The organism is Saccharopolyspora sp. NPDC049357 (genome assembly GCF_040677225.1).
Taxonomy (GTDB): Bacteria; Actinomycetota; Actinomycetes; order Mycobacteriales; family Pseudonocardiaceae; genus Saccharopolyspora.
Genome location: NZ_JBFAQJ010000003.1, coordinates 227,522 through 283,887, shown reverse-complemented (window position 1 = coordinate 283,887; position 56,366 = coordinate 227,522). Strand labels below are relative to the sequence as shown.

The following is a 56,366-nucleotide window of genomic DNA, read 5'->3' as shown; positions in this document are numbered from 1 at the left end:
GACATACCGCTGCTCGCGGAACTCGAGCCTTCGTGCGGCGAGCTCAGCGAGCACATCGTCGAAATCGACAGCACCACTCACGGAGTTCTCCCAGCTCCGAGGCGCTCCGGCCGTGCGCCTGGAGGTCAACGACAGCGCAGCGTTGATGGGAATCAGCCCTCGATGTCGGTCGTCCCCTGCAGGGTCCGCTGGCCGCGGTCGGTCGGCGGAATCTGGTCGTAGGCGGCCGGGTCGAGCTGGGTCACCTCGCCGGAGGCGATGGACGAAAGGATCCCGTCCAAGCCGATGTAGACCGTCCGCGTGAGCATTTCGCGGTGCTGCTCACCGAGCGTCTGAGTCTGACCGCGCACCTCGAAGAGCACGGCACCGCTGCCGTTGAGCTGGAAGGCTCCCAAGCCCGTACCGGGCAGGTTGATGTCCTGCGGGTACAACGTGATGTTGCCGAAGTCGGGGTTGCGCTCGGCAGCGCTTTGAAGCGCGTTGTACGCCGCCACGTTGAGCTGCTTGGAGTACTCCGGGCGATAGCTGTCGGCGAACTCGGCGAAGGCGGCGCCTTCGGGCGTGTTCGGGTCAGCGACGAACTTGCCGGACAGGCTCATGGTCACGAACCTGTCAGTTCCGGGAACCGTGTAGCAGGCTCCTTGGTGATGAAGGTCGACGTAGGTGTCAACAGCGCCGAACTCCGCTTGCAGTCCCGTGTAGACGTCGCGGACCGTCTGCGTCTCCGGGCTGATGAACCAGCCGGGCCGGTCGCTGCTGCCGGGGAAGTCCTGCGGCTGCGGCTGGTACGCCAGGTTCGGGTGGTAGTCGCGGTTGACGTCGAAGCCCGGGCGTTGCGAGTAGTCGTCGCCCTGCCGCTGATCGGTGATGTAGTTCCACGGCGGCGGTGACGTGGCCAGCTGGGGGAACCGGGACTGAACTTCCTGCCAGGTCATGTCGTTGCCGCGCCGGTCGAGGGAACCGGCATCCGGGTTGATCTTCGGCATCGCGACCACCGTCACCTGGTCGCGGATCTGCTGCGCGGTGGTGGAGTCCGACGTGCCCAAGTAGTCGAGGATGTCGAGCAGGGCGTCGGGGCCCGTTTTCTCGTTGCCGTGGATCTCGGCGGTGATGAGAACGACCTTGGGCCCGGTGCCCACGCGCGCGAGCATCATGTCGCGGCCCTTGTTGGAACCGCCCACGTCTTCAACGGCCACCCGGCCGGCGCTGACGCGTTCGATGCGGTCGAGCTCCACCAGCATCTCGTCGTAGCTGGTGAACTCGGTGATCGGGTTCTCCCGAGGTTCCTCGCTGCACGGGGGCGGTGCGGCCATGGTCCGTGGTGCTCCCGCGGTCGCGGGGACCAATCCGGTGCCCACCACGACACCCGCCAACGCCAGTGCTTGCCATCTCTGCATTGCCGGACTCCTTGCCGTTGCCGAAACGGGGCACCAGACAAGTCGATCGACAGAAAGCGCACAATCGGCCAAGAGGGGACAACTCGGAAGGTTCTCGCCAAGTGTCGAATGGACACGTGAAGGGTCCACCCCCTATCAAGAGCAGGTGCGAACACCCGTCTCGAACGAATCCAGGACCCCGCTGCGACAGCGCTCGTTCCGCTTCTTGCTGATCGCGACGGTCGGAGGGTTCTCCGGGTACGCCCTGCTCCTGCCCGTGGTGCCGTTGTGGGCCGTGGCCGGAGGCGCCGGCGAGATCGCAGCGGGCGCGACGAACGCGGTGTTCATGCTGGTCACGGTGCTCGCTCAGCTGGCGATGCCGTGGTTGCTCAGGAGAATGGACTGCCGCGGGCTGTTTGCCCTGGGGACCGCGGTGATCGGGCTTCCGACTCCGCTGTTCGCCCTCTCCAGCGACATGTGGGTGCTGCTCGGAGTCTCGGCGCTGCGCGGAATCGGGTTCGGGGTGCTGACGGTCACCGGCTCGGCGCTGACCGCAGAACTGGTGCCCGTCGCACAACGAGGCCGGGCGGCCGCCTACTACGGGCTCGCCATCGGCCTGCCCAACGTCGCCCTGCTGCCGGCAGGCGTGTGGTTGAGCGGCCGAATCGGGTTCGGGCCCCTGTTCTGGACCGCCGGTGCGATCCCCGTCCTGGCCGCCCTCACGATCCTGGGCATCGAGCGGGTGCGCACCCGCGACCAGGAGCGAGGAGCGCATGCCCGGCCGGTCGCGCTGCTGCCTTCCTGGACGGTCATGGCGGTCAACACGGCCGCGGCAGGCGGTTTGACGGCGTTCCTGCCGCTGGCCGTCACCCCGTCGGTCGCCCCGGCCGCGCTGCTGATCTTCGCCGCCGCCACCATGCTCGGACGCTGGCTCGCCGGGCACCTGGGGGACCGATTTGGGCAGCAGGGCGTCCTCGCACCCTCGGTGCTGTTCGGCGGCTTCGGTGTGCTGCTGCTGGCCTTGGCCGCGTGGACCGCGGACCCGGTGGCGCTGGCGGGCGCGGCGGTGTTCGGCACCGGCTTCGGAGCCGTTCAGAACACGACCCTCATCCTCATGCTGGAACGCGCCGACTCGGCGACCGCGAGCACCGCGTGGAACATCGCCTACGACGGCGGTCACGGACTCGGCGCGATCGGGTTCGGCGTCCTCATCGCCGCGTCCGGATACCCGGTGACCTTCGCGATCACGGGTGCACTGCTGCTCGCCTGCCGCGCCCTGGCCGGCCGCCGGTGGGCGTGAGCAAGGGAATCTTCCTTTCATTCGCTGCGCGGCCACGACCGAAGAGGGACCTTGCCGACCTGTGCATTTGGCCACAGGAGTCCCTTGGGTTCGGGCAGACGAACGAGATCACGCACAGTGGCTGAGACGAGGGGCAACGGTGCCAGGCCGTTGCCGTCTACCGAGAGCACCTAGAATCGGATGCGTGTTGCGCAGCCTGTTGACCCCGCGTTGGCTGCTTCTGCATGCGCTGTTCGTCGTGGCCACGATCGCCACCGGCTTCCTCGCCGTGTGGCAGTGGGATCGCGCGCACGAGGCCGGGGGGAGCTTCCAGAACCTCGGCTATGCGCTGCAGTGGCCGCTGTTCGGCGCCTTCACGATCTTCCTCTGGATCAAGCTGATCCGCATGGACTTCGCGCAGCAGCGCGGCGAGGCCGAACCTGCGACCAGCGCCGGGGCCGAAGACGGGTCGAGCACCGCTGAAGCGGTGTCCGAAAAACCGGAACGGCGCCGGTCACGGCCCTTGGTGCCGCCTCCGGCGCCGCCTGTTGATTCGGATGAAGACCCGGAGCTGGCCGAGTACAACCGGTATCTGGCCGGGCTCGACCAGTCGGATCAGCGCACTAGTTGAAGGTGATCCCGCCGTTGATCTCGCGGGTCTGCACCAAATTCTTGACCTGACCGTTGTTTATGTTGACGACGTTGTCCGACGCCGTGATCTCGTTGTGCACGGCGGCGCCTTCGCGCCGCAGCAGTTCGGCGAACTCCTCGTCGTCCGAGCACACCGCGTCCAGCCGCTCCGCCAGTGCCGTGACCTGAGCTGGGCCCGCATCGTCGCTCTCGGCGGCCTCCAAAGCCGCCTGGGTTTCAGGGTCCTGCTGCGACCTGCGGCGAAGCAGGTCGCGGACCTTCGCCAACGCCATCGTCCCAGCGGCACCCAGTGCGGTGGCCGCCTGCCCACCCAGGGCGGTGGCGAGCGAATCCAGGAACGGATCGGTCATGTTTCCTCCGCGAGCAAGGGAACCCTTCTGTCACGAAGTGTAGTTACTCGGCCTGTTTCCGTGTCGGTTTCGAGTCGAATTCAGTTGTTCGGCAGCAGGCGGAGCGCGCGGGCTGGTGTGATATCAACGAACTGGTTGACGGCAAAGCGAAACGGATGCCGATCGCTTCCGGGCAGTGGAAGCCGGTGGTTCTTCCCGGCGGCTGGGATCGGTGAGCGAGAGCGTGGGTTCGCGCCACTTGGCGCGGTCGGCGGCCGGATCTTGCGGACACTTTGGGGATAGGGGCTGGCGTGCGCAGCGGCGTGCTGTTGAAGATGTTCGGACTGTGCGTCCTAGCCGGCGTACTCGTGGCGGCTTTACTGCTGCCGGTTGCGACCGGGGCTGGGGCGATGGTCAACCAGACCACCCAAGCCATGTCGAAAATGTCGAGTTCGCTCGCCAAACGCGAAATGCCGCAGGTGTCGACCGTCACCGACCGCAACGGCAAACCCATCGCCTACTTCTTCAAGGACTACCGGGTCGAAACCCACCCCGGGCAGATCGCCGACACCATGAAGGCCGCCATCACCGCGGTCGAGGACAAGCGCTACTGGCATCACGGCGGCGTCGACTGGCACGGCACGATCCGCGCTCTCGCGACGAACATCGGCAGCGGCGAGACAGCGCAGGGCGCGTCCACGATCACCCAGCAGTACGTGAAGAACTACCTGGTGCACGTCTCGGCCACCACCGAGTTGGAGGCGGAGCAGGCCAAGGAGACCACGGTCGCCCGGAAGCTCCGCGAAGCCAAGATCGCCGTCGAGCTCGAACGCACCATGTCCAAGGAAGAGATCCTCACCGGATATCTCAACGTGGTGCCCTTCGGCAACCAGACCTTCGGGGTCGGCGCTGCTTCCCAGACGTACTTCGGCACCACTCCTGACAAGCTGACGATCGCCCAGGCAGCGCTGCTGGCCGCCGTGGTCAACCAGCCCGGTTCGCTGAACCCCAACAGCAACCCGCAGGACGCGCTGGCCCGGCGGAACCTCGTCATCGACCTGATGGCCGACAGCAACAACGACATCCGCATCACCGAGGAAGACGCTGAGATCGCGAAGAAGGAGCCCTTGGGCGTCCTGTCCCCGCTGGGGCGGCCGCCGAACGGCTGCGTCGGCATCGGCGACGGCACCACCGACGGATTCTTCTGCACCTACGTCCGCGACTACCTCGAGCGCTACGGCATCGACACCGACAAGCTGAAGGTCGGCGGCTACACGGTGCGCACGACCCTGGACCGCACTGCTTCTGATGCTGCCAAGCAGGCCGCTCAGAAGCAGGTCCCGACCCAGACCGACGGCATCGCCAACGCGATGTCGGTCGTCGAACCCGGCAAGGACAAGCACAAGGTCCGCGCCCTGGTCGCCAACCGCGACTTCGGCAACGACCCGAGCAAGGGTCAGACGGCCTACGACATCGTCAGCCGCGTGCAGCCCTTCGGCGCGGGGTCGATCTACAAGATCTTCACCGCCGGGGCTGCGATCGAGCGCGGCATGAGCATCTACGACACGATCGACGTCCCCGCCAGCTACACCTCGCGGATCTACAAGAACGGGCAGGCGCCCTACACCGTGCACAACGCCGACGGCGTGAGGCCGGGACCGCGAACGTTGCAGATGGCGTTGGCGACCTCGCCGAACACCGGCTTCGTGGCGCTGCTGGAACGGGCCGGCCTGAACAACGCTGTCGACATGGCCGCCAAGCTCGGCATGCGCAAGAGCATCAACGGCGTCAACTCGCTGGGTTCGACCCTCAAGGACGACGGCTCGAACGGGCCCGCGTTGGGCGACTCGATCAAGCGGCGCAACAACGGTTCCTTCACCCTCGGCTTCACGCCGACCAGCGTGCTGGAACTGTCCAACGTCGCGGCCACGATCATGAGCGATGGCGTCTACTGCCCGCCGACCCCGATCGAAGAGGTCAAGGACCGCTACGGCAACTCGGTGCAGCTCGGTGAGCCTGCCTGCGAGCAGGCGGTGGCACCGGCGGTGGCCACCGCTCTCGCGCAAGGGCTGAGCAAGGACGACACCGAGGGAACCTCCCGCGCGGCGGCGCAGGCCGTCCAGTGGGCGCGTCCGATGATCGGAAAGACCGGTACGACCCAGGAGCACAAGTCCGCGGCCTTCCTGGCTGCCACCCCGCAGATGGCCGGTGCCGTGCTGACCTACTCCGACGGCAAGCGCCCGGAAGGGATCTGTGACGGTGGCGGAGACGCGCCGCCCTACCTGTGCGGCGGTGGCGGCAACATCTACGGCGGCAAGGTGCCCGCGCGAACGTGGTTCGACGCGATGACCAAGATCCACAGCGGACTTCCGGTCGCCGCCCTGCCGGGCACGCCACCGCCCGCCGCGACGCCGCCTGCGCAACCGGCGCCGTAATCGGATGTGAGCATGGGGACCTTTCTGTCATGTCGAGTGGCAGGAAGGTCCCCATTTTCGTGTCATCAGGCCGTACTCAGCGATAACTCAGAAAACATTGGCAAGATGCCTGCGTGGTTTCCGAACGTGATCGAGTGGATGTTCGCGGCACCGTCTGGTTCGTGGTCCTCGCCTATGCACCTGCTTGGTTGCTGAGCACACCCCTGTGGCTGACCGGCGAGGGACTGTCGTGGGAATGGGCGCCGGTCGCTCTCACACTCATGATGCTCGTGCCCGCCGTCGCGGCAGTGGTGGTCACCAAGTGGATCAGCAGCTCCCCGTTGCGCGAGTTGGGACTCACCAACGCCGGCGGGATCAAGAAGTGGTGGAGATACGCCGTCCTGGGGTGCGTCGGGCCTCTGCTGGCGGTGCTGCTCTCCTTGCTGGTCGGCTACCTGCTCGGCGTCTACAAGGCGGACTGGACCGGTTTCTCGGGACTCGTCGAGCAGTTCGGAGCCACCGTCGTCGGCGAGCAGAACCAGACATCACCGACGGCGCTCGCGCTGACCCAGCTCGGCCAGGTCTTCCTGCTCGGATGGGTGCACACGCTGCCTGCGCTCGGCGAAGAACTCGGTTGGCGCGGTTACCTGGCCAAAGCCCTGCTGCCGCTGGGACAGCCCGGTTCCTTCCTCACCACAGGTGTCCTGTGGGGGCTTTGGCACGCGCCGATCCTGCTCCTCGGATACAACTACCCGACGGTTCCCATCGTGGTGTCGTTCCTGATGATGGGCTCCTTCTGCGTGCTCGTGGGAACGCTGCTGAGCTGGCTGAGGCTCGCCTCCGGCAGCGTGTGGCCGGCCGCGATCGCACACGGCTTCCTCAACTCCGCGGGTGCGATGGCAGTGATCTTCAGCCAGGCCGGTCACCCGGTCGACAACGCCAGCGTCGGCCTGCTGGGATGGAGCGGCTGGATCGTGCTGATTCTGCTCATCCTCGTCCTGGTCATGCTCGGACGGCTGCCCGTGCGCTTCCAGGTCGCCAAGGAAGGAATCAGCAAGGGGGTCGAGCGTCGCAGTCGCAAGGCATGAGCGGGGCAAGGGAACCTTTCCGCCACCCTGCTCCATCCGATCGCGAAATGTGCGTGTGCTGGTCCTTTGGCGTGAAAGCATTGGGGCATGGTGACGAGTCTGCTGCCCTCCACCCAGCGCGTGCTGCTGCGGCGCCTGGCCGTGGAGCAGAGTGAAAACCGTGTTCCTTCGCTGATCGCCGGTCTCGTGCGTGATGGAGAGACGGTCTGGTTCGGTTCCCGTGGCCAGGTGAACGATGCTCCCTCCACGACGGACACCCAATACCGGATCGGGTCGATCACGAAGACGTTCGTGGGCGTGCTCGTGATGCGGCTGCGCGACGAAGGCCGACTCGACCTCGCCGACAAGCTGGACGAGTACCTGCCGGGGACCTCGCTCGGCAACCGCAGCATCGGCGAGATCCTCAGCCAGTGCAGCGGGTTGACCGCCGAGCCCGCAGGACAGTGGTGGGAGCGCACCCCGGGTGGAAGCCCGGAGGAGCTGCTCGCCTCCGTCGACGACAGTGCGCTCCGCCCGACACCGCGCCACCAGTTCCACTACTCCAACGTGGGTTTCGGAATCCTGGGTGAACTGGTCGCCCGGCTTCGTGGCGCCCCGTGGCACGAGGTGATGGAGCGCGAGATCCTGCGGCCGCTCGGCATGCGCCGCACGACCCTGAGCCCCGTCGCGCCCCACGCGGAGGGACTTGCCGTCCACCCGTGGGCGGACGTGGTGCTACCGGAGCCGGCGGAAGACGCAGGTGCGATGGCTCCCGCAGGGCAGCTGTGGTCGACCTACGACGACATGGTCCGGTGGGCCCGTTTCGTCCTGGGCGACACCGGCGAAGTGCTCCACCCGGACACGGTGGCCGAAATGCGCGTGCCCGGATCGGTGGACGACGGGCCTGAATGGCGTTCCGGTTATGGGCTCGGTTTTCAGCTGATGCGACACAACGGGCGTCGCCTGGCCGGGCACAGCGGTTCGATGCCGGGCTTCTTGGCCAGCGTGTGGACCGACCCCGCCGAGAACGAGGCGGTGATCTTCATGGCCAACACGACGGCGGGAGTCACCGGGGCGCTGGGCACGGACCTGCTTGACGCCTTGGCCGAGCACGAACCACGAATCCCGAAGCCCTGGATCCCGCGACCGGACGTGGACATGGGGCTGCTGGAACTGACGGGGGAGTGGTACTGGGGCCCGTCGCCGCACGTGCTGCGCGTGCTCAGCAACGGACTCCTCGACCTCAGGCTCGGTCACGGCCGTCGAGGAAGGGCCTCGCGCTTCCGGCCGAACGGCGACGGCACCTGGACTGGTCTGGACGGTTACTACGCGGGCGAGATCTTGCGCATCGGCCGGGACGCCGACGGCACGCCCAACCACCTCAACCTGAACACGTTCATCTTCACTCGCACCCCATATGCCTCAGACGCCCCGGTGCCCGGTGGCGTTGCGGGATGGCGACCCGCAGGCAGCTGATCCGCGCAGCTTGGGTCCCTTCCTGCCAAAGATCCACGACGAAGGGACCCAAGCTGCCCAGGCGGGCGCGACTATGCCGAGCAGAACCCGTGCGGCATGCTTGCGGTATGGCCGACGACCTGCCGATCACGAGTGGCTGGAGCATTCCGCCCGCAGAACTGTCCGAACGTTTCTCCAGGTCGTCGGGGCCAGGCGGGCAAGGAGTCAACACCACCGACTCGCGGGTGGAGCTTTCGTTCGACCTGGCGCGCTCGTCCTCGATTCCCGAGCGACTGCGCGCACGCGCGCTGGAGAAGCTCGGGAACCGATTGGTCGATGGCGTGCTCACGATCACCGCCTCCGAGAACCGAGCTCAGCTGGCCAACCGCCAAGCCGCCCGGGAACGCCTCGCCGCAGTGCTGGCCTCCGCCGTCGCACCACCCGCTGCGAAGCGCCGCCCCACCAAACCGACCAAGGGATCGCAAAGGCGACGACTCGCCGGCAAGAAACGGCGCGCTGAAGTCAAACGTCAGCGCAGACGAGGTGACCCCGGCGACGCCTGAGCTGCGAAGACCGCGTTCCTGGTTACTCTTGCGCACAGGTGAACGCCAGGAGGGAACGAGCTGATGCGCACAGCATGGGTCATGCCCGGCGGCTCCACCTTCGGAGCCATCCAGGCAGGTCTGGCAACGGCACTGTTCGAGGCGGGCATCGTGCCGGATCTCGTCGTGGGAACCTCCGCGGGCTCGCTCAACGCGGCGTGGCTGGCCGGTGATCCGACCACGCGCGGTGCCGAGAAGCTGCGCGACCTGTGGAAGTCGATGCGGCGAGCCGACGTGTTCCCGATTCAGCCCACCAGGATCCTCGCCGGCAAGCTCGGTCTGTCCAACCACGTCATGGGCAACCACGGCCTGGCCCGCTGGCTGCACGAAACCCTGCCGTTCCGCAGGCTGGAGCAGGGCGCGATCCCTCTGACGGTGACCGCGACCGATCTCGACACCGGTGATGCCGTCTACTTCGAAGACGGCCCTGCCCTGCCACCGCTGGTGGCGTCGTGCTCGATTCCTGGGATGTTCCCTCCAGTCGAAGTCGGTGGACGCTGGCTCGTCGACGGTGGACCTGCCGCGTTCATGCCCATCAGCCGCGCGGTTGAGCAGGGAGCACAACGGGTGTTCGTGCTCCCCTGTGGCGGCACTGAGCCTTTCGAGTTCACCCAGGATCGGCGCCGCGGGATCGGTTCGATCGCGACCTGGCCGCCGCCGAAGTCACCGCCGCGCTCGATCAGTGGTGTCAACGGAGCTGCTCTAGGCGCCGCGATGGTCTCCGCAGCACGACTGGACATGCAGGTCAACGCCCCGCGTTGCGAGTTGTACGTGGTGCCGGCTCCTTCCATCGTCGGTCTTTCGCCCTACTCCTTCGCGCACTCCGGGGCTTTGATCGACAGCGCCTGGCGCGTCGCCCGCGACTGGCTCCCCGCAGCCACACCCGTTCCGGCCGGGCACCCCGTCACCATCGCCGGAAGACCCGTCGGAGACGAGCAGTTCGGAATCACGGACTCGGCACCAGCGTTCTGAGGACGGTGCGGCTGAGCAACCGCCCCGCGCTCCACAGGGAACGGCGGCGCGGTCGCACAGCACGCGGTGGCGGCGGCCCGGAGGTGGGTGTCAGCGTCACGCGCAGGAGATCTCGTGGCGGTTCAAGACCGGATTTGTAGGCGCGCAGCGTCGCGCGGGGCACGGCTGTTCCCCGCCGGCTTCCGCTGTCCATCTCGGCCACGAGTTCCTCGAAACGGCAGAGGTTCTCCGCCTTGATCGCCTCGAACAAGACCTGCCGGGTCAGCGCCGCCGACATGAAGGTGCGAGCACCGTCCATCACCGCGCGCACCGGCGGCGCCACAGGAATCCCTTCGATGAAAACGGGTTTCGGCAGTCGGGTGGTGCGCTCGAACCTGGTGCCCGCGTAGCTCTGGATCTTCTGGCGATGCGGGATGAGGACGTGGATGTCGGCCGATTCCGGAGGCGACTTCAAGCCGTGCAGGCGAGCCGCGTGCAATCCGGTGAGCATCGCGTGAGGCCCGGCGCGAAGCAGAGCAGCGTCGATGCGATCCCGCACTGTCGCAGGGCCGGGGGCGACGAGCACGATTCCTGGGGCCAGACGTGTCCACGGGCCGTCGGCACGAGCCCAGCGATAGGCCGTGGACTGGCTGATTCCGAGCTTGGTCAGTTCACTGACCCGGTACACGCGGCGGCGGAAGCTCAGAGCGGCGGCTTTGGCGGCGGTCGTCTTCTGCATGCGTAGAACTATCCGCATAGTAGGCGCCGAATTCGTGTAGCAGGCACGGCCGATGCGTGTGTCGTGACCACCTGACCGGGTGATTAGCTGATTCTAAGTGGGTATGGGGACGTTCCGGTCAGTTCAGCCGGGTGGGAACGTACCCATACCCACCGAGAGAAGACCGCTCAGCGGGTGGCAGAAAGGCTCCCCTGCTCTTCCGGATGCTTCTGCATCCACCACTGCATCGCGTATTCGACCAACCGGATCAGAGATTGCTTGGTGGACTCCCGGTTTCGGGCGTCGCAGGTGACGATCGGAACGTCCGCCGGGATCGCCATCGCCTCGCGAACCTCCTGAACCCGGTGCTGCAGGTTGCCGTCGAAGCAGTTGAGCCCAACGATGTAGGGCAGCTTCCGGTCCTCGAAGAAGTCGATGGCCGAGAAGCAGTCGGCCAGCCGGCGCGTGTCGACCAGGACGACCGCACCGATCGCTCCGCGCACCAAGTCGTCCCACATGAACCAGAACCGGTGCTGACCAGGCGTGCCGAACAGGTAGAGGATCAGGTCCGAGTCCAGTGACAGACGACCGAAGTCCATGGCCACCGTCGTGGTCTGCTTGTTCGGGGTCGCATGCAGGTCGTCGATGCCGTGGCTGGCCTCGGTCATGACCGCTTCGGTGGTCAGCGGCACGATTTCCGAAACCGAACCGACGAATGTGGTTTTGCCGGCGCCGAAACCACCTGCGACGACGATCTTCGCGGAGGTGGTGTTCGGGGACCTGCGGGGGTATTCAGGTCGGGCTTGCCTATCAGGATTCATGTCTGCCCACTTCAGTCATCAAGTCAATGCTGGGTGTCTGCGTTCGGCGCGCTGCCCAGGAGACCCGCGCGCTGGGGGAAGTCAGAGTCGGCGAAGTCCGCTCAGGACCCGTTCCATCAACAAGAAGTGCGACGAGCTGCTGTTGTCGCTGACCGTCTCGTGCACCGTGACCAGACCCAGATCCGCCATGTCGCCGAGCAGGACCTTCGCCACGCCGAGTGGAACTCCCAGCATCGCGCCGACCTCGGCGATCGACCGCGGATGCTGGCAGATCTCAGCGACGGCGTGGTGCTCGGTGCGCTGCAACCTCTCCGGCGTGCAGAAATCGCTCGCCGAAACCAGCGTTTCGAGCTCCAGGTGGTGGTTGGACCTGGTTCGTCCACCGGTCCACGCGTATGGGCGGATGGAGGTGGACATCGCTTCACCGGTCGGCGAAGCGTCCCGTGCGGTCTGAGAACCGGCCGCACTCGACGGAGCGGGGTTGCCGCGACCACCGGCCGGCTGTGGTGCTGTGGATGGGCCGGGGAAGGCCGACCGCGCCTGGGAGGCGTCCTTGACCTCCTCCGACTCGGTCGTGCTCGGGGGCCCGGGATCCTTCTGAGCACGCTTCCGGCGCCACCCGCGTCTACCGCTGTCCAGGGTGAACCCGTTGAAAACCTCCGCCACGCTTTCGCTTTCCGGCGAGCCGGAGGGGCGCCGCCGGTGTTGCCCGGTCGGGTCCGGACCTTCGCTCATCTTCGCCTCACACCGACTGTCCGGTCATCACTCGGCTTGTTCCCTGCAGCTGAGAACGCAGCTCCGGCGTCAGGATCTGGCCGACGCGCTCGACCAACAGGGTCATCTCGTAGGCGATCAAACCCATGTCGCACTGCGGCGCCGCCAAAACCGTCAAGCAGGAGCCGTCGCTGATCGCCATCTGCAGCATCAGACCGCGCTCCATCTCGACGACGGTCTCGGTGACAGCGCCCGCCTCGAAGCACCGAGCCGCACCCTGCGTGAGGCTGAGCAGGCCGGACGCGACGGCGGCGAGCTGGTCTGCGCGGTCGGTGGGGAGTTTCGCCGATGCGGTCAGCAGAAGTCCGTCAGCCGAGACGACGACTGCGTGGGCAACACCGGGAACCCGCTCGGTGAAGTCCGTGACGAGCCAACCGAACTGGCTCGGCTGGGAATTTTGGGCGTTCATGGCGCCTCCTTTCCTCCTAACTGCTTCGGGGATCACCGGGTCTCATCCGTTGACGGCTGTGGGCCGCGAAGGCTGTGCTTGCCCTCGCGGACACCGCGTTGGAAGCTGGCCAACCGTCCGCGCGTCACGTCGGCGTCGCGCGGAGATGTGGCGGTCGAATCGGTGACCGATCCCGATACCAGCTGGGCTCTGGGGGTCCGGCGTGGCAGACCCGACGGCGTGTACTGCGGGGCCTCGTTCCCGGCCTGCGGCTCCGCCGTCTCTGCGCTGCCATCCTCGGGTGGGGCCTGCTGGGTGGTGGCGGACTGTTCCGCGCTCGTTGCCGCGACCTGCGAGGCCTGGTTCAGACGGTGACGGCCACGCTGGACGCCTGCTTGGAAGCTCGCCAACCTGCCTCGCGCCCGGTTGGGGTCACGCGCAGGACGGAGTTCGTCGCTGTCCGTCCGGTCAGCGCTGCCCGCGACCAGGTTCGCCAGCGGAACCCGCTGGGGCAGCCCGGCCGAGGTGAAGTCGGTCGGCTCGGAGGCCGCGACCTCCTCAGCGCGCTGCTGACCCTCATCGCTGGCGAAGGTCCAGTCACGCGAGTCGACCTCGCCGCCCGTGCTGGGGGCCTCATCGGAGGAAGGGGCCCTTTCATCCAGCTTCACGGCCGGCAGGATCACGGTGACCGGGGTGTCGTCGATCTCGTCGGGCCAGCGGAACTTGGGTTCTGCGTCCGGGTCGCCGTCCTCCCGCTCCAGGAACCACACCGACGACAGCTCGTCGAGGATCGCCTCCGGGGTCTCGGGAACCTCCATCTCAGGCGGCGGCTCCGCGGAGGCCTCCTCGGCGCTGAAGAGCTCGTGGGACGAGTCTTCGTCATCGGCACTGCGGAAGAGGTGGAACCCGTTGTGAGTCGGTGGGTTGCTGATCGCGTCCTGTTCGGCTGCCTCCCAGTCGAACTGCCTGATCAGCGTGTCGTCGTCGTGCCCGGGCCGGTAGACGCCGTTGGTGCGCGGGGCGGGGAGCGAGACGTCGTCGATCAGCAGGTCCGGCCGGAGGGTCATGGTCACGCGCAGGCCGGTGTCCTTCTGACCGGGCATCAGCTCCACCCGGATGCCGTGTCTGCGTGCCAGGCGGCCCACCACGAACAGGCCCATGCGTCGCGACGTGGACTGCTTGATCTCCTCGTCGGAGTTCAGGCGCTGGTTGGCTTCCGCGAGCTCGTCCGGGTTCATGCCGATGCCGTCGTCGTCGATGTCGATGCGCAGCGAGCCGTCGCGGTCTCGTTGTCCCGACACCACGACCTGGGTCTGCGGCGCGGAGAAGTTCGCGGCGTTGTCGAGGAGTTCGGCCAGCAGCCGCACCAGGTCGCTGGCCACGTACCCGACGATCTTGGTGTCCGGTAGTTGCAGCACGTTGACCCGCGGGTAGTGCTCGATCTCCGACACGGCGGCGCGCAGCAGGTCGGCCGGCGTGGTGGGGCGGGTGAAGCGACGTGCCAGATCGGCGCCGGAGAGCACCATCAGGTTCTCGTTGTTGCGGCGCATTCGGGTCGCGAGGTGGTCCAGCTGGAACAGCGTTGCCAGTTGGTCAGGGTCCTCTTCGTCGCGTTCGAGCTGCTCGAAGAGTCGAAGCTGACGTTCGAGCAGGCTCTGGCTGCGTCGCGACACGTTGATGAACGAGTCGCTGTAGCTGCGGCGGAGTTCTGCCTGCTCGGTGGCGAGGGTGACCGCCTGGGTGTGCACGTCGTCGAAGGCTCGGGCAACTTCGCCGACTTCGTCGGTGGTGTTGACCGGCACCGGCTGGACGGCCTGTGTCGCGTGTCCGGCGCGGATGTCGGCGACGGCGTTGGGGAGCTGGTGGTTGGCGGTGTCGAGTGCGCTGTGCCGCAGCATTTCGAGCGAGCCGAGCAGATGCCTCGCCACCATGACCACGATCGCGCCGGCGATCAGCAGTGCGGTGAGCAGGATGACCGATTCGAGACCGGCGAGGTTGCCCGCGGTGTCCTGCAGGCTGAACGCGGTTTGGTGCAGCTGCTGGTCGAGCTGGGCCTGCAGCGTGTTGAGCGCCTGGGCTGCGGTGCTGGACTGTTCCTTCCACGTCGCGGTCGACACCAGGTGCGAGGACAGGGTGGATCGGGTGTTGTTCTGCTCGGCCATCGCCAGCTGAACCGAGGTTTCCCGTGCCGGCACCTGAGGATTGGAGTAGAGCTGGTCGTAGCGGACGCGTTGCTGCGGGTCGGCTGCGGCGCGGAACTCCTTGACCGCTGCGGTGCGGCGGGCCTCGCTCGCGGCCAGGCGGGTGAGGTTGTCACTGGTGAACTCGTCGCGGGACAGGCCGGTGAGCACCAGGGCCTGTTGCAGCTGGACCTCTTCGCTGATCTTGGCGAGCTCGTGCACGGTGGTGGCGGTGGCCACCAGCTCCGAGGACGAGATCTGGCTGATCAGCGTCCGGTCCAGCGCGAGCATCACGTCGATGAGCTCGGTGTAGGAGTTGGCGGTGATGCCGGGGTCGACGCGTCCGCCGAGCACGAGCTTGCGGATCGGCTCGAGTTCGGTCGACTGCCGTTCGGTTTCCTGCTTGGCGTACTGAACGGCGTCGCTGTCCGGTGCGGCGTTCAACAGGCGTTGGGTCTCCGCCAGCGCCTTGTCGGACGCGGCGAAGCGGTTCCTGACGTTGGCCTCGGTCACCTGGCTGCGAACCAGGAATTCGGCGGACTGAGTGCGTTCCTCCTGCAACCTGTCGACGGCGGTGCGCACGGCGCGGCCGGCTGAGACGACGCGGTCCATCTGCTCGTAGTTGCTGGCTTCGGTGATCTGGCCGCGAATCTGAAGGACGCCCAGCACGATCGCGAAGATGACCGGTACCAGAACGACAGCGGCGATCTTGACCGGGAGTTTCCAGTTGTGCCACGTGATGATTCGGGACGTGGCGCGCGACCACATGGATGCCCGGGTCGCGTTCGCGGGCGGGTCTTCTACTCCGCTGCTCACGACGCAGTCCTTTCCCGCGCGGTCGAAGCTTTCATCGCCAACTGCGCGTTCGTGTGGTGGGCAGGCCGGCCCGCCTCGGGTGTGCGCGGCAGGTCATCGTGGTTGGCGGCGCTGCCTGCGTTTCGGGGGTTTTCGCGGGTGGCCGTGCGGTCTCGACCGGCTATTTCGAAGTGCCTGCGATGTCGGGGGTGATCGCGGTGGCATCGAATTCGCATACCGGTCTTCGGCGTGCAGAACACTACCTCACCGGAATGATCTACTTTCTGCATTGAATTCAGCGCTCTGACCAGTGCATTCGGGTCGATGGAGATCATCTTCACGGGTGTGTGGGAGCTCGTTGGGCACTTTGGACACTGATCGTGTTCATTGCCGCGAAGGCGGGATGCGCTTTAGTCACCCGATGGAGAGAATCTCTACGGCTGGGTGACAAAGGGGTCGAACGTCGTGGGAATGTGCCCCTGCCTGTCCCGTGTTACCCTCGCCTAACCAGCCGGTTGATCAGCAAAAATGATCCCGCTCGGCCTCATTTTTCGAGGTGGTTTGGTTCGGTTCCATCCTCGAGGAGGTATGGCTTCTCGCCAGGTTCAATCACGGTTAGTGATCGTCGGATTCATCAGTTGGTGTGGTGTGTCGCTGCCATGGTCCAGGTGAAGCGGAATGATCGTTAGACTCCCGCCCTGGTTGGCATCGCAAGTCGTGCGGTCACCGACTCCTGCGGAATTCGGGATCAAGGAAGATCGCGAACAGCTGCGGGAGCTCGGACGAAGTTGGGGGACTTTGCGGCATCGGCGCAGAACACGTCGATGCGATGTCCGATTGCTTGGAAGGATGCATGCGCAACGCCACCCAACCCCCGCCGCCGTCTCGACAAACCGAAGCGACCTTCGGTCAAATCGACAAATCCGCCAGGCGAACCGATCTCGCGGTACCCGGAGACGCAGGACCCGACTTTCCCAACATCGCACGCAGTGCGGAATTCCGCGAATTGCGCGGCAAGCTGCGCAGGTTCACGTTCCCGATGACACTCGTGTTCGTCGTCTGGTACGTCGGATACGTCGTCCTCGCCGCGTACTTCCCCGATTTCATGGGAATTCGGCTGTTCGGCGCCGTCAACATCGGACTCGCCCTAGGCATCGGCCAGTTCGTCAGCACCCTCGTCATCACGGCCCTCTACCTGCGCTACGCGGCCAAGGAGATCGACCCTCGTGCCGAGGAGCTCTACCGCAAAGCCACCGGAGAGGAGCGGCCGTAATGGACACCAACCCGATGCTCAACATCAGCATCTTCGCGGCGTTCGTGCTGCTCACGCTGTTCATCGTCTACCGGGTGAGCAGCACGGGCTCCACCACCGACTACTTCGCAGCGGGATCGCAATTCACCGGTGCGCAGAACGGCATCGCCCTGTCGGGCGATTTCCTTTCGGCCGCCTCGTTCCTCGGCATCGCGGGCGCCATCGCCGTGCACGGCTACGACGGTTTTCTCTACTCGATCGGGTTCCTGGTCGGATGGTTGGTGAACCTGCTCCTGGTCGCAGAACTCCTGCGCAACACAGGCCGATTCACCATGGGCGACGTGCTCAGCTACCGCATGAAGCAGCGCCCGGTGCGCGCCGCCGCGGCGGTGTCGACGCTGATGATCTCCTTCATCTACATGATCGCGCAGATCGCAGGCGCCGGAAGTCTGGTGGCGCTGCTGCTCGACGTGCACAGCGCGGCCGGTCAAGCCCTGGTGATCGCCGCCGTCGGCGCGCTGATGATCGTCTACGTGCTCGTGGGTGGGATGAAGGGAACCACCTGGGTGCAGATCATCAAGGCGGTCGCCCTGATGCTGTGCGTCGCGCTCATGACGTTGTTCCTCATGGGCAAGTTCGGGTTCAGCATCACCTCGTTGCTGCAGCACGCAGCCGAGAAGAACCCGCTCGGTGAGCGGATCTTCTCTCCCGGAGCCCAGTACGGGAAGAGCGAGACCACCAAGCTCGACTTCGTCTCGCTGTCCTTGGCGTTGATCTTCGGCGTCGCCGGTCTGCCGCACGTGCTGATGCGCTTCTACACGGTGCCCAACGCCGTGCAGGCGAGGCGTTCCGTGGTGTGGGCGACCGTCACGATGTCGGTGTTCTACCTGTGCACGTTGGTGATCGGGTACGGGGCGGGGGCGATCAGCGGCACGGATTCGATCCTGGCGGCTCCTGGCGGCGAGAACTCCGCGGCGCCGCTGCTGGCCTACAAGATCGGCGGAACGGTGCTGCTGGGAGTGATCGCCGCAGTCGCTTTCGCCACGATCCTCGCCGTGGTGGCGGGTCTGACCCTGACCGCATCGGCATCCTTCGCCCACGACGTGTACGCCAACGTCTTCAAACGCGGGCAGGCCGAGCCGGAGGCCGAGATCGGGGTGGCGCGGCTGACGGCCCTGATCATCGGTGCTACCTCGATCATCGGCGGCATCCTGGTCAACGGGCAGAACCTCGCGTTCCTGGTGTCGCTGGCCTTCGCCTTCGCCGCGTCGGCGAACCTGTCGACCTTGCTCTACTCGCTGTACTGGCGGCGGTTCAACACCCGGGGGACCTTGTGGGGGATCTACGGTGGCCTGGGCATCTGCCTGTTCCTGGTGATCTTCTCCCCGGTGGTTTCGGGAACCCCGACCTCGATCCTGCCCGGTGTCGACTTCGCCTGGTTCCCGCTGAAGAACCCCGGTTTGGTGTCGATCCCGGCGTCGTTCTTGTTCGCCTACATCGGCACTCTGCTGGGAGAGCGCGAAGAAGATGACCGCACTGACGAGATGGAGGTCCGGTCGCTGACCGGCATCGGAGCTTCTTGAGCGGCTGTACCGCGCATGGGACCTTCCTGCCACTTTCCCGGCAGGAAGGTTCCCGTGCTCCGGGCGCGGCAGCTTCGAACCGGCCCGGATCGAGCCCCTCTCACGGTCCTGCAAGACACCCATTTTGAGCAGAACGCGACGTATGGTGGGTCGGCCAGTGACCGAGTCGGAGAGGGAGGAGTGGCATGAGTTCCGCGACCCAGAGCTCGTGGGAGCCGGTGCGCAAGGTCCGGACTTACGAACAGGTCATGGCGCAGATCGAGCAACGCATTCTCGACGGGCGTCTTGCCCCCGGCGACCGCCTTCCCAGCGAGCGAGAGTTCGCGCAGCTCCTCGGAGTCAGCCGGCCGTCGCTGCGGGAAGCGCTGCGCGTGCTCGAAGCGTTGGGGATCGTCGACGTGCGGCCTGGCCGCGGCCCTGACGGCGGGTGCGTTTTCCTCGGCCACCCCGGCACCGGTTTCTCAACGCTGCTCAAGATGCAGCTGACGCTCGGTCACTTCAACGGCGCCGACGTGCTGCGGACCCGGCTGGCGCTGGAGGAGTGGGCGCTGCTGGAGGCGGCTCGACACGCCACTCCCGCCGATCACCGGGCTTTGCACGCGATTCTCGATGAGATGGACTCCCCGCACCTCACCACGCGCGACTTCAACGCCCTCGACACCGAGTTCCACGTCCGGATCGCCGAGTCCACTGGCAATTCGCTGGCCGCTCACATGATGGGGTCGCTGCGCACGGCGATCCAACGTCAGATGATCGAGGTGTACGACCGCAGGGACGATTGGCGGGACACCTCGCGGTACGTGCGGCGTGAACACCGCGCGATCCTTCAAGCGATCGAGTCCGGTGACGGCGAACGCGCTGTTGAGCTGCTGCGCGGTCACATCAACGACTTCTACGAGCTCGACGAGCGCACCGGCTGATCTTCGGGTGCGCTGATCAGTCCTGCTTGCGGACGCGGAGGCCGTCGAATGCGACCGCTGCGACGGTGTCGGCCAGCGTCTCCGCGTCGGCTCCCTGCCGGGGCCGGTACCACTCCACGAGTGAGTTGACCATGCCGAACAGCAGGCGTGCGGCGGTCGCCGGGTCGACGTCGGGACGCAGGTCGCCGTCGGCCGCGGCCTTGCTGACCAGGTCGGCGACGATCTGGTCGAACTCCCGGCGGCGGGCCAGCGCGGCCTTCTCGACCTTGGTGTTGCCGCGGATCCGCAGCAGCAGGGTCACGAAGGGCAGTTGATCGACGAGCACGCCGACGCTGGCCCGCACCAGGTATTCGAGTTTGTCGATGGCGCGGCCGTCGATGGTCTCCAGCTTGTCCGCCTCGGCGAACAGTCCGTCCAGTCCTCGGTTGACCGCGAGCCGCAGCAGTTCGTCCTTGCTGCGCACGTGGTGGTAGATCGCGGACTTGGTGATCTGCAGCTTGCGCGACAGATCCTCCATGCTGGTGCCGTCGTAGCCGCGTTCGTTGAACAGCTTGACCGCAACCGTGAGCAAGGACTCCAGGTCGTAGCCGGGGCGACCGCGTTTGGTCGCGCGGGTGCTGGGCGGTTCGGTCATGAGCGCATTATCGCAAGTCGTCTCAGTCGCGAGGGCGTTGGTCGATGACCCGGCGGAGCTTGCCCACCGAGCGCTCGAGGGAACCTGGCTCGACGATCTCCACGCCGACGCTCACGCCGACACCGTCCTTGACCTTCTCGGCGATCTCCATCGGCGCCTTCTCGCGCCGCGCCGTGGTGGTCTCGGGCAGTGCCTCGACCAGCACGGTCAGCCGGTCCATCCGGTCTTGGCGGGTGAGCTTGAGCTGGAAGTGCGGGGACAGGTCGGCGGTGCCGAGCACGATCTCCTCGATCTGCGTCGGGAAGACGTTGACCCCGCGCAGGATGATCATGTCGTCGCTGCGCCCGGTCACCTTGTCCATCCGGCGGAAGGCCGGCCGTGCCGTGCCCGGCCGCAGCGCGGTCAGGTCGCGCGTCCGGTAGCGGATGATCGGCAGCGCTTCTTTGGTCAGCGACGTGAACAGGAGCTCCCCGGTCGTCCCGTCGGGCAGCGGCACGCCGTCGATCGGGTCGACGACCTCGGGGTAGAAGTGGTCCTCCCAGACGTGAAGGCCGTCCTTGGTCTCGACCGCCTCTTGTGCGACACCGGGCCCCATCACCTCCGAGAGGCCGTAGATGTCGACCGCGTGGATGTCGGCGCGCTCCTCGATCTCGCGGCGCATCTGCTCGGTCCACGGCTCGGCGCCGAAGATTCCGACCTTGAGGGAAGTGCTGCGCGGATCGATCCCCTGACGCTCGAACTCGTCGAGTAGCGTCAGCATGTAGGACGGCGTCACCATGATGATCTCGGGACGGAAGTCGTTGATGATCTGCGCTTGCCGTGCGGTCATGCCGCCTGAAGCCGGGACGACCGTCATCCCCAGCTTCTCGGCGCCGTAGTGGGCGCCGAGGCCTCCGGTGAACAGCCCGTACCCGTAGGAGATGTGCACCTTGTGCCCTGGGCGCCCGCCTGCGGCGAAGATCGATCTCGCGACCACGGTGGCCCACACGTCGAGGTCGGATTCGGTGTAGCCCACGACCGTCGGCTTGCCGGTCGTTCCGCTGGAGGCATGCACCCGGCGGACCTGGTCCTGCGCAACGGCGAACATGCCGAAGGGGTAGTTGTCGCGCAGGTCCTGCTTGGTGGTGAAGGGAAACTTCTCGAGGTCGCTCAGTTCTCGGCAGTCATCGGGGTGCACGCCCGCGTCGTCGAACTTCCTGCGGTAGAAGGGAACGTTCGCGTAGGCGTGGCGCAGCGTCCACTGGAGGCGCTCGAGCTGCAGGGCGCGAAGCTCGTCGGTGCTCAGCCTTTCGGCCGATGAGAGGTCGTCGATCGGCGGCGCGTCGCCAAGTCGGCGGGCGCTCGGCACTTCGTTGTGCGTGGTCGTCATGGGGAGGAACTCCTCAACGCTTGATCTGGCCGACGGTCCGGCTGCGGCCGCGGAACTCCGCGACGACCTCTGGCCCGGCAGGGGTGTCCCGGTGCACCGTGACGTCGTAGATGCCGTTTCGACCGTATTGAGTTCGTTCTTGCGCGGTCGCCACCAGCTCGTCGCCGAGGAACGCGCTCGTGACGAACGAGATTTCCGCTCCGGCGGCGACGGTGACAGGCCCGTGGCTGTTGCACGCGGCTGCGAATGTCGTGTCGGCGAGCAGGAAGACGTAACCGCCGTGCGTGATGTCGTGCCCGTTGACCATCTGCTCGGTCACCCGCATCCGGGCTACTGCGTTGCCGTCGTGCGCTGCGGTCACGACGATGCCGAGCGACGTCGAGGCGACGTCGGATTCGAGCATGGTCCTCGCGGAGTCGCTGAGTCGGTTCGCCGAGCGTGACACCGGGTTGCACCGCCTTCTTACTGACCGAATGGACGGTAAATAAATCTGCCCAAGTAAAAGTCAGTGCGCAAACGGATGTCAAGACCGGCGGTATCGGACGAATCCCATCCGGAAGCGCCTCGGGTCCGGTCGCCGCATCCGCCCGCGGCATGAGCTCAGCGTAGGCGCGTGCGCTTGATCGTGGGCCTCGCGACGAGTCCGGAAAAGCCTGCTGGGCGATGCCTGCGCAAGGGGACCTTCATCGCACCCTCCGGCACCGATGCGCGGAAGGCGACCTTGCTCGCGTCGTCCGTTCGGGCGGGGTGGATCGCGCTGTTGCCACTTTCGCTCCCCGGCGTTGCGCGCTAGCATTAATTCCCGACCGTTCGGTTAGTAATTCTGGAGGGCGAGGCACGATGGCTCAAGGTGCGAGCAAGGTTCTGCGCAGCTACACAAGTGGCGGCTGGAGGGTGGGCGAAGCCGAAGGAACGCCACTGCACGACGCCGTCACGGGCGCCGAAGTCACGCGGATCAGCTCCGCCGGCATCGACATGGCCGCAGCGCTCGAACACGGGCGCGCGGTCGGTGGGCCGGCGCTGAGGGAGCTGACGTTCCACCAGCGTGCAGCCCTGCTCAAAGCGCTGGCTTCGCACCTCCGCGAGCATCGCGAAGAGCTCTACGAACTGTCGGCCAGGACCGGCGCCACCCTCGGGGACTCCAAGTTCGACATCGACGGCGGGATAGGGGTCCTCTTCGCCTACTCCAGCAAGGGGCGGCGGGAACTTCCCAACGACACCGTTTACGTGGAGGGGAACGTCGAACCGCTCAGCAAGGGCGGCACCTTCCTCGGCCAGCACATCGCCACGCCGCTGCGTGGCGTCGCAGTGCAGATCAACGCCTTCAACTTCCCCGCGTGGGGGCCGCTGGAGAAGTTCGCCCCGGCCTTCCTCGCCGGCGTGCCCAGCTTGATCAAGCCGGCCAGCCAGACCGCCTACCTCACCGAGAAGCTCGTCGAACTGATCGTGGAGTCCGGGCTCATTCCCGAAGGGGCGCTGCAGCTGATCAGCGGAAGCGCAGGGGACCTTCTCGATCACGTGACCGGACAGGACCTGGTGTCGTTCACCGGCTCGGCGTCCACCGCGCAGAAGCTGCGGGCTCACCCAGCCATCGTGCGCAACTCGGTGCGCTTCAACGCCGAGGCCGACTCGCTCAACTGCTCGATCCTGGGCCCGGACGCCAAGCCGGGGACCGCGGAATTCGACCTCTACGTCAAGCAGCTGGTCACCGAGATGACCGTCAAGGCCGGTCAGAAGTGCACTGCGATTCGGAGGGCGTTCGTTCCGGCGGAGCTGTTCGACGACGTCGCCGAGGCGGCCGGTGAGCGCCTGGCGAAGATCAAGATCGGAAATCCGAGCAACGCTGACGTTCGCATGGGTGCGTTGGCGAGCCTCGAACAGCGCGAAGAGGTCCGCCGATCCCTGAAGGCGTTGCAGGGTGCGGGCAACATCGTCTTCGGCGACCCGGAGCACGTCGAGCTCATCGACGCCGACGCCGAAAGGGGAGCCTTCATCTCACCGGTGCTGCTCAAGGCGGACCCCGATCGGGCAGAACCGCACGAGGTCGAGGCGTTCGGACCCGTCTCGACGCTCATGCCCTACACCTCGGTGGAGCAGGTCGTCGACTACGCCGCGCGCGGGCAGGGGAGCCTCGCCGGCTCCGTGGTCAGCGGAGACGCCGAGTTCGCCCGCGACGTCGTGCTCGGTGTCGCGCCCTGGCACGGCCGACTGCTGGTGCTCGACGCGGACGACGCGAAGGAGTCCACCGGACACGGTTCGCCGATGCCGGCACTCGTGCACGGCGGTCCCGGCCGCGCAGGCGGTGGTGAGGAGATGGGCGGCATTCGCGGCGTCCTCCACCACATGCAGCGCACTGCGGTGCAGGGCAGCCCAGCAGTGCTGTCCCAGGTCACCGGACGATGGGTGGAAGGAGCCCCTCGTGCCACCGACGGCGTCCACCCCTTCCGGAAGTCCCTGGCCGAACTGAAGATCGGCGACTCGGTGGTGGCCGGCCCGCGGCAGGTCACCGATGCGGACGTCGCGCACTTCGCGGAGTTCACCGGCGACACCTTCTACGCGCACACCGATGAAGGCGCAGCCCGGGAGAACCCGCTGTTCGGTGGCATCGTCGCGCACGGATACCTGGTCGTCTCCTTCGCCGCGGGACTGTTCGTGTCGCCTGAGCCCGGACCGGTGCTGGCGAACTACGGACTGGAGAACCTGCGGTTCCTCACGCCCGTCAAGCCCGGCGACGCACTGACCGTGACCTTGACCTGCAAGCAGATCACGCCCCGCGAGAACGCCGACTACGGCGAAGTCCGCTGGGACGCCGACGTGACCAACGACGACCAGGAATCCGTCGCCAAGTACGACGTGCTCACCCTGGTGTCCAAGGAGAAGCGATGACAGCGACGTTGTCAGACCAGGAACTCGAGGAGCACTTCGAGCGCACCATCGACAAGGACCAGCGGCTCGAGCCGCGGGACTGGCTTCCCGATGGCTACCGCAAGACGATGGTCCGCCAGATCGCCCAGCACGCGCACTCCGAGATCATCGGCATGCAGCCGGAGGGCAACTGGATCACGCGGGCGCCTTCGCTGCGCCGCAAGGCGATTCTGCTGGCGAAGGTCCAGGACGAGGCCGGGCACGGCCTGTACCTGTACTCGGCGGCCGAGACGCTCGGTGGCGACCGGCAGGATCTGACCGAGAAGCTCATCACCGGCCGGCAGAAGTACTCGTCGATCTTCAACTACCCGACGTTGTCGTTCGCCGACGTCGGCGTGATCGGCTGGCTCGTCGACGGCGCGGCGATCTGCAACCAGGTGCCGCTGTGCCGCTCCAGCTACGGCCCCTACGCCAGGGCGATGATCCGGATCTGCAAGGAGGAGTCCTTTCACCAGCGGCAGGGCTACGAACTGCTGATGACGATGATGAAGGGAACTCAGTCGCAGCGGGACATGGTCCAGGACGCGGTGAACCGATTCTGGTGGCCGTCGCTGATGATGTTCGGCCCGCCGGATGCCGAATCGTCGCACACCGAGCAGTCGATGCTCTGGAAGATCAAGCGGCACACCAACGATGAGCTGCGGCAACGCTTCGTCGACATGACCGTCCCGCAGGCCGAGATGCTCGGCGTGACGCTGCCGGACCCCGACCTGGAGTGGAACGCCGAACGCGAGCACTACGACTTCGGCGAGGTCGACTGGAACGAGCTCAAGCAGGTCATCAAGGGCAACGGGCCCTGCAACACCGAACGGGTCGTCCGGCGCCGCAAGGCCCACGAGGACGGCGAGTGGGTGCGCGAGGCGGCAGCCGCACACGCGCGCAAGATGACGGAGGCGAAGGCATGAGCCGGAGTGAATGGCCCCTCTACGAGGTTTTCGTGCGAGGCAAGCGGGGCTTGAACCACGTGCACGTCGGGTCCCTCCGCGCCGCCGACGACGAGATGGCCGTGCACCACGCGCGCGACCTCTACACGCGGCGCAACGAGGGCGTGAGCATTTGGGTGGTGAAGTCGTCCGCGATCACGGCATCCAGCCCTGACGAGAAGGATCCCTTCTTCGCTCCCTCAGGTGACAAGGTCTACCGGCACCCCACCTTCTACGACATTCCCGACAACGTTCCCCACATGTGAGCCGACGATGTCCTTTGACAACGCCTACGAGGCACTCATCGACGCGCACGACGATTCGCGCTGGGCATTCGGCAGCGGGTTCGAAGACCCGCTGGCGGGAGTCGACACCTCAGTGCCGTCCGGTGTGGACGGTTCGGATCTGGCCGCCTACTGCCTGATGCTGGGTGACGATGCGCTGGTCCTGTCGCACCGGCTGCAGCAGTGGTGCACCTTCGCCCCCGAACTCGAGGACGAGGTCGCCATAGCCAACATCGGCCTGGATCTCCTGGGACAGGCCAGGTTGCTGCTGGCCCGAGCAGGCAAGGCGGACGGCAGCGGACGTGGTGAGGACGACTACGCCTTCTTCCGCGACGAGGACCAGTTCCGCAACGTGCGGCTCGCGGAGCTCGAACGCGGCGACTTCGGGCAACTCATCGCGGTGCTGCTGGTGCTGTCCACGTGGCGGCTCGCGCTGTTCCAGCGGCTGACCACCTCCCGCGATCCGGTTCTCGCCGCCATCGCCGACAAGGGCGTGAAGGAACTGACCTACCACCGCGACTACGCCGCTCAATGGGCGGTTCGCCTGGGCGATGGCACGGACTTCTCCCGTGAGCGCATGCGGGAGGCCTTGACCGCCGTGTGGCCGTACGTGGACGAGTTGTTCACCGCGCACGAGGTCGAAACCCGCCTGGTGGAAGCCGGTGTCGCGGTCGATCCCGCTGCGGTGCGCGAGGAGTTCGACGGCGTGCTCGCGCAGGTGTTCCAGGCCGCGACGCTGGAACGCCCCGACCTGCCGGGCAAGGCAGGAGTCGCCGGCGGAACCGGCAGGCACGGTCGGCACACCGAAGCGATGGGATACCTCGTCGCCGAGCTGCAGAGCGTCGCCCGCGCGCATCCGGAGGCGACGTGGTGACCGCCAGAGCCGTCGCGGAGACCGTCCGCGATCCCGAACTGCCGATGCTCACGCTCGCCGACCTCGGCGTGCTTCGCGAGGTGTCCGAACAGGACGGTGCGGTGAAGGTGTCCATCACACCCACCTACACCGGCTGTCCGGCCATGGACACGATGCGCGACGACCTGGTTCACGCGTTGGAGGGAGCGGGGTTCGCCCGAGTCGAGGTGAGCACGGTGCTGCAGCCGCCGTGGAGCTCGGACTGGATCAGCGAGCAGGGGCGCCGCAAGCTCGCAGAGGCCGGCATCGCACCACCTGGTGGTGTTCCCGCGCGCGGCCCCGGCCCGGTGCCGTTGTCGCTCCACCCACCTGAGCGAAAGGTTCCCTGCCCGCGCTGCGGCGAGGCGGACACCGAACTGCTGTCGGAGTTCGGAGCCACCGCGTGCAAGGCCATGCGCCGCTGCCGGTCGTGCGACGAACCGTTCGAACACGTCAAGGAGATCTGAGGTGACCGCGTCAACCAAGTCCCGGGTGCGGGGCGAATTCCACACGCTGACCGTCGCAGAGGTCAGCAGGCTGTGCGACGACGCCGTCGCGGTCACCTTCTCCGTGCCACCAGAGCTCCGCGACACCTACGAGTTCCGTGCCGGTCAGTCGCTGACGTTGCGTCGCGTGATCGACGGACGAGAGGAGCGGCGGTCGTATTCGATCTGCTCGGCTGAGGGGAGCTCTCCGCGCATCGGGGTGCGTGAAGTCCCCGACGGATTGTTCTCCACGTGGCTGGTCAACGAGGTTCGTCCCGGCGACGAGATCGAAGTCGGGGCTCCGACCGGGGCGTTCAGCCCGAAGTCGGTACCGGGGCAGCACGTGCTGATCGGTGCCGGATCCGGCATCACTCCGCTGCTGTCGATCGCGGCGACGGTACTTCGGGACCCTTCAGCCACGGCGACCGTCGTCTACGGCAACCGCCGCACGGACACCGTGATGTTCGCCGACGAGCTCGCGGATCTGAAGGACCGGTATCCCGAGCGCTTGGAGCTTGTGCACGTTCTCTCCCGTGAACCGCGGGAGGCGGATCTGTTCACCGGACGTCTCGACGAGGAGAAGCTGCGCGCTCTGATGGCGCTGGTGCCCGAGGTCGGTGACGTCGACGAGTGGTGGTTGTGCGGTCCGTTCGGCATGGTCACCGGCGCACAGCAGCTGCTGGGGGAACTCGGTGTGGCCGACCAGCGCATCCACCGCGAGTTGTTCTACGTCGACGACGTGCCTCCGGAACCTGTGAAGCACATCGACGCTGTGCCTTCGGGGGCGACCACCGAGGCCACGATCGTCCTCGACGGTCGGAGCACGACCACCGCGTTGTCGCGGGAGATACCGGTTCTCGACGGTGCGCAGAAGGCGAGGCCCGACCTGCCGTTCGCCTGCAAGGGCGGTGTCTGCGGCACCTGCCGGGCGAAGGTCACCGAGGGAGAGGTCGACATGCGTCGGAATTTCGCGCTGGAAGAAGCGGAGGTGGCCGAAGGGTTTGTCCTGACCTGCCAGTCCGTCCCAGTCAGCGACGTGCTCACCGTCGACTTCGACTCCTGATCCGGTTCGGCGCGAAGCGCGCTGAGATCGGCTCTGTGCTAGAAGATCCGCCTCTGAACGGAGGGAACATCGTTCGGAGGCGGATCTTTTGTGCCGCGTGCGTCCAGAACTGCCGAGGGCTGTCCACGCAGCCTCACGACGACAGTCACCGGTGGTGTGGCCGGCGTCTACGTGGTTTTGCGCGCGCGTGAGCCGACGTGCTCAGGACATCGGTGCACGCGCATTGCACACAACCATCGGCCGAGCGCGGCAGATGAGGGCCCGGTAGTGCTCGAAACGCAAAACCGCCCCCGGCCTAGTTCTTGCCGGCCAGGGGCGGTTTCCTTGTCCATCTGATTGCGCCCTCGACAGGATTCGAACCTGTGACACCTGCCTCCGGAGGGCAGCGATGTGATTGGTTGTTTTGGCTGGTCAGAGGGATGAATATGGCTAGTTCTGGAACGGCTTGCACACTCACTGCACACGTCGCGGTAGCGGCTACTACAGGGTTATCCGAGCTACATACGAACCTTTCGTCGTCTTCTGAGGGGTTGTTCGGGTATCCCCGCCTACCACCGAAACGTGTCGCTAGTCACAACGTGCAAAACGATCTTCTGCGTCCATCGGTCTGTCGGCGCGGCCCGGGTTGACAGAAAATGACGCTTTGGCATTTTGACACCATTCTGCTGCCTGCAACTTTGCGGCTAAAGCTTGCCAAAACATGGCCTCAGCTTGTCAAAAGCCTGGCCCTGAATAGTCTGTACTATTCGTGAAACCCCAGGTGGCGCGAGGTTCTGGGTGGCTTGATCCAAGGTTTTGGATGGAGTAAGAATGGCGATCGTCGGCCTCTTGGGAAGTGCTCAAGAGGGGGCCCGTCTCCTTCTGGGATGGGTGTCCGTAAGGAATGGTCGCAGAGGAAGGGAGTGGTGCGTCTTGCGTCGGAGGGGCGTTGTTCCTGAAGTGCTTCGCCGAAAAGCATCGGGTGGATGCGAAATAGCGGCGCTTCTAACGGACTCGATAGGGGTGGTTGCCGACTGGTTTGAGCTCAGTGGCCTAGCCGCTTGGGCTAGGCCACTGGCTGTTGGGCTTCGCGTGTTGGCTCGCTTCTTACGCGGTCGCAACTGAACCAAGTGATGGCCGGTCCGTACGGGTATCGCCCACCCTGCGGCCCGGCCTTCAAGCCAGCGAAATCCCTGATTGGAACCTTAAGATGTCTTCTTGCTGATGTCAAAGATCCTGTCGGTCTGAATGGGCTCTTTGGGAGATCTTTCCCATCATCCCGACCTGACTCGCGAGGTTTGTAGAACGCGCGTTCGCAAGTTTGGAGGCCTAAGAATGTGCTTGCGGATGGAGTCATGCTCAGCATCTGTAGGGGGCCCCTGATTGCGTAACGGAAGCTTCGCTGTAAGCGCTTCCGGATGAACGGAGAAGCTTGCGAACGCCATTGATATTAACTTCACAATGTGCGCCAGGGCCGACGATAACCTCTCGAATCGAGCTAGCATCAAAGCCGATTTCCAGGTAGGGAACGAGCGCAAACTCCGATGCGCGAAAATGTATCGCCCCAGTGGGAGGACCACCGTATGGGCAGAGCACCATTCTAACTTCTTCTTCTGCGTGGAAGCTTGGGTGCTTAATCTGCGCAAGCAGCGGTAGCAACGTATACAGGACCTCGTGGTAAGCGGAGCTTCCAGGAAATCCTCCTGAGTAAGTTCTATCGATCTCGTTCATCCCATCCTGTATTAGTTTCTTCCCTTCGGCTGAATTCCTTCCGTATTTTACTTCGAATAGCTTGAGTGGATCATGAATATCAGCGCATTTGGCGGCCGCTGAGGATTCAAGCAGATCGACATCGAAGCCAATTGCGTAGCCCTGGCGTCTGCCGTAGGCGCGCCACTGTCCCAAGAGGTCTGGGTGCTTGCAAAAGCACGAAACGAACACAGGGAACATATCTCTGTCCGACACCATGCTCTTTATGCCGTAAAATGTCTCAAGATTCGGGCTTTCGGGATCTTCTTCCTCCCGTCTGATCAAACTATCTAGACGATCCTCAACTTCTTCGGTGCTGTAACTGATCTCGGTAGAATCATTTAGAAAGCGTGCGTCGGAAGCCCATATCGTGCCAGATTTGATAATTCCAAGCAGTCCTGCCGAGTCGGTGTAGTGATAAATGCGCCTCGTCGCTTCCATGCTTATGCTCCCAGTCGAAATATGGACCACGGCACGATTCGGCGGCTGCTCTCGGTGGTTTGAGCTTTGCAGATTGCCGCCACTGGCCCAGCTTGCGGCGCGTCGCCACATCCTGCCCGGTGGCCCCAGAGCACCTGAATCAAAACGGCCCGCGCCGCCTCGTCAGGCAGCTCGGGCCGTCTGTTGTTCACCGTCGGCACTTCCCCTACCTCGGTGAACGGGTGTGCTATCGGGGCACACATCGGCAATACTTGACCACATGTTCGAACGCGTCCAAGTTCATCCGCCCTCACTTCCGGGCGACGATCGGGTGCGACGTCCGCCGGTCCCGGTCCGCGTGGACCTCTCGGTCGTGTTCGCCCTCCCGGCGGTGGCCGGTGTCGAGCTGCCCGGCGGTTGGGACACGGGGGCGACCGTGGAGGGGCGACCTGGTCGGCTGGCGGCGGGACACCGGCGGCCGTTGGTGGGGCGAGGTCCGACTCTGTGTCCAGCGTGGCGTGAACTCCGGGGCGGGCAGGATCCCGTACGCGTGGTGGGTGCCGGCGCACGCGGTAAAGCCTCGTTAGAGTGGGTACGGGTCTTCTCCAACGCTCCTAACGACACTGGCGGGAGTTTGCGTTCGTGAGCCTCAATGTCCTTGGCCTCAACTCACCGGATTCTCGCGAGATCTGCTGATCTGCAGCCAGCAGTCTGCGGCTGCTGGCACGCTCGAAGCATGATCGTCTCGTGGTGGAAGCGTCAGCTTGAGAAGGCGAAGCAGGACGACTCCGTGTCAGTCATGCCCAGGTGGTCGATCTGGGTCGGGGCTGTTGCGCTACTTGTAGCTGTTGGCGCGTCGATGTGGGTGCTTTTTTGGTTGTTCGGCGCGGCCACGGATCAGGACAAGATTCGACTCGACATCGTGAAATTGGCTGGCAGCGTCGGGGTTGGAACCGGGGGAGCTGTGGCACTCTTGCTAGCTGCTCGACGTCAGCGGTCGGCAGAAGTGAGTCTGAAACAGACTGAACGTGATCTAGAAGTCAAGAAACAAGTCGCTGACGATGCGCGTCATAATGCGGATGAGCAGCGAATTACCGAGCTTTATTCGTCAGCAGCGGAGCAATTGGGGTCTGATAAAGCGCCGGTAAGGTTGTCGGCGCTTTATGTATTGGAACGGATCGCCGACGGGAACAAGCATCATAGGCAAACCGTCGTGAATCTCCTGTGCTCGTATTTGCGTATGCCGTTTGAAGTCCCACGATCTGGATCATTTATTGGAGGGAGTGATTCGGGCGGTGAAATGTCTAGCTCGCCGGGAGAAAAGGGCGTTCTCTTGTTGGACCTTTCGCCGTCGGCCATCTCGGCGCTTGGGGGAGTTCCCGACTCGTCCGAAGCCTATCGACAGGAGAAGCAGGTTCGCCAAACTGCACAGCGGATTATCGCAGACCATATCCGTCCGTATGGCAGTGATGGGAACCCCTCGCAGGCGGTATTTTGGGGAGATCTTCGTCTGGATCTAAGCGGGGCAGTCCTGGAAGATCTAGATATGTCGCACTGTCGGATTGGTAGGGCCACCTTCGGGAACGCAACCTTTCTGGGTTTGACGAGATTTAGGGCCACCGAGTTCTGCGGTAATTCCGATTTTGACCGCGCTCGGTTTAAGGGCGACGTTACCTTTGACCACGCGCAGTTTGGCTCCGCAAACTTCATCAAGGCGAAGTTCCATAAATGGGCAGAATTCAATGAGTGTTCCTTCGGTCGGGCGTTCTTCGGCAGGGCTCGCTTTAAGGATGAGGTGACTTTCCGGGGGGCCCATTTCGGAAGCGGGGCATCGTTTGTCGGCGCACGATTTAAAGATGAGGTCCAATTTAGAGATACAGAGTTTGGGGTTCTGCTACTTGGCGACGCAAGGTTCGACAAGACTGTTTCGCTGGAGAATGTTCGCGGTTCGGTTTCCGCAGCCAGCGCGCACTTGAATTCGGGGGTGATATTTGACGGATCTTTTCTGGGGTCTGCGGCCTTCTATGGAACTAAATTCCTGGGTCCGGCCACGTTCAAGAATGTTCAATTTAAGGCGGCTGGAGAGGAGGCGGTTAGCGTCCTATTTTGGTCGGTAGAGTTTGGCGCGTCAGTTTCGTTCGAAGGCGCGCTATTTGGTGGCTCGGTAGGATTCCTTGATACAGTTGCGAGTTTTGGAACTGATTTTGGCTGCGCGCGTCGCCGTTGTGACTCCGGGGTGGCACCTGCTTCCGGTGACGCTTTTCCTCCTGGGTGGAAAGTTATTGGTCCCCCTGAAGGTGACTCCGGAGAAATAGAAGGAATGGACGGATATTGGGGGTTTGTAGTCGAGGATTCGACCGAAATTCCCTAGTTTCCCGCCAGCAAGCGAAAGAATTCGGGATCAGTCTGCCGTGACGTAGGTGCCCATGCCGTTGACGACGGTGAGTAGGCCGGCCTCTTGGAGGTGGCGGATGGCCTTGGTGGCGGTGACCTTGGTGACGCCGTAGATCTCGGCGAGTTCGGGGCCGGAGGGGAGGCGTTGGCCTGGGGTGAGTTCGCCGGATTCGATGTCGCCTCGGAGGTCGTCGGCGATCTGGGACCAGACGTAGACCGGAAGGTCTCGGTTGATCCTGTCTGCGCGGCTCTCCCAGCTCATGGTCCGACGCTATGCAGGCAGAGGAACCTACGCCTGATGAGATGAACCCATAGGTACGTGTAGGTAGCTACACTCTCGCCTATGGAAGTGACCCAGGCTGAGGAGCAGAAAGCGGTTTTCGTTGACGGTCGGCGCTGGCTCGTGTGCCCGGTCGACGGTCCTGGCTGCTTCCGTGTCGTCGCAGACCTCGGGCGCATCGCTGTTGACGCGGTCGAGTTCCACGCGGAGAACCATCACCTTGGAAGGCGCTGCTCCTGCTGTGGCCGATGACCGCCGACGCTCCGAGCGGCCGGGAGTTGCCCTCCGACGTGCGACGACGTCGGGAGAGGCGATCTCACGGCGCGCTGAGATCGCAGCAGCGGCGATGGAATGCCTTGTCTGGTGGCCGGGCAAGGCCGGAGGTGCGGTGTGAGCTGGTTATTCGGTGCCGTGAAGGAGTCGTTCGAGGTCTTCGGCCGGTGCTGCGCAGCGGAATCCGGTGTCGTCGTCGCACATGGTTTCGTTGGCGTCGTTGAACTGCGACGGGACCGCGCGGTCGAACTGGCTCGTCCAGGCTCCGCCCTTGAGCTCACGCCGACCGGGCGTGGATTGGGTGTCGAGCCATTCCCAGACGTTCCCGCACATGTCGTAAACGCCGTAGGGGCTGGTGCCGGACTGGTAGCAGTCGACGGCTGTCGTCGCGCCGACGCCGTTCTCCCGGACGTTGCACTTGGCCGGTGTCGGCTGGTCGCCCCACGGGTAGGTGGCACCGCGGGTTCCCCTGGCAGCCTTCTCCCACTGCTGCGCGGTTGGGAGCGTCTTGCCCGCCCATTTCGCGTACGCGGCGGCGTCCTTCCAGGTCACCCACACCACGGGGTGGTTGGCCAGGTCCTTCGGGAAGGTGCCGTTCTCCCAGTGCTGCGGCGGTTCGTGGCCGGTCGCGGCGACGAACTGGGCATAGTCGGCGTTGCTGACCAGGTAGATGTCGATGTAGTACGACGGCACCCACAGCGGGGTGTTGCTCGGTCCGGCCTGGTAGATGCTGCCGTCGACCTTGACCATCGAGCTGCCGGTCATCGGGTGGCGAACCTGGCTGCTCCCAATCGGCTCGATGGTCTCGGCGCCGGAGATCTCCGCTCCGCCGGTCAGCCCCTTGAACCGGGCCTTGGTGTCGGGGTCGGACATCCTCAGGGCCGTGTCCAGGATGGCCTGGTTGACCGGGAGCGGGGTGATATCTGAGCCCTTGGCCTCCCACTTGGAGATCATGCGCTCACTCACGCCCAGGTGGGCTGCGAACTCCCGGATGCTAAGCCGCATCGCGGTGCGGAGAGCCCGGATCTCGGCCCCCGTCCAAACCTGCACATTCGCCACTTGCCAGCTCCCCTGTCACGACTTCCGCAGGGAAGCCTAAAGGTCATGCCCGCGTGGCTACACCCTTTCGCCGGGGATGTCTGCGTAGAGCCCGCGCAGCTCGTCGAGCACTGGGTGTTCCCTGGGCCATTCGTTGCCCTCAATGGCCGAAACCGCCCGGAGACCGGTGGCGGCGTTCGTCGCGAACACGGCATCCATCTCGTCCAGGTCAGCGAGCGTTACCGGCTCGACCATGACCGACTCGTCGAGCTCCTGCTGAAGCAAGGTCATCGTGACGCCGGACAGATACTCGGCTTTGGGCCAGATGATCTGTCCATCTCGGACGAACCCGATGTTCGAGGTCGCGATCTCGCTGATGGTGCCGTTGGGGTTGAGAAACAGCACGTCATCGAAGCCGTCCCGCTGGGCGATGCGGCGCCGTCGCAGCGCGGCGTACAGGCCGATGTGCTTGACCGGCGGATCGTCGCGGACGTACGAGATCGCTCGCAGCCGCAGCGGTGAGGCGATGCCTGGCGAGGCTTCCCGCGTGGTCACGAGCACGTGCGGTTCGGCGTCCTGGCCGATCGAGCCGAGGTCGAGCGCCGGGTCATAGATCGTCACGCGCGCCGTGGTCAGCGCCGGTGCGTCTTCGAGCGCCAGGCGGACGAAGTGCCGGACGCGCTCAACGTCCAGCTCGACGTCGAAGAGCTGGCGGGAGTCGCGGAGCAGCCGCTGCATGTGGTGGGACAGGCCGCGTACGTGCCCGTCCTCGACCCGCATCGAGGTGAAGTGGCCGTAGTTCGTCAGAGCCAGGGTCTTGACCTGCTCCATCTCGGGCGGGGTGCCGTTGAGCTGCATGGCACCCAGCTTCGCATCTGACCGGCCGTTTCTGAACTTCACCGGAACCGGAGTGCAGCACGAGTTCAGGGGCACCGGTTCAGCACGGGTTCAGCAAGGGGCGTTCAAGGGCAGTTCTTTGTAGCTCGCTGAGACCGCAATCTGGATATGTCAGCGGAACGGGCAAGCGAAAAGCCCTCAGCGAGAAGGAGAAAGTCATGGCGAAGCAGGCGTTCCCCGGAGTCCAGACCGGCGGCGGCATTATGCCCAAGCTCATCGGTGCGGCGGTCACGTTCGCGGTCTTGGTCCTCATCGTGAAGCACCCCGCCGAGTCGGCCGTCTGGGTCAAGGGCGCGTTCGAGCTCTTCATCGCCCTCGTCAACGGCATGGCCCAGTTCTTCCAGGGGCTCATGGCATGAGCGCGCCGACCACCAAGCGCTTCGCGCTACTCGTCGCGGACTCGGCTGATGAGGTCGTCAAGCCGCCCTTCCAGGGCGTTGATGGCGGCGTCCGCCTGCTGAACTGTCTTGCGAAGCTCGGTCAGCTCCGAGCGGGTGCGGGTGAGTTCCGCAGCCACGTCGACCTGCTCGGACGGCTCCCGGACATAGGCCCCGGCGTTAGTCCGGATCGTGACCACGCCGGAGTCCCGGAGCAGGCGAACCGCAGCCAACGCAGTGTTGACCGCGACCTCGTACTCCTCCGCGAGCAGGCGATATGTCGGCAGCTGGGCACCCGGGGCGAATTCGCCGGCGTCGATCCGCCCCTGTAGGGCGTCCGCCACACGCCGACTAGCTGGGCGCTTGTCCTCGTGCGCGTCGTCAGTAGCCACGTGATCAGCGTACTCGGCATGTCTTGAGACACGGGTTGACAGCTGACTCCGCGCGCCCTAATGTCTCGCGACATAGAAAATCTCTTAAGACATCAGGAGGTAGCAATGCCCAACCAGGACTACGGCTCCCTCGGCGCCGAACTGGCCCACTGCGAGGCCGAGCTCAGCGAGTTCGAGCAGGAAGCCGTGCAGGACTACTGGTCGCAGGTCATCGCCGAGGAACTCGGCGAGCTGCCGGTCACGCCCTTCGCCTGGTCGGAGCTGGGTGCGGGGGAGCGGACGCGGCTGCGACGGTACGAGCGTCGCGAGGCCGGTGCCGCGCTGCGGCTGATCACTACCGAGGCGGACTCCGGGGAGGCGGCGTGAACGGGCTGATGAGTTGGCTGTTGTCGGGGCGGCGTGTTCCGCGGTTTTCGACTGCTGATGGGTCCCGGGGCGCCCGGCGTCGGCGTGAGTTGACCTGCCCGGAGCACAAGCCGAGTCGCGGTGAGCAGGTCAGCGAGGTGTCCGTGCGGTGGACCTGCGAATGCGGGGCGTACCGCTTCGAGATCGACGCGCCCCCGCCGCACGTCGACGAGGTCCCGACGACGGCCTACCTGGAGATGGAGCGCCGGGGGCTTCAGGGCAAGAAGGGGCCGTGGCGGTCTCAGATCACCGGCAAGCCCCTGCGGGTCGAGCCCGCCGAACCGGCCGTTGAGGAGGCAGAGGCGAGCGCGCCGGAGCGAGCGGAGCGCGAGCTGCGCTGCGACCGGAAGGCCCGGGAGTACGTCAAGCGCTACGGCCCGCAAGCGGCGCGAGATGAGGCCTACTGGGCCGACCACGCCAACGACGAATGGATGGCCGAGGCCCTGTTCAAAGCCGCTGACCGCGTCGACGGCGGCGAGACCACCTGGCCTTTCTGATGTCCCGGCCCAACAGCCCTTCCGCCAAGAACGCCTGTTGGGCCGGGTCTCCCACCGATCACCAAACCGTTAGGAGATCCCCAATGCTACGGATCACCGCTAGCCCCGGTGGGGGTGCGCGATGACCACCGCGAAGAGCGCTTACCCCGTGCCGGTTGCCGAGCTGCTGCCGCAGGCCCGCCAGCTGGCGAAGCAGTCGGGACGGGTTCCGAGCCGCAACCAGTTGATGGCTGAGCTGCGGATCGGGGCACCGAAGGCCCGCGAGATCCTGGACCGCCTCGCGGACGAGCAGCCGGTGAAGGCTCCCAACCCGGCGGGTCTGCACGTCGTCGCCGAACCCACTCCGGACGAGACCGAACCCACCGAGACCCACGACGACGAACCCACCGAACCTGATTCCGAGCCCACGGATTCCGAGCACGTGTCCCCGGAGGCGGAGCAGGCGACCGAGTCTGCCCCGGTTTCGGCCGAGGAGTCGGCGCCGGTGTGGGAGGCGGTGTCGGAGCCGATCACGGTCGACGCAGACCCGGCCACGCCCACCCAGCCGACCGAGACGACCGCCTCGAAGCCTGTCGCCGTGTGGCCGGTGATGCTGCTGGCTCTACCGGCGTTCGTGGCCATCTGGTCCGGGTGGGTCGGACTCGGTCAGCTGACGGGGTTCGGCATCGTGCACCCGCTTCCGGGGATCGCGGACTCCTTCGCGATCAACACCGCGATCACGCTGCCGATCGGGGTCGAGACCTACGCGGCCTATGCCCTGCGCGTCTGGCTTTCCGGCCAGGTCCCGGCCCGTGCGCGTCGGTTCGCGAAGTACTCCGCCCTGGGCTCGCTCGCCCTCGGAGCACTCGGCCAGATCGCTTTCCACCTGATGAAGGCCGCCGGGATGACCTCGGCGCCCTGGCTCATCACCGCCGCCGTGGCCTGCTTGCCCGTGGCCGTGCTCGGCATGGGCGCGGGCTTGGCCCACCTGATCAAAGACACCCACCGGGAGGTGCAGCGATGACCGAACAGCCCCAGAACCACAGGACCCAGGACGACGAGCACCAGGGCGAGGAGCAGGCGCGGGTGCTGCGTTTCCCGTCCGAACGCCTCAACCACGACCAGGCCAAGACCGAGGCCGAGGCCGGTGCTGACGCGCAGGTGATCGACGGCGAGCTGATCGACGACCAGGACCAGCAGGTCGACCAGCCGCAGACCGAGGCGGGTTCGAGTCTGGTCCGCGGTGAGAAGCGCGAACCGGTCCTGCCCCAGTGGGCGAGCAGCGTCGAGGAGTTCCGGGAGACCGCGAAGTGGGCGGTCGGCTATGCGGGCCACACGCTGGCGTTCCATGCGGTGCGGTGCCCGGTCTACCTCGCCCGCATCTTGATCCGCGTTCCACAAGGGACCCTGCGGCTGCTGCGTGGGTTTCTGCGGTGGGTGACCGATGCCGAGGGGCGGCCCGTTCGGCATGCTGCCGCTGACCGCGCCGACGCAGCGGAGTACCTGCGGCTGTCCGGTCAGCGTGATAGCCGGGTTCGGGGCCGGGTCTACGCCACGGTGGGCTTGGGTGCGGCGGCTCTGGCCGCGTTCTTCCTGGGCCGTGAGCTGCTGCCCGAGATCGTGCAGTACGCCATCGTGGCAGGCGCCCTCGGCGCCGTGGGGTGGTTGGGAGCTCCGGCGGACCAGCCGATCGCCTCGCGTGCGGTGGAGGCGACGAAGGTGCCGAAGCTGACCAGCAACGCCGTCGAAATTGCCCTCGGTGCCCTGGGGATCTCGGGGATCAACCAGGCGATGGGCAAGGGCGGCGAGGGGATCGGGTTCCCGAAGCCGATTTCGCGCGACGGCAAGGGGTGGCGTGCGGATGTGGACCTGCCGCACGGTGTGACCCCTGGGGACATCATGGACCGCCGCGAAAAGCTCGCTTCCGGTCTCCGCCGCCCGCTCGGGTGCGTGTGGCCCGAAGCCGACAATAGTGAGCACGCGGGCCGCTTGATCCTGTGGGTGGGGGATCAGGACATGCGCAAGGCCAAGCAACCCGCCTGGGCACTGCGCAAGGGCGTGCGCGTGGACCTCTTCCAGCCCCAGCCGTTCGGCACCGATCAGCGCGGCCGGTGGGTGGACCTGCGGCTGATGTTCACCTCGGTGGCGATCGGGGCGATCCCGCGTATGGGCAAGACCTTCGCCCTGCGCGAGCTCCTGCTCATCGCCGCCCTCGATCCGCGCGCCGAGCTGCACACCTACGACCTCAAGGGCACCGGCGACCTCGACCCCCTGGAGAAAGTCACCCACGCCCACGGCGTCGGCGATGACGACGAGGAGATTGAGAAGGCTATTGGTGACCTGCGAAAACTCCGCGACGAGCTCCGCCGCAGGGCGAAGCTGATCCGGGACCTGGCCAAGCAGGGTCTGGCGCCGGAGAACAAGGTCACCCCGGACCTCGCGGGCAAGAAATCGCTCGGCCTGCACCCGATCGTCATCGGCGTCGATGAGTGCCAGGTGTGGTTCGAGCACCCCGACTACGGCGAGGAGTTCGAAGCCATCTGCACCGACCTCGTCAAACGCGGCCCCGCACTCGGGATCATCATCATGCTCGCCACCCAGCGCCCCGACGCCAAGAGCCTGCCCACGGGCATCTCGGCGAACGTGTCCACGCGGTTCTGCCTGAAGGTGCAGGGACAGACCGAAAACGACATGGTCCTGGGCACCTCGAAGTACAAGCAGGGCGTGCGCGCCACGACCTTCGCCTGGGCGGACAAGGGCATCGGCTACCTCGTCGGTGAAGGCTCGGACGCGCAGATCGTCCGCACAGTGGCGGGTTTGGACGGTCCGGCCTCGGAGAAGGTCGCTGCCTACGCCCGCACCTTGCGCGAGCAGGTCGGAACGCTGACCGGCCATGCCATCGGCGAGGCCCCAGAGGTGGACGAGTCGGTGTCCAAGAAGGACACGTTGCTCGAAGACATCCTGGCCGTGGTCGGCGAGACCGAGAAGAAGGTCTGGAACGAGCGCGTCATCGCCCGCCTCTACGAGCTCAAGCCCGAGGTCTACGGCACCTACACCGAGTCGGCCGACCTCACCGCGGCTTTGAAGCGGCACGGCATCCGCACCGCCCAGGTGTGGGGCACCACCGACGACAACAAGGGCGCCAGCCGCATCGGCATCACCCGCGCCGACATCGCCCAAGAAGTCGCGGAACGTAACCGCCGCGAGGGGTCCGGCTAGCCCTCGCCGGGTCTCTAGACCTAGACGACCGGCCTTCTAGGTCTAGAGACCCCGCTAGACCCCCATCCCGTTCCTCACCAGCGCCCTAGTCCCTAGAGGCGCGTGGGCCAGTGCGCCCAAAAACCGCCCAGGAGGCCACCTGTGACCCCCGCCGACTCCGCTAGCACCGTCCTGTTCCTCGCACTCCTACTGGTCACGCTCGGTTACGGCGTGACGTGCTGGTTCTGGCCGTTCAAGGCCTGCCGCACCTGCCGAGGCACCGGCAAATTGCGCTCCCCATTCCTGCGCGCCATCCGCCTCTGCCCGCCCTGCAACGGCACGGGCCTCCGCCTCCGCGCGGGCCGCCGGGGCATCAACGCCGCTCGCCGCATCCACCGCGCCAACCACCACCACTGAAAGGAGAACAGCCATGACCACGAACCTGACCATCGCCAGCTGGCTCGCCGCACAGGGCATGTATGTCTTCCCGCTGCGGCCTGGCAGTAAGCGTCCGTTCGCCAACTGCCCGCACTGCAAGGCCGGTCACGCCGCACCGGCCGCGTGCCGGTGCCTGACCGCCGAGCAGCCCTGCCACGGGCTCCTCGCCGCCAGCACCGATCAGGAGTTGATCCGGCAGTGGTGGACCCGTACCCCCGGTGCAGGAGTGGGCATCGCGACCGGGCCGTCCGGATTGGTCGTGCTCGACCTCGACCGCAAGCCCAAACCACCGGCACCGGCCGCGCACGACGTGTCCAGCCCGGTCGGCGACGGGTTGGAAGCCCTCGACGCCCTGACCATCGCCGCCGGAGCAGCGTGGCCGACCACGCTCACCGTCTCCACACCCTCCGGCGGCCGGCACCTGTACTTCCGCGCCCCCCACGGGCTGGACGTGCCCAGCGACGCCACCGGCAGAGTGGGGCACCAAATCGACGTTCGTGCCCTGGGCGGCTACGTCCTGGCACCCGGAACCAGCACCACAACACCCCCGGAGGACGTCGCCGGGTCCTACACGCGGATCTCAGTGACCGCTGAGATCGCCGAGTTCCCCGCCTGGTTGCGCCCCCGGGTCATGCCCCCGGCCTCACCAGCCCCGGCGGCTCCCAACCTCTCGGCAGCCTGCCCGGGTGATCACGCGCCGGGCTACTGGCAGCGCGTCTGGGAAGGCCAGCTGTCGAAGGTCGAGACCGAGCCGGGGGAGCGCTGGCGGCTCGTCTATGCGGCCGCGCGTCGCCTGGCCAACCTCGCCACCCACGACACCGCCCCGTGGACCGCGACCGAGGCGATCGACGCCCTAACCGCCGCTGCGCTCCGTCGACGCGAGCGCACCGGCAAGCCCCTCGAACCCGCTGCCGCCCGGCGCAACGCCCTCCGGGGTTGGGAGCGCGGAACCCACGACGGCTCGGAATCCCTGCTGGGACGAGGCGCGGCATGACGACCACCGACATGAAGGGAGGTAGCTCGATGACGGGACCCACTTTCGGCGCTGAGCTCCTGGACGAGCTCCACCAGGCGGTGACTCGCTACGTGATCCTGCCCAGTCCGCAGGCCGTCGACGCCGTGGTCTTGTGGATCGCCGCGACCCACGCCCAGCCCGCCTGGGCGCACGCCCCGCGCCTGGTCATCCGCGCACCGGAGAAGCGCTGCGGCAAGTCCCGGCTCCTCGACGTCGTCGAGGCCGCTTGCTACGAGCCGTTGATCACCGTCAACGCCTCGCCGTCGGCGGTGTACCGCTCGATCGACGAGGACCCGCCCACGATGCTCGTCGACGAGGCCGACACGATTTTCGGCGCCGACGCGGGCAGCAACGAGGACCTGCGCGGCCTGCTCAACGCCGGACACCAGCGCAACCGCCCGGCAATCCGCTTCGACGCCAACACGCGCAAGGTCGAAGCCATCCCGACCTTTGCAATGGCCGCGTTGGCCGGGATTGGCGCCATGCCCGACACGATCGAAGACCGAGCGGTCGTGATCCGAATGCGCCGCAGGGCACCGGGCGAGAAGGTCTCGCCGTTCCGCCACCGCCGCGACCGACCGGCGCTGACCCGCCTTGCAGACCGGATCAACGAGTGGCTGCGCGCTGACCTGGACAAGCTGGAAGCCGCTGAACCGGAAATGCCGCTGGAAGACCGAGCGGCCGACACCTGGGAACCACTGATCGCCCTGGCCGATCACGCCGGAGGAACGTGGCCGGAGCGAGCAAGGCAGGCCGCGGTTGACCTCCTGGCCGAAGCCAACGACAACGACCAGGGCTCGATGAAAACTCGGCTGCTCGTCGACATCCGCCGCGCGTTCGCCGATCAGCAGGCCATTTCCACCAGCGACCTGTTGGGCAAGCTCAACGCTGACCTCGAAGCGCCGTGGTGCGAGTACGGATCGTTGGGACTCAACCCCAACAAGCTTTCAAAGCTGCTGGCGGACTTCGAGATCCGCTCCGGCAACGTCCGCTTCCCGGACGGCACCCAAGCCAAGGGCTACCGCCGCGCGGACTTCGTCGACGCCTGGCAGCGCTACTGCCCGCCGGAGTCCCGAGCGGGGGAGGCGTCCCAGCCGTCCCAAGCGTCCCAGCCCAGCTCAGCCCGGGACGGCAACACCGCCCGGGACGGCACCAGCCGTCCCACCCAGATCACCGGCCCAGCCCCGTGGGACGGCAAAGGCCGTCCCAACGTCCCTAGCCGTCCCGCGCTGACCTGCATCGGGACGGATGGGACGGCTGGGACGGCAACCCCGCACACCACGAAGCAGAGGGGGATCGCATGACCGATCGAGTCCGTTCGCTCAGTTCGTCTCGACCGAAGGGAACAGCGCCGATGTCGCGCCGACGTGAGTACCTGTCGATCCCCGATCTCTGCGCGGAACTCGGGATCACGAGGGACACCTTCTACAAGTGGCGGGCCAAGGGAGCCGCGCCCAGCTGCACGAAGCTGCCGAACGGCGCGCTTCGAATCCTCCGCGACGACCTCGAAAACTGGCTCAACTCCCGGAAGGAAGCGGTGCTGCGATGAACAGCTACGACGTCAAGATCTGGGGGATCTACCCGCGCAAGAACAAGGCGGGCAAGGTGACCAGCTACAGCGTCCGATGGGGAGTCGGAAGGACGAAGTTCTTCGAGTCCTACAAATCCCGTGCTCAGGCCGACAGTTTCCGAGCGAGCCTGATCTCCGCCCAGAACCGGGGCGAGCCGTTCGACACGGTGACCGGCCGCCCCGCCTCGCTCGGATGGGCTGCGCGGGATATGTCCTGGTTCACGCTGGCTTGCGAGTACGTCGAGAAGCGTTGGCCGGACGCTGCCGCGAACACGCGGCAGACGATCGCTGAGGCGCTGATTCGGGTCGCGCCGGTCTTCCTCAAGGGAGGCAAGGGGAAACCCGATGACGCGGCGATTCGATCGATGCTCCGGGGCTGGGCGTTCAACGCTGATCAGCGAGCTAGGGGAGTGCCGGACGAGCACCGAGAAGCGATCGAGTGGTGCACCCGGAACAGCCTTCCGATCAGTGTCGTGCTGGATGAGGCGAAGCAACACGAGCTTGAGCGAGCAGCGACGCTGAAGCTGTCCGGTGAGAAGTACGCCCCGACCGTCGCTCGCAAAACCCGCTCGGTTCTCTCGCACTTCCTCACCTACGCAGTGAAAGAAAAGGCCCTGGAAACGAACCCGCTGCGGGAAACCAAGTGGGAGTCGATGCCGAAGGGGAGTCGAACGGTTGACCCGCGCACGGTGCCGAATCCGGTTCAGGCAAGGACATTGCTGCACGCGGTGCGCCAGATCAAGCGCAGCGGCCCGAGGCTGGAAGCGTTCTTTGCCGTCATGTACTTCGCGGCATTGAGGCCGGAAGAGGTGGTGGCGTTGACCATCGACGACATCGACCTACCGAAGAAGGGGTGGGGAGAGATCTCCGTCGGCAAGGCTCACCCGTACGCGGGAAAGCACTGGACAGGAACGGGTGACGTCCGCGATAAGCGCGGAGTCAAAGCACGTGAACAGGGCGAACACCGGTTGGTCCCATGTCCGCCCGAACTGACAGATCAACTGCACCGCCATGTCCGGGCTTACAAGTCGGGGGAGAGAGGTCTGCTGTTCGAAGGGGACCAGGGCGGCCCGATTCCGCAGATCACCTACACCCGCGTGTGGAGGGCAGCTAGGGCGGTGGCGTTCACACCGAAGGTGGTCTCAACCCGGTTGGCGCGTCGGCCCTACTCGCTGCGGCACGCGGCCGTGAGCACCTGGCTCGCTGCGGGAGCTGACCCGGCGGTGGTCGCTCGGTGGGCTGGCCACTCCGTCGCGGTGCTGTGGGAGGTCTACGCGGCCTGTCTGCACGGTCAGGACGTGATCGCCCGCAAGCAGGTGGAGGACTTCTTCGGCTACCAGGCCTAGTCGAGGTTTGCACACTCATTGCACACCAGCACCGGCTGAGAGCGGCTGACACGGGCCGACAGTGGCTGACGCACAAAACCGCCCCTGACCTAGTTCTTACTGGTCAGGGGCGGTTTTCTCGGTCTTTCTGAGGCGCCCTCGACAGGATTCGAACCTGTGACACCTGCCTCCGGAGGGCAGTGCTCTATCCACTGAGCTACGAGGGCTCGTCGCTGCGGACGATCGATAGCTTATCGCACGCCGCACGCGTGTTTGGGATGGGGTCGGATTGCTGCCCTCGACGGTGTTCATCTGGGAGTTGCCGGTGGATGGGCGCTTGGGAACCTTCCTGTCACCGCGCCTCGGTGGGCGGGGTGGTGATCTGAGTTGCAGGGCACTTTCGTCCCGCGCTTCAAATCATGCATACTTTGCTATGTATCTGACCTGGACGTGAGGAGGCGAAGAGATGGGGCACGGTCATGGGCACGGATCCGCCGCCGATGCGGTCCACGCGTCCGGCCGCTACGTGACCAGGCTGTCCATTGCCTTCGGCGTGCTGCTCGCCTTCTTCGTGCTGGAAGCCGTCGTCGGGTGGCTGACGTCGTCGCTCGCCCTGCTGTCCGACGCAGGGCACATGCTCACCGACGTCCTGGGGGTGGGGATGGCGCTGGCGGCGATCACCGCTGCGCGACGTCCCGTAGGCAACAAGCGCACCTTCGGTCTCTACCGCATCGAAGTTCTCGCAGCGCTGGCCAACGCTGTGCTGCTGTTCGGCGTCGCCGGCTACATCCTGTTCGAGTCCGTGGAGCGGTTCCGGCAGCCGCAGGAGGTCGCCGGCCTGCCGATGATGGTCACCGCGGCCGCCGGTCTGCTGGCCAACCTCGTCGTGTTCGCGCTGCTGCGCAAGGGCGCGGGCGAGAGCCTCAACGTGCGCGGCGCCTACCTGGAAGTCCTCGCTGACACCGTCGGCTCGGCAGGGGTGCTCGTCGGCGGCTTCGTGACCTGGGCGTTCGGCTGGTACCTCGCCGACCCGATCATCGCCGTCGGTGTCGGGCTCTTCGTCCTGCCCCGAACCTTCACGCTCGCCCGTCAAGCGCTGCGGATCCTGGTGCAGCAGGCTCCGGAGGGTCTCGACGTGCAGGCGATGCGCAGCGATCTGGCCGCGCTGCCGTCGGTCACGGAGGTTCACGACCTGCACGTGTGGACGCTGACGTCGGGCATGGAGGTCGCCTCCGCCCACCTGACGGCAGGTCCCGACGCAGACCACGGCGGTGTCCTCACCGCCGCGCAGCGGCTGCTCTCGGATCGCTACCGGATCGAGCACGCGACCCTGCAGGTCGAGCCCGCCGAATGCGCTCGCCGCTGCCGGGAGCTGACCTGGTGAACGCGGCTCAGAATGAGCGGAAGGTTCCCATGCTCACGCCAGCGGCTTGGCGCCGCGCTGGCTGAGCATGGTCTTCATCAGCTCCATCTCGCTGCCCTGGGAGCCGAGCATGTTCTTCGCCAGGGCGCGGACCGCGGGGACCGCGGCGTGCGTCGCGCCGTACTCGGCCATCGGAGCTCCACCCTGGTGGTGGCGCAGCATCAGCTGCAGGAAGTAGACGTCGAACTCCGGGCCTCGAAGCGAGCCGAGCCGGGAGAGCTCCTCGCTGGTGGCCATGCCCGGCATCAAGGCGCCGCCGGACATCGGCATCGGCATCGGAGCGGCGCCGTGCTGGTGGCCACCGGTCTCGGTCATCCACTGCATGACCGGCCCCGTCGTCTGGGCCGGCTGGTTCCAGATGCCCAACCAGCCCTGCATGCGACCGATCTGGTCTCGCTGGTTGGTCTCGATGTCGAAAGCGAGCTGCCGGGTGGCGACGTCATCGGCGCGTTCCCGCGCCAGCGTCGCCATGGTCACCGCCTGCTGGTGGTGGACGCTCATGTCCTGCGAGAACCCGACGTCGACCGCCGTGGCCTCGGGCTCTGCGCTGTCGAAGGACGGCACCCGGATCAGCAGTCCGAGCGCCGCCCCCAACAGCAGCAGGGAGAAAGCCGCCACGATGGCGACGATGACCTGCGAAACGCGTCGTGCCTGGGGCAACGGGCTCACTGGCCCATTTCGCCGGTGCCGGTGTTCGCGCCCTTGCCGTCCATGGTGACCGCATCCGGGCCGGGCGGAGTCGCGTCGAACTTCGGCGGGCTGTTGGTGTCGAACGCACCCGGGTAGGCCTGGCAGGAACCGCCGACCTCGGGGTACACGCCGTTGTTGTTCAGGCGCAGCGCGGTGATGAACTGGTCGATCCGCGGGTCGTCGGCGCTGTCGACCTTGAGCTGGTGCCCCCAGGACTGCAGCGAGATCGGCTTGTCCAGGCCCGGGTACGGCGACAGCATCGTGTACGGCTTGCCCTGGGCGCGGACCTTGAGGCGGTCCAGGCCGGCCTGGTCGACCTTCTCCGGGTTGTAGGCGATCCAGACCGCGCCGTGCTCCAGCGAGTGGATCATGTTCTCGGTGCGAACCGCCTGCGGGTAGACCACACCGGTGCAGTCGGCCCAGACGCCGTCGTGCGGGCCGCCGAACGGCGGGTTCTTGTCGTAGGCGACGCGCTGGCTCGGGGTGACGTGCAGCTGCGCCTTGTAGTCAGCGGTGACGACCCCGGGGATCGTCTTCGACGGGTCCGGGTTCTGCGGCGACGGCTTGAACGCCTCGGTGGCCTTCTCCGCGGCTGCCTGCGCATCGCGCGTCGCGGCCTGATCGGACCACCGGGTGTAGGCGTATCCGAAGATCACCGCTGCGAACACCGCGACCACCGTCACCCCGGAGACCAGCAGCCACGGGATGGATCGTTGGTTCACCACGGCGGCGCCGCGCACCGCTTTGTTCTTAGCCATGCTGCTCGCAAACCTCGTCTCGCCAGAACCGGGGGACAGCGCCCGCCAGTGTAGAGATTGCCCGTGTGGCGGTGTGCCGATAGGCAAATGCTCGCCACCACACGTTCTCACACACAGACAACGCTTCGATCACGCCCCGTGGTCGCCTCGCGCGCGTCGCCCAATCCCGGCTGGGCCGAACGGCCCTCGTCGAGTCCACGGAGTGGGCGGCACCCGGCGTCTGAACTGGGTGGAAGGATCCCTAAACTTCACAGGGTGACTCCTGCCGCGCTCGCTGAACTGGTCCGCAACACCGCCGTCGACGTGCTCTCCGCCCGTGGGCTGGACACGTCGGTGCTGCCTGAGGCGGTCACCGTCGAGCGCCCGCGAAACCCGGAGCACGGCGACTACGCGACCAACATCGCGATGCAGGTCGCCAAGAAGGCAGGGGTCGCCCCGCGCGACCTCGCCACCTGGCTCGCCGAGGCGCTGACCAGCCAGGACGCCATCGACGTGGCCGACGTCGCCGGTCCCGGCTTCCTGAACCTGCGGCTCGCGCCCGACGCCCAGGGCCAGATCGTGCGCGAGGCGCTGGGCAGCGGCGCCGAGTACGGCAAGGGCGACCTCTACAACGGCCTGAAGGTGAACCTGGAGTTCGTCTCGGCCAACCCGACCGGCCCCATCCACCTCGGCGGCACCCGCTGGGCGGCCGCCGGCGATGCGCTGGGACGGGTACTTTCCGCTCAGGGCGCCGAGGTGACCCGCGAGTACTACTTCAACGACGCCGGTGCGCAGATCGACCGCTTCGTCCGATCCCTCATCGCCGGGGCCAAGGGCGAGCCCGCCCCGGAGGACGGCTACGGCGGCGGCTACATCGCCGAGATCGCCGACCAGGTCCTCAAGGCGGAGCCGGGCGTGCTGGAACAGCCCGAGGACGAGCGGCACGAGACCTTCCGCCGCGTCGGCGTCGGGTTGATGTTCGAAGAGATCAAGCAGAGCCTGAACGATTTCGGCACCGTCTTCGACGTCTACTTCCACGAGGACTCGCTGCACAGCTCCGGCCAGGTCGAGACCTGCGTCGAGCAGCTCAAGGCCTCCGATCACCTCTACTACACCGACGGCGCCTGGTGGCTGCGCTCCACCGAGTACGGCGACGACAAGGACCGGGTCGTCATCAAGAGCGACGGCGCGCCGGCCTACATCGCCGGCGACATCGCCTACCTGCGCGACAAGCGGTCCCGCGGTTTCGACCTGTGCATCTACATGCTCGGTGCCGACCACCACGGCTACATCGCCCGGCTCAAGGCCGCAGCCGCGGCGCTCGGCGACGACCCCTCGGTGGTCGAGGTGCTGATCGGCCAGATGGTGAACCTGATGCGCGACGGCAAACCCGTCCGCATGAGCAAGCGCAACGGCACCGTGGTCACCCTCGAGGACCTCGTCGAGGCCGTGGGCGTCGATGCCGCGCGCTACTCGCTGATCCGCTCCTCGGTGGACTCCGCGGTGGACATCGACCTGGACCTGATCAGCAAGCGCACCAACGAGAACCCGGTCTTCTACGTGCAGTACGCGCACGCCCGGTTGTCGTCGCTGCAGCGCAACGCCACCTCCCTGGGCATCGAGCGGGGATCCGTGGAGAATGCCGATCTGTCGCTGCTCACCCACGAACGTGAGGGCGACCTGATCCGCACCCTGGGCGAGTTCCCCCGCGTGGTGCGCTCGGCCGCCCAGCTGCGCGAACCGCACCGGGTGGCTCGTTACCTGGAGGACGTGGCCAGCGCGTACCACAAGTTCTACGACGCGTGCCGCGTGCTGCAGCCCGGTGACGACCAGTCCAACCCGCTGACCATCGCCCGGCTGCAGCTGTGCGAGGCCACCCGCCAGGTGCTGGCCAACGGTCTGGGCCTGCTCGGCGTGAGCGCGCCGGAACAGATGTAATCGCAGGCGGATGGCTCACCCTCGACGAGGAGGGTGCCGTGCCGCCTGATTTCACCGCCTGTCCAGCGGCAGGCTGCGCGAAGGAGCTTTGTCAACATGCGCGCCCATCCCGCCGGGCCTCGGCACGCCGATGTCGTGCCACCCGGCAACACCGCAGGACCGTCTCCGGCGAGCTCCGGGGAGATCGATCAGCTGCACCCCCAGGTGTGGCCGCGCAACAGCGAGCGCGGCGCTGACGGCGTCGTCCGCGTCGCCGGCCTGGACGTGCGGGAACTCGCCGAGCAGTACGGCACGCCGCTGTTCGTGCTCGACGAGGACGACTTCCGGTCCCGCGCTCGCGACTACGCCCAGGCGTTCGGCGACCCGTCCGCCGTGCACTACGCCTCCAAGGCGTTCCTGTGCACCGAGGTGGCCCGCTGGGTCGCCGAGGAGGGGCTGAGCCTGGACGTGTGCAGCGGCGGCGAACTCGCCGTGGCGCTGCGCGCGGGGTTCCCGGCTGAGCGCATCACGTTCCACGGCAACAACAAGTCCGTGGCCGAGCTGACCGCCGCCGTGGAGGCCGGGGTCGGCTCGGTGGTGCTGGACTCGTTCCACGAGATCGCCCGGCTCGACCACATCGCCACCCAGCGCGGCGCTCGGCAGCGGGTGCTGGTGCGGGTGACCGTCGGCGTCGAGGCGCACACCCACGAGTTCATCGCCACCGCGCACGAGGACCAGAAGTTCGGGTTCTCGCTGGCCGCGGGGCAGGCAGCCGAGGCCGTGGCCCGGGTGCTCAAGGCCGATTCGCTGGAGCTGGCCGGTCTGCACAGCCACATCGGTTCGCAGATCTTCGAGGTGGACGGTTTCGAGCTGGCCGCGCACCGGGTGGTGCGCCTGCTGGCCGAGTTGCGCGAGGAGCACGGCGAGGACGCGCTGGCTTCCGCCGACACCGTCGACCTCGGTGGCGGGCTGGGCATCGCCTACACCCCGGACGACGACCCGATGCCTCCATCGCAGCTGGCCACCCGGCTGTTCGAGATCGTGGGCAAGGAAGCCGACAACGCTGGTCTTCCGGTTCCCAAGATCGCGGTGGAGCCGGGTCGCGCCATCGTCGGCCCGAGCATGATCACCGTCTACGAGGTGGGCACGATCAAGGACGTCGCGCTGGGAGCCGACGTCGAGCGCCGTTACGTCAGCGTTGACGGCGGGATGAGCGACAACATCCGCACCTCGCTCTACGACGCGGTCTACGACAGCCGATTGGTGTCGCGTTCGGCCGAAGCGGAGCCGGTTCTGTCCCGCATCGTGGGCAAGCACTGTGAATCCGGTGACGTAGTGGTGCGCGATTGCTGGCTTCCAGAGGACATTGCTCCGGGAGACCTGCTCGCGGTGGCTGCCACCGGGGCGTACTGCTACGTGATGGCCAGCAACTACAACCGCCTGCCCAAGCCGCCGGTGGTTGCGGTTCGCGCTGGTCAGGCGCGATTGTTGCTGCGCAGGGAAACCGAGAACGACCTGCTCCGGCTGGAGGTGTGAGTGATCCGGGACCGTGAACCGATCAGGGTCGCGCTGTTGGGCTGCGGCACCGTGGGCACCGAGGTGCTGCGGCTGCTGCGGGACCAACCGGAGGAATTCGCGGCGCGCACGGGGGCCCCGATGCTGGTCACCGGCGTCGCGGTGCGGCGCCCGCACAAGCATCCCGAGGTGCCAGAGAACCTGCTGACCACCGATGCCCAGGCGTTGGTGGAAGGTGACGTCGATGTCGTCGTCGAGCTCATCGGCGGCATCGAACCGGCCCGATCGCTGCTGCTCACCGCGCTGCGTTCGGGCAAGTCGGTGGTCACGGCGAACAAGGCGCTGCTGGCCGAGCACGGGTCGGAGCTGTACGCGGCTGCCGACGAGGCGGGCACCGACATCTACTTCGAGGCCGCCGTGGCGGGGGCCATTCCGCTGCTGCGGCCGCTGCGCGAGTCGTTGGCCGGTGACCGGATCAACCGGGTCATGGGCATCGTCAACGGCACGACGAACTACATCCTGTCGGCGATGGATTCCACCGGAGCCGGCTACTCGGAGACCCTCGACGAGGCCGGGCGCCTGGGCTACGCGGAGGCGGATCCGACGGCGGACGTGGACGGTTTCGACGCTGCGGCGAAGGCAGCCATCCTCGCGTCGCTGGCCTTCCACACCCGCGTGACGGCCAGTGATGTGCACCGGGAGGGGATCTCCGCGGTCACTCCGGGCGACATCGCGGCGGCGGCGACCCTCGATCGCACGGTGAAGCTGCTGGCGATCTGCGAGCGGGTGATCGACGAGGACGGCACCGAGTCGGTGTCGGCGCGCGTGCACCCGGCGATGATCCCGCGCAGCCATCCGCTGGCCGGTGTGGGCGGGGCGTTCAACGCGGTGTTCGTGGAGGCCGAGGCCGCCGGTCAGCTCATGTTCTACGGGCAGGGCGCCGGGGGCGCCCCTACGGCGAGCGCGGTGTTGGGAGACCTCGTGGCGGTCGCCCGGAACCTGGTCGTCAAGGGCAAGGGGCCGCGGGAGTCCGCGCACGCCCAGCTGCCGGTCCAGCCGATGGGCAATACCCCGACCCGCTACCACATCAGTCTCGACGTGGCCGACAAACCTGGTGTCCTCTCGCAGGTCGCGGCGACGTTCAACGAGCACGATGTGAGCATTTCGGTGGTGCGTCAGCAGGGCAGAGGTGCGGAGGCCAGTCTCGTGGTGGTCACGCACACCGCCCCCGACGCGGCACTTTCGTCCACAGTGGACAAAATCGCGCAGCTCCCGATTGTGCGCGAAGTGGTCAGCGTGATGCGCGTGGAAGGTGAACCGACGTGACGAACATCCAGAGTGCTCCGCCGCGGTCCGGGGCCGGGTGGCCGGGCCTGATCGAGGCCTACCGGGACCGGGTGGAGGTTCCCGACGGGGCTCACGTCGTGACCCTGCAGGAGGGCAACACCCCGCTGGTTCCTGCGCCGTACCTGTCCGAGCAGACGGGATGCACCGTCTACCTGAAGGTCGAGGGTGCCAACCCGACCGGTTCGTTCAAGGACCGCGGCATGACGGTGGCCATCACCCACGCGCTCGCCGAGGGCAGCAAGGCCGTCATCTGCGCCTCCACCGGCAACACCTCGGCCTCGGCAGCCGCCTACGCCGCCCGCGCGGGGCTGACCTCCGCGGTGCTGGTGCCCCGGGGCAAGATCGCGCTGGGCAAGCTCGCCCAGGCCGTGGTGCACGGCGCCAAGATCCTGCAGGTGCAGGGCAACTTCGACGACTGCCTGGAACTGGCCCGCAAGACCGCCGCCGAGCACCCGGTCACCCTGGTCAACTCGGTCAACCCGGTCCGCTTGGAGGGCCAGAAGACCGCGTCGTTCGAGATCTGCGACGTGCTGGGCCGCGCCCCCGACATCCACTGCCTGCCGGTCGGCAACGCCGGCAACATCACGGCCTACTGGAAGGGCTACACCGAGTACCACCGCGACGGGATCACCGACTCGCTGCCGCGGATGTTCGGTTTCCAGGCCGCGGGTGCCGCGCCGCTGGTGCACGGTCAGCCGGTCGCCGAGCCCGAGACGATCGCGACCGCGATCCGCGTCGGCAGCCCGGCTTCCTGGCAGGGCGCGGTCAAGGCCAAGGACGCTTCGAATGGCCTGTTCTCGGCGGTGACGGATGAGGAGATCCTCAACGCCTACCGGGTTCTCGCGGGCCGGGAGGGCGTGTTCGTCGAGCCCGCGTCGGCCTCGAGCGTGGCGGGGCTGCTGGCCAGTTCCGCCGACGGAAGCCTGCCGAAGGGTTCCGTCGTGGTCTGCACCGTCACCGGTCACGGGTTGAAGGATCCCGACACCGCGCTGGCGGGCATGGTCGAGGTCGAGCCGCTGCCGGTCGACCCGAGCGCGGTCGCCGACGCGTTGGAGTTGCGTTGAGCTCGCTCCCGGCGCGGTCGGTCCGGGTCGAGGTTCCCGCGTCGACGGCGAACCTCGGCTCCGGTTTCGACGCGCTGGGCATGGCGTTGTCCTTGTGCGACACGGTCTTCGCGCGCGTGATCGACGGCCCGCCCGGTACGGCGACGGTGTCGGTGGCCGGGCAGGGCGCGGGGTTGCTGCCCGGCGATGAGCGGCACCTCGTCGTCCGCGTCGTGCACGACACCCTGGTGGAACTGGGGATTCAGGACCTGCCCGCCCTCGATCTGCACTGCGAGAACAACATTCCGCATTCGCGGGGGCTGGGATCCTCCGCGGCGGCGATCGTCGCCGGTATCGCCGTCGCGCACGGTTTGGCGGGAATCGACCTGCGGGCAACGGAAAACGTCGAGCGCGCGCTGCACCTGGCGGCGGTGCGCGAGGGGCACGCCGACAACGTGGCGGCGAGCCTGCTCGGAGATTTCGTCGTCGCCTGGCGGGAATCCGACCGCTTCCGCGCGGCGAGCGTGCCGGCGCATCCGGACGTGTCGCCGGTCGCCTTTGTGCCGCAAGGGGAATCGTCGACGCACGTGACGCGGGGGCTGCTGCCGGAGCGGGTTCCGCACGCCGACGCCGCGTTCGCGGCAGGTCGTGCTGCGCTCGCCGTGCACGCGATCACCCGTGACCCGTCGCTGCTGCTGGCCGCGACCGATGACCGGCTGCACCAGGACTACCGCGAACCGGCGTGGCCGGAGACCGTCGCGCTGGTGCGCGCGCTGCGCGCCGAGGGGATCGCGGCGGCCGTGTCCGGCGCGGGCCCGACCGTGCTGGCGCTCCCGAGCAAGAACGCGAACGCGCACGAGGTTGCTCCGAGCGGGTTCAAGGCGCTGGATCTTCCGGTCGATCGCGAAGGTGTCCGAACGCACGTCGAGGGCTGATTCCGCGCGCTGGTCATCTCGTGTTGAGTCGCCGTCCCCGGGCTGTGCGCTGAGTGGAAAAGGGCAGTTCACCGGCCCGGGGCGCGGCGGTTTCGCGAGAAGTGGTAGAAAGGAAGTGTCGCCGACGATCCGGCTGTGCGAGGCGCCGGAGGAAACTAGGCGGACCTGATCTTCGACTTCGAGGATCGCGCCCGCTTCCGGGGGCCTTCGTTTCGCTGAATGTCGACGGCACGATCTGCAAGGGCGCCACGCCCAGGGGGTTGTTGCACCCGAACTACGGGGCGTCTACCCTCAAGGTCAATCAGTCACCGCGCCTAGGGCCGGTGCCGTGCCCGGAACATCGTTTTCCGGGGCGCATCTCCCGCTGTGAATTGGACTCCGCCCGACAAGGGCGAAGATCAACTTAGGCGGGTCTGGCGACCGCGGTGACCGAGGCAGGAGTTGTCAACTCAAAGTGAGTTTGCTTCGGGATCATCGGCGCCAATCCGTTGCCGATGTCGGGGTGGGGGCTTTAAGTTCCACGGTGTGGCCTCCCAAGGTGACCATGACGCCGACCCGGATCCTGAAGTTTCCCGGTTCACCACCGGGGCAATCCGAGAGTCGGGGATTCCTGGAATGAGGCGGCAGGACGTGCATCGGCACGTGTGGATCGGAGTGGATGCGTCGCACATGAACCACGCGAGCCGGGTGCCTCCCACTGCCCGGTGCTGCTGGTTCCCCGAGCCAACGTCGAAGTCGGTAATGCTGCGTCCGAGGGGCGAATCCGACCGGCGAAAGGGCTGGTAGCACATACCGGCCGTCCGCACTCAAACGAGCGGGCGGGCAATCCGCTGGGTCGCGTAGGAGGCGCGGTCCGGTCAGGAAGGACATTCGTGAGCAACACCGATCTGTTGAGCAGCGAGGCCGCCAACGGCACCTCATCTGCTGGCCAGCAGGACGCCGAGGCCAACGGCACTCCGCGGCGACGCGGCGGACTCTCAGGCATGGTTCTTGCCGAGCTGCGCCAACTCGCGGGGGAACTGGGGATCGAGACCGGGGGCCTCCGCAAGGGCGACCTGATCGCCGCGATCAAGGAGAAGCAGGGCGGCGGCAGCACTGCGCCGCGGACCCGCTCGACCGCGAAGAAGGCGCAGGTGCGCAGCGAAGAATCCCCCGCCAAGGGAAGCCAGCCGACCCTCGACAGCACCAGCAACGAGGGCGACAACGCCTCGCGCGACACCGCGGCCGAGTCGAACAACAACGGCTCCGCCCCCACGCGCACCCGCACCCGGCGGCAGTCCGGCGAAAGTGGCGGTGACGACGACAATCGTCGTGGCAACAACCGCCGCCGCCGTTCCAACGGGCGCAACGCGGGCACCGAGTCGGGCGGTGCCGACGACCAGCGCGGCGGCGGCACCGCCGAGCGCAAGTCCGAGAACAACCGGCAGGACCGGGACAACCGCCAGGACCGGCAGGACCGGGACAACAATCGTCAGGATCGCCAGGACCGGGACAACCGGCAGGACGATGACGACGAGGGCGGTCGCCGGGGCCGAGGTGGCCGTCGCTTCCGCGACCGCCGCCGCAACCGCGGTCGTGGTGAAGGTGGCGAGCCGGAGGTCCGCGAGGACGACGTCCTGCTGCCCGTCGCCGGCATCCTCGACGTGCTGGAGAACTACGCCTTCGTGCGCACCTCCGGCTACCTGGCCGGCCCGAACGACGTCTACGTCTCGCTGTCGCTGGTGCGCAAGTACGGCCTGCGCCGCGGTGACGCGATCAAGGGCGTCATCAAGCAGCCTCGCGAGGGCGAGCAGCAGCGGCAGAAGTTCAACCCGCTGGTGCGGGTGGACTCCATCAACGGCCTGGAGCCGGAAGCGGCCAAGAGCCGCTCCGAGTTCCACAAGCTGACGCCGCTGTACCCGAACGAGCGGCTGCGTCTGGAGACCGAGCCGCAGAACTTGACCGGCCGGATCATCGACCTGGTGATGCCCGTCGGCAAGGGGCAGCGCGCGCTGATCGTCTCGCCGCCCAAGGCCGGTAAGACGATGGTGCTGCAGGCGATCGCCAACGCGATCACCACGAACAACCCCGAGTGCCACCTGATGGTCGTCCTGGCGGACGAGCGTCCGGAAGAGGTCACCGACATGCAGCGCTCGGTCAAGGGTGAGGTCATCGCCTCCACCTTCGACCGTCCGCCGTCGGACCACACCACGGTCGCCGAGCTGTCCATCGAGCGCGCCAAGCGCCTGGTGGAGATGGGCCACGACGTCGTCGTGCTGCTGGACTCGATCACCCGTCTGGGCCGCGCCTACAACCTGGCGGCCCCGGCATCCGGGCGAATCCTGTCCGGTGGTGTCGACTCCACCGCCCTGTACCCGCCGAAGCGGTTCCTGGGCGCGGCTCGCAACATCGAGAACGGCGGTT

52 protein-coding genes and 2 tRNA genes (1 of these 54 cut by a window edge) are annotated in these 56,366 nt (G+C 66.6%); 34 read left to right on the top strand and 20 right to left on the bottom strand.

Annotated elements, in window-relative coordinates:
• Window positions 1-152: 152 nt before the first annotated feature.
• The gene (locus tag AB0J91_RS04565; RefSeq protein ID WP_363864111.1) at window positions 153-1,397 is read right to left on the bottom strand and encodes a M14 family zinc carboxypeptidase; all 1,245 of its coding nucleotides are present in this window, start codon (window positions 1,395-1,397) and stop codon (window positions 153-155) included.
• Between the two features lie 145 nt (window positions 1,398-1,542).
• Between AB0J91_RS04565 and AB0J91_RS04560 the strand changes: the two genes are divergently transcribed.
• Window positions 1,543-2,676, top strand: a complete 1,134-nt coding sequence (locus AB0J91_RS04560) for an MFS transporter (RefSeq protein WP_363864109.1) — start codon at window positions 1,543-1,545, stop codon at window positions 2,674-2,676.
• 184 nt (window positions 2,677-2,860) lie between these two features.
• Window positions 2,861-3,286 carry a hypothetical protein gene (locus AB0J91_RS04555; RefSeq protein WP_363864107.1) on the top strand — a complete coding sequence of 142 codons (426 nt, stop codon included), beginning with the start codon at window positions 2,861-2,863 and terminating at the stop codon, window positions 3,284-3,286.
• Here AB0J91_RS04555 and AB0J91_RS04550 read toward each other — a convergent pair.
• Window positions 3,279-3,656, bottom strand: coding sequence for a hypothetical protein (locus tag AB0J91_RS04550; RefSeq protein WP_363864105.1), 378 nt, complete (start codon window positions 3,654-3,656; stop codon window positions 3,279-3,281). The two genes, AB0J91_RS04555 and AB0J91_RS04550, sit on opposite strands and share 8 nt — an antisense overlap.
• A 314-nt stretch (window positions 3,657-3,970) precedes the next feature.
• Between AB0J91_RS04550 and AB0J91_RS04545 the strand changes: the two genes are divergently transcribed.
• From AB0J91_RS04545 to AB0J91_RS04525, 5 genes are all read left to right on the top strand, one after another.
• The gene (locus tag AB0J91_RS04545; protein WP_363864125.1) at window positions 3,971-6,070 is read left to right on the top strand and encodes a transglycosylase domain-containing protein; all 2,100 of its coding nucleotides are present in this window, start codon (window positions 3,971-3,973) and stop codon (window positions 6,068-6,070) included.
• Window positions 6,071-6,183: 113 nt separating this feature from the next.
• Window positions 6,184-7,137 (top strand): CPBP family intramembrane glutamic endopeptidase, encoded by a 954-nt coding sequence (locus AB0J91_RS04540; protein ID WP_363864103.1) that lies wholly within the window; start codon window positions 6,184-6,186, stop codon window positions 7,135-7,137.
• Between the two features lie 87 nt (window positions 7,138-7,224).
• Window positions 7,225-8,592, top strand: coding sequence for a serine hydrolase domain-containing protein (locus AB0J91_RS04535; RefSeq protein ID WP_363864101.1), 1,368 nt, complete (start codon window positions 7,225-7,227; stop codon window positions 8,590-8,592).
• Between the two features lie 107 nt (window positions 8,593-8,699).
• Window positions 8,700-9,134, top strand: a complete 435-nt coding sequence (gene arfB, locus AB0J91_RS04530) for an alternative ribosome rescue aminoacyl-tRNA hydrolase ArfB (RefSeq protein WP_363864099.1) — start codon at window positions 8,700-8,702, stop codon at window positions 9,132-9,134.
• A gap of 63 nt (window positions 9,135-9,197) precedes the next feature.
• A complete protein-coding gene (locus AB0J91_RS04525) occupies window positions 9,198-10,145 on the top strand; it encodes a patatin-like phospholipase family protein (protein WP_363793992.1) in 948 nt (315 codons plus the stop codon).
• On the opposite strand, the gene AB0J91_RS04520 is transcribed toward AB0J91_RS04525, so the two are convergent.
• The 6 genes from AB0J91_RS04520 to AB0J91_RS04495 form a co-directional block, all read right to left on the bottom strand.
• Window positions 10,120-10,863 carry a hypothetical protein gene (locus AB0J91_RS04520; RefSeq protein ID WP_363793994.1) on the bottom strand — a complete coding sequence of 248 codons (744 nt, stop codon included), beginning with the start codon at window positions 10,861-10,863 and terminating at the stop codon, window positions 10,120-10,122. The genes AB0J91_RS04525 and AB0J91_RS04520 overlap by 26 nt on opposite strands.
• A gap of 167 nt (window positions 10,864-11,030) precedes the next feature.
• Window positions 11,031-11,663, bottom strand: coding sequence for an ATP/GTP-binding protein (locus AB0J91_RS04515; protein ID WP_363793996.1), 633 nt, complete (start codon window positions 11,661-11,663; stop codon window positions 11,031-11,033).
• Window positions 11,664-11,744: 81 nt separating this feature from the next.
• Window positions 11,745-12,080 (bottom strand): DUF742 domain-containing protein, encoded by a 336-nt coding sequence (locus AB0J91_RS04510; RefSeq protein WP_363793998.1) that lies wholly within the window; start codon window positions 12,078-12,080, stop codon window positions 11,745-11,747.
• A 325-nt stretch (window positions 12,081-12,405) separates the two neighbouring features.
• Window positions 12,406-12,846 (bottom strand): roadblock/LC7 domain-containing protein, encoded by a 441-nt coding sequence (locus AB0J91_RS04505; RefSeq protein WP_132618957.1) that lies wholly within the window; start codon window positions 12,844-12,846, stop codon window positions 12,406-12,408.
• Between the two features lie 32 nt (window positions 12,847-12,878).
• A complete protein-coding gene (locus AB0J91_RS04500) occupies window positions 12,879-15,821 on the bottom strand; it encodes a nitrate- and nitrite sensing domain-containing protein (RefSeq protein WP_363864097.1) in 2,943 nt (980 codons plus the stop codon).
• Window positions 15,818-16,135 (bottom strand): hypothetical protein, encoded by a 318-nt coding sequence (locus AB0J91_RS04495; RefSeq protein WP_363864095.1) that lies wholly within the window; start codon window positions 16,133-16,135, stop codon window positions 15,818-15,820. Before AB0J91_RS04495 ends, AB0J91_RS04500 begins: the two co-directional genes overlap by 4 nt.
• A gap of 494 nt (window positions 16,136-16,629) precedes the next feature.
• On the opposite strand from AB0J91_RS04495, the gene AB0J91_RS04490 reads away from it, so the two are divergent.
• From AB0J91_RS04490 to AB0J91_RS04480, 3 genes are all read left to right on the top strand, one after another.
• On the top strand, window positions 16,630-17,073 hold the full coding sequence (locus tag AB0J91_RS04490) for a DUF485 domain-containing protein (RefSeq protein WP_363864093.1): 444 nt from the start codon (window positions 16,630-16,632) through the stop codon (window positions 17,071-17,073).
• On the top strand, window positions 17,073-18,635 hold the full coding sequence (locus tag AB0J91_RS04485; protein ID WP_363864091.1) for a cation acetate symporter: 1,563 nt from the start codon (window positions 17,073-17,075) through the stop codon (window positions 18,633-18,635). Before AB0J91_RS04490 ends, AB0J91_RS04485 begins: the two co-directional genes overlap by 1 nt.
• A gap of 185 nt (window positions 18,636-18,820) precedes the next feature.
• Entirely contained in the window at window positions 18,821-19,555 is a 735-nt protein-coding gene (locus tag AB0J91_RS04480; RefSeq protein ID WP_363864089.1) for a FadR/GntR family transcriptional regulator, read from the top strand.
• 16 nt (window positions 19,556-19,571) lie between these two features.
• Here AB0J91_RS04480 and AB0J91_RS04475 read toward each other — a convergent pair whose 3' ends face one another.
• Genes AB0J91_RS04475 through paaI form a run of 3 tightly spaced genes read right to left on the bottom strand, consistent with a single transcriptional unit; the run spans window position 19,572 to window position 21,961 of the window.
• Window positions 19,572-20,189, bottom strand: coding sequence for a TetR/AcrR family transcriptional regulator (locus tag AB0J91_RS04475; protein ID WP_363794008.1), 618 nt, complete (start codon window positions 20,187-20,189; stop codon window positions 19,572-19,574).
• A gap of 22 nt (window positions 20,190-20,211) precedes the next feature.
• Window positions 20,212-21,558, bottom strand: coding sequence for a phenylacetate--CoA ligase PaaK (gene paaK, locus AB0J91_RS04470; RefSeq protein WP_363864087.1), 1,347 nt, complete (start codon window positions 21,556-21,558; stop codon window positions 20,212-20,214).
• Between the two features lie 13 nt (window positions 21,559-21,571).
• Window positions 21,572-21,961: a hydroxyphenylacetyl-CoA thioesterase PaaI gene (gene paaI / locus AB0J91_RS04465; RefSeq protein WP_363794012.1), complete on the bottom strand. Its 390-nt coding sequence runs from the start codon at window positions 21,959-21,961 to the stop codon at window positions 21,572-21,574.
• Window positions 21,962-22,398: 437 nt separating this feature from the next.
• On the opposite strand from paaI, the gene paaZ reads away from it, so the two are divergent.
• From paaZ to paaE, 6 genes are read left to right on the top strand one after another with little or no spacing between them, the layout of a single operon-like run.
• Window positions 22,399-24,444 (top strand): phenylacetic acid degradation bifunctional protein PaaZ, encoded by a 2,046-nt coding sequence (gene paaZ / locus AB0J91_RS04460; protein WP_363864085.1) that lies wholly within the window; start codon window positions 22,399-22,401, stop codon window positions 24,442-24,444.
• A complete protein-coding gene (paaA, locus tag AB0J91_RS04455) occupies window positions 24,441-25,388 on the top strand; it encodes a 1,2-phenylacetyl-CoA epoxidase subunit PaaA (RefSeq protein WP_363864083.1) in 948 nt (315 codons plus the stop codon). The genes paaZ and paaA overlap by 4 nt, the downstream gene beginning before the upstream one ends.
• Entirely contained in the window at window positions 25,385-25,672 is a 288-nt protein-coding gene (paaB, locus tag AB0J91_RS04450) for a 1,2-phenylacetyl-CoA epoxidase subunit PaaB (RefSeq protein ID WP_132618937.1), read from the top strand. The genes paaA and paaB overlap by 4 nt, the downstream gene beginning before the upstream one ends.
• Before the next feature lie 7 nt (window positions 25,673-25,679).
• Window positions 25,680-26,564 carry a 1,2-phenylacetyl-CoA epoxidase subunit PaaC gene (gene paaC / locus AB0J91_RS04445; protein ID WP_363794018.1) on the top strand — a complete coding sequence of 295 codons (885 nt, stop codon included), beginning with the start codon at window positions 25,680-25,682 and terminating at the stop codon, window positions 26,562-26,564.
• Entirely contained in the window at window positions 26,558-27,049 is a 492-nt protein-coding gene (paaD, locus tag AB0J91_RS04440) for a 1,2-phenylacetyl-CoA epoxidase subunit PaaD (RefSeq protein WP_363864081.1), read from the top strand. Before paaC ends, paaD begins: the two co-directional genes overlap by 7 nt.
• A gap of 1 nt (window position 27,050) precedes the next feature.
• Window positions 27,051-28,130: a 1,2-phenylacetyl-CoA epoxidase subunit PaaE gene (gene paaE / locus AB0J91_RS04435; RefSeq protein WP_363864079.1), complete on the top strand. Its 1,080-nt coding sequence runs from the start codon at window positions 27,051-27,053 to the stop codon at window positions 28,128-28,130.
• A gap of 339 nt (window positions 28,131-28,469) precedes the next feature.
• On the opposite strand, the gene AB0J91_RS04430 is transcribed toward paaE, so the two are convergent.
• A tRNA-Ser gene (locus AB0J91_RS04430) sits at window positions 28,470-28,538 on the bottom strand.
• Window positions 28,539-29,468: 930 nt separating this feature from the next.
• On the bottom strand, window positions 29,469-30,299 hold the full coding sequence (locus AB0J91_RS04425) for a DUF2971 domain-containing protein (protein ID WP_363864077.1): 831 nt from the start codon (window positions 30,297-30,299) through the stop codon (window positions 29,469-29,471).
• 715 nt (window positions 30,300-31,014) lie between these two features.
• On the opposite strand from AB0J91_RS04425, the gene AB0J91_RS04420 reads away from it, so the two are divergent.
• On the top strand, window positions 31,015-32,649 hold the full coding sequence (locus AB0J91_RS04420; protein ID WP_363864075.1) for a pentapeptide repeat-containing protein: 1,635 nt from the start codon (window positions 31,015-31,017) through the stop codon (window positions 32,647-32,649).
• A 30-nt stretch (window positions 32,650-32,679) separates the two neighbouring features.
• Here AB0J91_RS04420 and AB0J91_RS04415 read toward each other — a convergent pair whose 3' ends face one another.
• From AB0J91_RS04415 to AB0J91_RS04405, 3 genes are all read right to left on the bottom strand, one after another.
• Window positions 32,680-32,934 carry a GntR family transcriptional regulator gene (locus tag AB0J91_RS04415; RefSeq protein WP_363864073.1) on the bottom strand — a complete coding sequence of 85 codons (255 nt, stop codon included), beginning with the start codon at window positions 32,932-32,934 and terminating at the stop codon, window positions 32,680-32,682.
• Window positions 32,935-33,351: 417 nt separating this feature from the next.
• Window positions 33,352-34,275 carry an SUMF1/EgtB/PvdO family nonheme iron enzyme gene (locus tag AB0J91_RS04410; RefSeq protein ID WP_363864123.1) on the bottom strand — a complete coding sequence of 308 codons (924 nt, stop codon included), beginning with the start codon at window positions 34,273-34,275 and terminating at the stop codon, window positions 33,352-33,354.
• 66 nt (window positions 34,276-34,341) lie between these two features.
• Entirely contained in the window at window positions 34,342-35,121 is a 780-nt protein-coding gene (locus tag AB0J91_RS04405; protein ID WP_363864071.1) for an aminotransferase class IV family protein, read from the bottom strand.
• 197 nt (window positions 35,122-35,318) lie between these two features.
• Here AB0J91_RS04405 and AB0J91_RS04400 point away from each other — a divergent pair, with 197 nt between their 5' ends.
• On the top strand, window positions 35,319-35,519 hold the full coding sequence (locus AB0J91_RS04400) for a hypothetical protein (RefSeq protein WP_210971130.1): 201 nt from the start codon (window positions 35,319-35,321) through the stop codon (window positions 35,517-35,519).
• 26 nt (window positions 35,520-35,545) lie between these two features.
• Here AB0J91_RS04400 and AB0J91_RS04395 read toward each other — a convergent pair whose 3' ends face one another.
• Window positions 35,546-35,929: a winged helix-turn-helix domain-containing protein gene (locus AB0J91_RS04395; RefSeq protein WP_363864069.1), complete on the bottom strand. Its 384-nt coding sequence runs from the start codon at window positions 35,927-35,929 to the stop codon at window positions 35,546-35,548.
• Window positions 35,930-36,034: 105 nt separating this feature from the next.
• On the opposite strand from AB0J91_RS04395, the gene AB0J91_RS04390 reads away from it, so the two are divergent.
• The 9 genes from AB0J91_RS04390 (at window position 36,035) to AB0J91_RS04350 (ending at window position 44,377) form a co-directional block, all read left to right on the top strand.
• Window positions 36,035-36,295, top strand: coding sequence for a hypothetical protein (locus AB0J91_RS04390; RefSeq protein WP_363864067.1), 261 nt, complete (start codon window positions 36,035-36,037; stop codon window positions 36,293-36,295).
• A gap of 137 nt (window positions 36,296-36,432) precedes the next feature.
• Window positions 36,433-36,831: a hypothetical protein gene (locus AB0J91_RS04385; protein ID WP_363864065.1), complete on the top strand. Its 399-nt coding sequence runs from the start codon at window positions 36,433-36,435 to the stop codon at window positions 36,829-36,831.
• A 121-nt stretch (window positions 36,832-36,952) separates the two neighbouring features.
• Window positions 36,953-37,834, top strand: coding sequence for an ABC transporter permease (locus AB0J91_RS04380; RefSeq protein ID WP_363864063.1), 882 nt, complete (start codon window positions 36,953-36,955; stop codon window positions 37,832-37,834).
• Window positions 37,831-40,029: a cell division protein FtsK gene (locus AB0J91_RS04375; RefSeq protein ID WP_363864061.1), complete on the top strand. Its 2,199-nt coding sequence runs from the start codon at window positions 37,831-37,833 to the stop codon at window positions 40,027-40,029. Before AB0J91_RS04380 ends, AB0J91_RS04375 begins: the two co-directional genes overlap by 4 nt.
• A gap of 141 nt (window positions 40,030-40,170) precedes the next feature.
• Entirely contained in the window at window positions 40,171-40,425 is a 255-nt protein-coding gene (locus AB0J91_RS04370) for a hypothetical protein (protein WP_363864059.1), read from the top strand.
• A 13-nt stretch (window positions 40,426-40,438) separates the two neighbouring features.
• Window positions 40,439-41,440: a bifunctional DNA primase/polymerase gene (locus AB0J91_RS04365; protein ID WP_363864057.1), complete on the top strand. Its 1,002-nt coding sequence runs from the start codon at window positions 40,439-40,441 to the stop codon at window positions 41,438-41,440.
• A 29-nt stretch (window positions 41,441-41,469) separates the two neighbouring features.
• Window positions 41,470-42,765 carry a DUF3631 domain-containing protein gene (locus AB0J91_RS04360; protein ID WP_363864055.1) on the top strand — a complete coding sequence of 432 codons (1,296 nt, stop codon included), beginning with the start codon at window positions 41,470-41,472 and terminating at the stop codon, window positions 42,763-42,765.
• A 50-nt stretch (window positions 42,766-42,815) separates the two neighbouring features.
• Entirely contained in the window at window positions 42,816-43,010 is a 195-nt protein-coding gene (locus AB0J91_RS04355) for a helix-turn-helix domain-containing protein (protein WP_363864053.1), read from the top strand.
• Entirely contained in the window at window positions 43,007-44,377 is a 1,371-nt protein-coding gene (locus tag AB0J91_RS04350) for a tyrosine-type recombinase/integrase (RefSeq protein ID WP_363864051.1), read from the top strand. Before AB0J91_RS04355 ends, AB0J91_RS04350 begins: the two co-directional genes overlap by 4 nt.
• A gap of 133 nt (window positions 44,378-44,510) precedes the next feature.
• Here the strand turns inward: AB0J91_RS04350 and AB0J91_RS04345 are convergent.
• Window positions 44,511-44,583, bottom strand: a tRNA-Arg gene (locus AB0J91_RS04345).
• Window positions 44,584-44,822: 239 nt separating this feature from the next.
• On the opposite strand from AB0J91_RS04345, the gene AB0J91_RS04340 reads away from it, so the two are divergent.
• Window positions 44,823-45,740: a cation diffusion facilitator family transporter gene (locus AB0J91_RS04340; protein WP_363864049.1), complete on the top strand. Its 918-nt coding sequence runs from the start codon at window positions 44,823-44,825 to the stop codon at window positions 45,738-45,740.
• Between the two features lie 33 nt (window positions 45,741-45,773).
• Here the strand turns inward: AB0J91_RS04340 and AB0J91_RS04335 are convergent, their stop codons facing one another.
• Both AB0J91_RS04335 and AB0J91_RS04330 read right to left on the bottom strand, forming a co-directional pair.
• Window positions 45,774-46,397 (bottom strand): DUF305 domain-containing protein, encoded by a 624-nt coding sequence (locus AB0J91_RS04335; RefSeq protein WP_363864048.1) that lies wholly within the window; start codon window positions 46,395-46,397, stop codon window positions 45,774-45,776.
• Window positions 46,398-46,444: 47 nt separating this feature from the next.
• A complete protein-coding gene (locus AB0J91_RS04330; RefSeq protein ID WP_363864046.1) occupies window positions 46,445-47,227 on the bottom strand; it encodes a DUF3105 domain-containing protein in 783 nt (260 codons plus the stop codon).
• A gap of 255 nt (window positions 47,228-47,482) precedes the next feature.
• Between AB0J91_RS04330 and argS the strand changes: the two genes are divergently transcribed.
• The 6 genes from argS to rho form a co-directional block, all read left to right on the top strand.
• Window positions 47,483-49,144, top strand: a complete 1,662-nt coding sequence (gene argS / locus AB0J91_RS04325) for an arginine--tRNA ligase (protein ID WP_363864044.1) — start codon at window positions 47,483-47,485, stop codon at window positions 49,142-49,144.
• 96 nt (window positions 49,145-49,240) lie between these two features.
• Complete coding sequence (gene lysA, locus AB0J91_RS04320) at window positions 49,241-50,659, top strand: diaminopimelate decarboxylase (protein ID WP_363864042.1); 1,419 nt, start codon at window positions 49,241-49,243, stop codon at window positions 50,657-50,659.
• Window positions 50,660-51,964: a homoserine dehydrogenase gene (locus AB0J91_RS04315; protein WP_363794036.1), complete on the top strand. Its 1,305-nt coding sequence runs from the start codon at window positions 50,660-50,662 to the stop codon at window positions 51,962-51,964. It begins immediately after the preceding gene.
• Entirely contained in the window at window positions 51,961-53,049 is a 1,089-nt protein-coding gene (gene thrC / locus AB0J91_RS04310) for a threonine synthase (protein WP_363794038.1), read from the top strand. The genes AB0J91_RS04315 and thrC overlap by 4 nt, the downstream gene beginning before the upstream one ends.
• Window positions 53,046-53,963 carry a homoserine kinase gene (gene thrB / locus AB0J91_RS04305; protein ID WP_363864040.1) on the top strand — a complete coding sequence of 306 codons (918 nt, stop codon included), beginning with the start codon at window positions 53,046-53,048 and terminating at the stop codon, window positions 53,961-53,963. The genes thrC and thrB overlap by 4 nt, the downstream gene beginning before the upstream one ends.
• A gap of 872 nt (window positions 53,964-54,835) precedes the next feature.
• A protein-coding gene (rho, locus tag AB0J91_RS04300; RefSeq protein WP_363864038.1) for a transcription termination factor Rho crosses the window boundary here: on the top strand, window positions 54,836-56,366 show its 5' portion. 347 nt of this gene lie beyond the right edge of the window; the window shows 1,531 of its 1,878 coding nt (coding positions 1-1,531); its start codon is at window positions 54,836-54,838; its stop codon lies off the right edge, out of view.

Bases quoted from the DNA above. Each gene is read 5' to 3' on its own strand.
- AB0J91_RS04515 (WP_363793996.1), bottom strand. From the start codon at position 11,663: ATGAATCCTGATAGGCAAGCCCGACCTGAATACCCCCGCAGGTCCCCG.
- AB0J91_RS04535 (WP_363864101.1), top strand. From the start codon at position 7,225: ATGGTGACGAGTCTGCTGCCCTCCACCCAGCGCGTGCTGCTGCGGCGC.
- arfB (WP_363864099.1), top strand. From the start codon at position 8,700: ATGGCCGACGACCTGCCGATCACGAGTGGCTGGAGCATTCCGCCCGCA.
- AB0J91_RS04550 (WP_363864105.1), bottom strand. From the start codon at position 3,656: ATGACCGATCCGTTCCTGGATTCGCTCGCCACCGCCCTGGGTGGGCAG.
- AB0J91_RS04405 (WP_363864071.1), bottom strand. From the start codon at position 35,121: ATGCAGCTCAACGGCACCCCGCCCGAGATGGAGCAGGTCAAGACCCTG.
- AB0J91_RS04415 (WP_363864073.1), bottom strand. From the start codon at position 32,934: ATGAGCTGGGAGAGCCGCGCAGACAGGATCAACCGAGACCTTCCGGTC.
- lysA (WP_363864042.1), top strand. From the start codon at position 49,241: ATGCGCGCCCATCCCGCCGGGCCTCGGCACGCCGATGTCGTGCCACCC.
- AB0J91_RS04375 (WP_363864061.1), top strand. From the start codon at position 37,831: ATGACCGAACAGCCCCAGAACCACAGGACCCAGGACGACGAGCACCAG.
- AB0J91_RS04350 (WP_363864051.1), top strand. From the start codon at position 43,007: ATGAACAGCTACGACGTCAAGATCTGGGGGATCTACCCGCGCAAGAAC.
- AB0J91_RS04340 (WP_363864049.1), top strand. From the start codon at position 44,823: ATGGGGCACGGTCATGGGCACGGATCCGCCGCCGATGCGGTCCACGCG.
- AB0J91_RS04400 (WP_210971130.1), top strand. From the start codon at position 35,319: ATGGCGAAGCAGGCGTTCCCCGGAGTCCAGACCGGCGGCGGCATTATG.
- paaC (WP_363794018.1), top strand. From the start codon at position 25,680: ATGTCCTTTGACAACGCCTACGAGGCACTCATCGACGCGCACGACGAT.
- AB0J91_RS04425 (WP_363864077.1), bottom strand. From the start codon at position 30,299: ATGGAAGCGACGAGGCGCATTTATCACTACACCGACTCGGCAGGACTG.
- AB0J91_RS04485 (WP_363864091.1), top strand. From the start codon at position 17,073: ATGGACACCAACCCGATGCTCAACATCAGCATCTTCGCGGCGTTCGTG.
- AB0J91_RS04390 (WP_363864067.1), top strand. From the start codon at position 36,035: ATGCCCAACCAGGACTACGGCTCCCTCGGCGCCGAACTGGCCCACTGC.
- AB0J91_RS04495 (WP_363864095.1), bottom strand. From the start codon at position 16,135: ATGATCTCCATCGACCCGAATGCACTGGTCAGAGCGCTGAATTCAATG.
- AB0J91_RS04505 (WP_132618957.1), bottom strand. From the start codon at position 12,846: ATGAACGCCCAAAATTCCCAGCCGAGCCAGTTCGGTTGGCTCGTCACG.
- AB0J91_RS04510 (WP_363793998.1), bottom strand. From the start codon at position 12,080: ATGTCCACCTCCATCCGCCCATACGCGTGGACCGGTGGACGAACCAGG.
- paaK (WP_363864087.1), bottom strand. From the start codon at position 21,558: ATGACGACCACGCACAACGAAGTGCCGAGCGCCCGCCGACTTGGCGAC.
- AB0J91_RS04490 (WP_363864093.1), top strand. From the start codon at position 16,630: ATGTCCGATTGCTTGGAAGGATGCATGCGCAACGCCACCCAACCCCCG.
- AB0J91_RS04420 (WP_363864075.1), top strand. From the start codon at position 31,015: ATGATCGTCTCGTGGTGGAAGCGTCAGCTTGAGAAGGCGAAGCAGGAC.
- AB0J91_RS04520 (WP_363793994.1), bottom strand. From the start codon at position 10,863: ATGCAGAAGACGACCGCCGCCAAAGCCGCCGCTCTGAGCTTCCGCCGC.
- paaB (WP_132618937.1), top strand. From the start codon at position 25,385: ATGAGCCGGAGTGAATGGCCCCTCTACGAGGTTTTCGTGCGAGGCAAG.
- AB0J91_RS04525 (WP_363793992.1), top strand. From the start codon at position 9,198: ATGCGCACAGCATGGGTCATGCCCGGCGGCTCCACCTTCGGAGCCATC.
- AB0J91_RS04355 (WP_363864053.1), top strand. From the start codon at position 42,816: ATGTCGCGCCGACGTGAGTACCTGTCGATCCCCGATCTCTGCGCGGAA.
- AB0J91_RS04360 (WP_363864055.1), top strand. From the start codon at position 41,470: ATGACGGGACCCACTTTCGGCGCTGAGCTCCTGGACGAGCTCCACCAG.
- AB0J91_RS04475 (WP_363794008.1), bottom strand. From the start codon at position 20,189: ATGACCGAACCGCCCAGCACCCGCGCGACCAAACGCGGTCGCCCCGGC.
- paaI (WP_363794012.1), bottom strand. From the start codon at position 21,961: ATGCTCGAATCCGACGTCGCCTCGACGTCGCTCGGCATCGTCGTGACC.
- AB0J91_RS04380 (WP_363864063.1), top strand. From the start codon at position 36,953: ATGACCACCGCGAAGAGCGCTTACCCCGTGCCGGTTGCCGAGCTGCTG.
- paaA (WP_363864083.1), top strand. From the start codon at position 24,441: ATGACAGCGACGTTGTCAGACCAGGAACTCGAGGAGCACTTCGAGCGC.
- AB0J91_RS04565 (WP_363864111.1), bottom strand. From the start codon at position 1,397: ATGCAGAGATGGCAAGCACTGGCGTTGGCGGGTGTCGTGGTGGGCACC.
- AB0J91_RS04480 (WP_363864089.1), top strand. From the start codon at position 18,821: ATGAGTTCCGCGACCCAGAGCTCGTGGGAGCCGGTGCGCAAGGTCCGG.
- AB0J91_RS04330 (WP_363864046.1), bottom strand. From the start codon at position 47,227: ATGGCTAAGAACAAAGCGGTGCGCGGCGCCGCCGTGGTGAACCAACGA.
- paaZ (WP_363864085.1), top strand. From the start codon at position 22,399: ATGGCTCAAGGTGCGAGCAAGGTTCTGCGCAGCTACACAAGTGGCGGC.
- AB0J91_RS04545 (WP_363864125.1), top strand. From the start codon at position 3,971: ATGTTCGGACTGTGCGTCCTAGCCGGCGTACTCGTGGCGGCTTTACTG.
- AB0J91_RS04365 (WP_363864057.1), top strand. From the start codon at position 40,439: ATGACCACGAACCTGACCATCGCCAGCTGGCTCGCCGCACAGGGCATG.